We start from the raw sequence: 41,516 nt of genomic DNA, 5'->3' as shown, positions 1-41,516 counted from the left end.
CTGGGCATCACCTTGTTCAAACAGTCGCCAGAGTCCATGAAAACAGCGACCATCGTGCCTGTTGCTTTTCCACTGATTGCGGGGGCAGGCAGCATGACCTCCATCATTTCGTTGAGGGCCGAGTATGCCGCCATCAACATTGCGCTGGCCATTCTGGTGAACATGGCCTTGGTGTATTTCGTGTTGCGTTTGACGGGTCGCATTGAGCGGATGTTGGGTGAGGGGGGCATTGCCGTCCTTCAAAAGGTGTTTGGCATCATCCTATTGGCCATTGCCGTTAAGCTCTTTTCTGCCAACGCGGCCATGCTCTTTCAAGTCCATGGCTGATCCAGTGGTCGTCCATACCGATGGTGGGGCCTCGGGCAATCCGGGTCCAGGGGGCTATGGCGCCATTTTGGAATGGGGCGGACACCGGAAGGAGTTCACGGCTGGTTACCGGCTGACCACCAACAACCGGATGGAGCTGACCGCGGCCATCGAGGCGCTGCGCGTGCTGACCCGGCCGTGCAAGATCCGGCTGTCGACCGACAGCAAGTACGTGATGGACGGCCTGACCCGCTGGATCCACGGCTGGCGCAAGAACGGCTGGCGCACCGCCGACAAGAAGCCGGTGAAGAACGCCGAACTCTGGCAGGCGCTGTTCGCCGAGACGCAGAAGCACGACATCGAATGGATCTGGGTCAAGGGCCATGCCGGCAACGCCGACAACGAACGCGTCGACAAGCTGGCGAGCGACGCCGCCGTCGCGGCGGGCCGCGGCACGGTGTGACGGCGCGCTGACCGGTCCGCCCTGAGCCCGTCCCGGCGGCTCAGTCCCGACGGGTCACGCGCGAATGCACGCCCCCCTCACGTTTCCTCGACCGGCGCCTCCGGCCCGTTCTTCAGGATCGAGGCGATGGCATTGCGCGCGGAGGCGCGGCTCTCATAGCCTTCGGTCCACCAGATCAATTCGCTGTTGTGCTTGAACTTGGCGACGTAATCGCCGGCCTTGTTCTTCTCGATCACGAACTTGTGCGGCATGTCCTGCTCCTTCTCGTGGCGATCCCACGAGGTTAGCAGCATCCGCTTCGCACGCCAGCCTATTCCCGCGCGAACCGCGCCGGGCTGTAGCGCTCCGGATCGACGCCTTCGAATCCGTCCGGCAACGGCCGGCCGAGCAACAGGCTCGCCGCCACCGCGGCGCCCGCGGGCGCGGTCTGGATACCGAAGCCGCCCTGCCCCGCGCACCAGAAGAAGCCCGGCACCCGCGCATCGAACCCGTAGACCGGCAACCGGTCGGGCGCGAAGCTGCGCAGCCCCGCCCAGCTGCGCTCGACCGCCGCGACGCGCCAGTCGACCACCTGTTCGAACCGGTCGATCGCGATCGCGACATCCAGTTCCTCGGGCGCGGCGTCGCAGGGGTCGACCGGCGTCTCGTCATGCGGGCTCAGCCACAGCCGGCCGCCCGATTCGGGCTTGAAGTAGAAGCGCCCCGATATGTCGGCGACATGCGGCAACGCATCGGTGGAGGCGGGATCGGTGCGGATCTGCGCGATCGTCCGCCGATAGGGCTGGATGCCGATCGGCGCGGCGCCGACCCGCGCGGCGATCGGATCGGCCCAGGCGCCCGCCGCATCGACCAGCACCGCCGCGCGATACGTGCCCGACGGCGTCGCAATCGTCCACACGCCGTCCGCGCGCTCCGCCCCCTCCAGGCCCGCCCGCGTCGCGATCGTCCCGCCCGCCCGGCGCACCGTCGCCAGATACGCGGCATGCAGGGCGGCGACGTCGATATAGGCGCAGCTCGGCTCCTGCACGCCCAGCGTCCATTCGGGCCGCAGCCCGGGGATGAAGGCGGCCGGGTCGACCCGCGCCAGCGCCACCGCCGTCCCCTCGAACGCCGCGAGGAACGCGTCTATCTTGGCCGCATCCTCCGCCCGGCCGATGTGCAGCGAACCGAGCGGCTGCAGGAATCCGCCGTCGCGCAGCGCCGCCTCCGATGCGCTGGTCAGCGGCTGGATGCCCGGACCGCCATAGGTTTCCGACCAGAAGGCCGCCGAGCGCCCGGTCGCGTGATAGCCCGCCTGATCCTCCGCCTCGAGCAGCAGCACGCGCGCATGCGGCGCGACCGCGGCGGCGAGGCTGGCCCCGGCGATCCCCGCGCCGACGATGGCGATGTCGTAGGTCATGCATGTCCGTCCAGAAAAGCGTCGATCAGTCCATAGGCGCGCAGCCGCACCGCATCGTCCTCGCGCAGGATCTCATGCGCCGATTCGGGGCCGAAGCGCACCAGCTCGGCATGCGGCAGCCTGCCCGCCAGCCGCACAGCCGCACCGCTGTCGACCAGCCCGTCGGCGTCGGCGACCAGCATCAGGATCGGCGTCGTCAGCGTCGCGAGGCGCGGATCGGCCTGCAACCGCGCGCCCGAGACGAACGCCTCCAGCACCCAGGCCCAGCTCGGCGGACCGAGCAGCAGCGACGGATCGCGCGCATACCAGAATGCCTCGTCCGCATAACGCTCGCGCGAATGGGTGAGCAATCGTTCGCGATGGCCCGCGGACTTCGCGTCGTCGCGCACCCTCCACGCGCCGCGCGCCGGGTCGCCGAGCCGCGTCATCAGCCGCGCGACGCGCAGCCCGGCCCCCGCGCCAAGCGGCGAACGCACGCCAACCATCGGCGCGACCAGCACCGCGGCATCGGGATCGACCCCGCCGTCCAGCATCGCACGCAGCGCCAGATGGCCGCCCATCGAATGCGCCAGCAGCATCGCCGGCCCTGCTTCCTCGCCCTTTCCCTCGCTACGCCACGCCTGCCAGAAGGCGGTGAGGTCCGCGACCCAGGGATCGAAGCTGGCGGCATGGCCGACATGCGGATCGGCGCCGAGCCGCCCCGACCCGCCCTGCCCGCGCCAGTCGAACGCGGTCACCGACCAGCGCTGCCCGTGCAGGTGCGCGATCGTCTCCAGATACTTTTCGATGATGTCGGCGCGTCCGCCCTGGACGAGGATGCGCCCCCGCGACTCGGGGTGCGGCCAGTCGAACCGCCGATGCGACCAGCCATCGGGCGCGACCCAGCGGGACAGGCGCGATTCGGCCGCCATGTCGCGGCGCAGGCTGACGGGATCGGTCATCTTCCCGGATGGTTACGTTTTCGCAAGCCATCGCGTCTACCTGTTCCGTCCGATGGGGTGGGACAATCTTTCTATGGTGGCGCTGGTCGTCATCCTTGCCGCGCTGCTGCTGTCGGCGGGGATCGAGGACGTCCGCACGCGTGAGATCGCCAATGGGAAGAACGCCGCCATCGCGCTGCTCGCGCCTTTGTGGTGGTGGGCGAACGGCCTCGGCTGGGGCGAGGTCGGTATCCAGCTGCTCGTCGCAGGCATCGTCTTCGCCGTGTTCGTCGGCGCCTTCGCCTGCGGATGGATGGGCGGCGGCGACGTCAAGATGATCGCCGCGCTCGCGCTGTGGCTGCCGCTTGGCGGGCTGCTCCAGATGCTGGTGGTGATGTCGGTGCTCGGCGGCGCGATCACGGTCGCGCTGATGCTGGAGCGGCGCTGGGAACGGCGAATCGGCGCGATCGAGGTTCCCTATGGCGTCGCGATCGCCGCCGCGGCGCTGCTGGCGCTGCCGGCGACGCTCGCGCCGCAATGAAACGAACCGGATTTTAACCACTTAGAACCAATGATTAGCGCAGGTTCAACACCGGTGCGCTGAAAGGCCCGATGAGACATGGATAGTCGCAAGATCGTTTTGCTGGTGGGCGCGTTGTTCGTGGCCGGCATCACGGCATTCTTCGCCCGCACCCTCATCGCAGGGTCCTCGGCGCCGCAGGCCGCCGCGATGGGACAGCCCGTCGCGCCGCCGCCGGTCACCGGTCCCGAAGTGCTGGTCGCGACCCGCGCACTGCCGGTCGGCACCATCCTCGATGCGACCGCGCTGAAGTTCCAGCCGTGGCCGCAGGAGCTGGTCGACGGCGCCTATTACCTGAAGGCCGGCACCGACCTCAGCAAGCTGCTCGGCACGGTGGTCCGCAACGCGGTCACCGCCGGCCAGCCGGTCACCAAGGGCGCGCTCGTCTCGCCCGGCGACCGTGGCTTCCTGGCGGCAGCGCTCGGGCCGGGGATGCGGGCGGTCACCGTCAGCGTGTCCAGCCAGGCCGCGGTCGCGGGCTTCGTCTTTCCGGGCGATCGCATCGACCTCGTCCTGACGCAGACCGTCGCCGGCGGTGGCGAAGGCCAGCCGCTCAAGGTGTCGGAGACGATCATGCGCAACGTCCGCGTGCTCGCCACCGACCAGCGCACCGACAATACGGTAGGCGAGGACGGCAAGAGCCGGGTCAGCACCTTCTCGACGGTGACGCTGGAGGCGACGCCGAAGATGGCGGAGCAGCTCGCGGTCGCGCGCACGCTCGGCGAACTGTCGCTGTCGCTGCGCGCGCTCGCCGACAATTCGTCCGAGCTCGAGGAAGCGATCGCCAGCGGCGCCGTCTCGGTGGCGAATGGCGATCCCAAGGCCGAAAAGGCGATGATGCTCCGCGTCGCGACGCAGCCGCAGGTCGGCAGCGCCAGCTTCGCCACCGGCGGCGACGTCTCGCGCTTCCAGCGCAGCACGGTGCCGGCGAAGGCCAGCGACTCGATGTCCGGCGTGCCGATGGCCGGCACTGCCACGCCCGGCGCGGCACCCGCCGCGATCCAGGGCCCCGTCGTGCGCATCGCGCGCGGCAACAGCGTGACCGTGGTTCCGGTCGGGGGGAAGAATTAAGATGCGCACCACCTTTGCGTCCCTGAACGGCGCGGCGCTCGCGGCCGCGCTCGCCGCCGCGGCGATCGCCGGGATGGCGGATGCCCGGCCGGCCGGCCGCAGCACCGCGATCGGCAGCTCGTCGGTCGTCCAGATCAACACCGGTCGTGGCCGGCTCGTCACGCTCGCCCGGCCGATGAGCGACGTGTTCATCGCCGACGAGACGATCGCCGATGTCCAGGTCCGCTCGCCGACGCAGCTCTACATCTACGGCAAGAAGACCGGCGAGACGACGATCTCCGCCACCACGCGGAGCGGCGCGGTCGTCTATGCGACCACCGTCCGGGTCGGCCAGAACCTCGATTCGATCGACGCGATGCTACAGCTGGCGATGCCCGATGCGCAGCTGACCGCGACGCCGATGAACGGCCTCGTGCTGCTCACCGGCACCGTCGCCGGGCCGGGTGACGCGGCGGAGGCGGAACGGCTGGTCCAGGCCTATGTCGGCGACGCGACCAAGGTGCTCTCGCGCCTGCGCACCGCCACGCCGTTGCAGGTCAACCTGCAGGTTCGCGTTGCCGAGGTGAGCCGGAGCTTCATCAAGAACGTCGGCGTCAACCTTGCCTCGGTCGATGCGACCGGCGGCTTCCAGTTCGGCATCGCCCGCGGCTCCGGCGGCGGCACGACGTTCTCGCCGGGCGGTCCGCTCGGCGTCGGCTTCACCACCGCGCCGTCCGGCGGCAGCATCATCACGAAGGGCGCCGGGTCGACGCTCGGCCTTGCCGGCAAGCTGTTCGGCCTCGACCTGCTGTCGGCGATCGATCTGGGTGAAACCACCGGACAGGTCACGACGCTCGCCAACCCCAACCTGACCGCGCTGTCTGGCGAAACCGGCACCTTCCTCGCGGGCGGCGAAGTCCCGATCCCGATCGCGCAGGGGCTTGGCGCCGTGTCGGTCGAATTCAAGCAATATGGCGTCAGCCTCGCCTACACGCCGACGGTGCTGTCGGATGGTCGCATCTCATTGCGGGTCCGTCCGGAGGTGTCGCAGCTCGACTATTCCAACGCGGTGACGCTCAACGGCACGCGCGTTCCCGGCCTCACCAGCCGCCGGGTCGAAACGACGCTGGAACTGGGCTCGGGCCAGAGCATGATGATCGGCGGCCTGCTCCAGAACAGCCACAACAACTCGATCGACAAGACGCCCTTCCTCGGCGACCTTCCGATCATCGGATCGCTGTTCCGGTCGAATAGCTTCCAGCGCAACGAGACCGAGCTGGTCATCATCATCACGCCCTATCTGGTGAAGCCGGTGAACAGCCCGTCGCAGATCGCGCTGCCGCACGACGGCTATCGTGCACCCGGCGACGCCGCGCGCATCCTGATGGGCGAGCTCGGCAGCGGCGGTGGCGGCCCGCGGCCGGTGCCGACGATGGTGCCCGGCCGTTCCGGCCCCGCGCCGGCGCTGGGGGCGGTCGCGACCGTGCCCGCCGTGCCGCGCCGCGACGTGCCCGTCGTCACCGCGGATCCCCGTTCCTCTTCGAAGAAGAAGGGTGCGGCGCCCGCACCCGGCTTCTCCAACTGATGTCTGCGAAGGACATGGCTGCGATGACCAAGCGTTCGATCCTCCTTGCCACGCTCGCCGCACCGGCGCTGCTGCTCGGCGGCTGCATGGGTACCGAAAACCGCGGGGTGGAATCGGTCCATCAGCCGGTCGTGACCAGCCACGACTATGCGCTCGACCTCGCCACAACTGGCGGCCGTCTCGCCCCGGGCGAGAAACGCCGCCTCGCCGGCTGGATGAACGCCATGCACCTCGGCTTCGGCGATCGCGTCGCGATCGATGCGGGCGCCGACACCGGCTATGGCAACGGCCCGGCGCGCGACGAGATCGCGGGCGTCGTCGCCAGCTACGGCCTGCTCCTGTCCGAGGATACGCCGGTGACCAGCGCACCCGTCACCGCCGGCACGCTGCGCGTCGTCGTCAGCCGGATGCGCGCGAGCGTTCCTGGCTGCCCCGACTGGAGCCGCAATTCGAGCAGCGAGTTCGACGCCAGCACGTCGTCCAACTTCGGTTGCGCGATCAACACCAACCTCGCCGCGATGATCGCGCGGCCGGGCGATCTGGTCCGCGGCGCCGATCCCGACACCGTCGCGGACACGGCGCTGAACACCAAGGCGATCGACGCCTATCGCAAGAAACCCGCCACCGGCGCCGGCGCGCTCGAGCAAGTCAGCGCCAAGGGGGGCAACTGACCATGAACGCACCCTGGAAGCCCGTCGGCATCGGCCAGCGCGAACCCTTCGCCGCCTATGTCTGCGACGACACCACGGTCGAAACGCTGCGCCCGCTCGCCGCCGAACTCGGCTGGTCGGTCGACAAGGTCCACAAGGGCGGGCTGCGCAACGCCGTCCAGTCGCTCTCGGTGTCGGCCAGCCCGCAGATCCTGTTCGTCGACCTCGCCGAATCGGGCGACCCCTTGAACGACATCAATGCCCTCGCCGAAGTCTGCGAACCCGGCACCGTGGTGATCGCCGCCGGTCAGGTGAACGACGTCCGCCTGTACCGCGACCTGATCGCCAGCGGCATCCAGGATTATCTGCTCAAGCCGCTGCATCCCGACGCGATGCGCGAGGCGTTCGTGCACGCGCAGACCATGCTCAACGCGCCCAAGGTTGCGGAGATCAGCATCGACCGCCCGCATTGCGCGATCGCGGTGATCGGCACGCGCGGCGGCGTCGGCGCATCGACGATCGCGACCTCGCTCGCCTGGCTGACCAGCGAGAAGGAGAAGCGCTCGACCGCGCTGCTCGACCTCGACGTGCATTTCGGCACCGGCGCGCTGACGCTCGACCTCGAACCCGGCCGCGGCCTGACCGACGCGATCGAGAATCCCAGCCGCATCGACGGCCTGTTCATCGAGCGCGCGATGGTCAAGGCGACCGAGAACCTCGCCGTGCTCTCCGCCGAAGCGCCGATCAACGCGCCGCTGATGACCGACGGCACCGCCTTCTTCCAGTTGCAGGAGGAGATGCGCGCCGCCTTCGAGGCGACGGTGGTCGACCTGCCGCGTGGCATGCTGGTCCAGCATCCGCACCTCATCAGCGACATTCAGGCCGCCGTGGTGGTGACCGAACTGACGCTCGCCTCGGCGCGCGACACGATCCGCATCCTGTCCTGGCTGAAGACCAACGCCCCGCAGACGCACGTCACGCTCGTCGCCAATCGCGTCCACGCCACCGGCCAGCTCGAGATCAGCCGCAAGGATTTCGAGGGCTCGATCGAGCGCAAACTCGATTTTCTGGTGCCGTTCGACCAGAAACTGGCGGCGCAGGCCGCCAAGCTCGGCAAGCCGCTCGCCGAGGCGGGCAAGACCTCGAAGACCGTCGCGCCGATCGTCGACCTCACCCGCCACGTGCTCAGCGCCGGCGAGGAACTGGTCGCGGGCGGCAAGGACAAGCCCCCGGGCGCGAAGGGCAAATCGCTGATCGGCGGCTTCTCGTCGCTGCTGCCCCGGCGCGCGAAGAAGTGATGCACGCCCTTTCCCGCTGTCCCGGCCCGTCCGCGGTCCGGACAGCCTGACCGACCGGAGGCCGGACGCACCGCGATGGATCTGTTTTACCTCCTGATGATGGCGCTCGGCGCCATGGTGGCGCTGGGCATGGTGGTGTTCGCCTTCGCCGGCCCGTCGCCGCAGCGTGTGCAGAGCCGGCGCATCGCCGCGCTGCGCGAACGCCACGGCGACAGCGCCACGGTGGCCGAGGCGCAGATGCGCAAGATCACCGCCGGCCGCGCGCAGACGAAGACCGACGTCGCCTTCGGCCGCCTGCTGCCCAACCCGGCCCAGCTCGCCAAGCGGCTCGCGATGACCGGCCGCGACTGGACCGTCGGCCAATATGGCATGGTCAGCGCCGGGCTGATCCTCGTCGTCGCCACGCTGCTGTGGCTGAAGGGCGCGCCGCTCCTGCTCGCGCTGCTGTTCGGCCTCGCGGTCGGCGCCGGGCTGCCGCACTGGCTGGTCGGCTTCTTCATCAAGCGCCGGATCGCGAAGTTCACCGCGAAATTCCCCGATGCGATCGAGCTGCTCGTCCGCGGCCTGCGCTCGGGCCTGCCCGTCACCGAGACGATCGGCGTCATCGGCAACGAGGTGGAAGGGCCGGTCGGCGAGGAATTCCGCATGGTGTCCGACAAGATGAAGATCGGCAAGTCGATGGACGCGGCGCTACAGGATACCGCGGACCGGCTCGGCACGCCCGAATTCCAGTTCTTCGTCATCACCATCGCGATCCAGCGCGAAACCGGCGGCAACCTTGCCGAAACGCTCGCCAACCTCGCCACCGTGCTGCGGCAGCGCGGCCAGATGAAGCTCAAGATCAAGGCGATGTCGTCCGAATCCAAGGCGTCGGCCTATATCGTCGGCTCGCTGCCCTTCATCGTGTTCGTGATGATCTGGATGATTAACGCCACCTACATGCAGGGGTTCTTCGTCGAGCCGCGCCTCATCATCGCCGGCATCGGCGGGCTGCTGTGGATGGGCATCGGCGTCTTCATCATGGCCAAGATGGTCAGCTTCGAAATCTAACGGAAAGAACTGGGTAGCGACATGCAGGCTTCCGGACCGACGCTGATGGGCATCGACGTACTCTGGGTCGCGACGATCCTGTCGGGCGTCGCCGCCTTCGCCGTAATCGTCGCCATCTATGCCGCGACCACGGTCAGCGACCCGATGACCAAGCGGGTCAAAGCGCTCAACGACCGCCGCGAGCAGCTGAAAGCGGGCATCACCGCCTCCACCAAGCGCCGCGCCAAGCTCGTCCAGCGCAACGACACCACCGACCGGATGCGCAGCGTCCTGTCGTCGTTGCAGGTGCTGCAGGACAGCCAGGTCAAGGAGGCGCAGGTCAAGCTGATGCGCGCCGGCATCCGCTCGAAGGACTGGGCGGTCGCGGTGATCTTCGGCCGGCTGGCGCTGCCGATCGTCTTCGGCGGAATCATGCTGTTCGTCGTCTACGGCACCGACACCTTCGCCGCCTGGACCCCGCTGAAGCGCTACGGCCTCGTCGCGGTGACCTTCATCCTGTCGTACAAGGCGCCCGACATCTATCTCAAGAACAAGATCACCAAGCGCAGCGACGCGATCCGCAAGGGCCTGCCCGATGCGCTCGACCTGCTGGTGATCTGCGCGGAGGCGGGCCTCACCGTCGATGCCGCCTTCCACCGCGTCGCCAAGGAACTCGGCCGCGCCTATCCCGAGCTGGGCGACGAATTCACCCTGACCGCGATCGAGCTGGGCTTCCTCACCGAACGGCGCCAGGCGTTCGAGAACCTCGCCACCCGCGTCGATCTCGACGCGATCAAGGGCGTGGTGACGACGATGGTGCAAACCGAGAAATACGGCACCCCGCTCGCGTCGGCGCTGCGCGTGCTCTCGGCCGAATTCCGCAACGAACGGATGATGCGCGCCGAGGAAAAGGCTGCGCGCCTGCCCGCAATCATGACGATCCCGCTGATCCTGTTCATCCTGCCGACGCTGTTCATCGTCATCCTCGGCCCCGCCGCCTGTTCGATCAGCGACGCCTTCTGACCCGACGCCACGGTACACGCGGGCGGAACAGCAACGCTTTTCCGCCCGAGTGAACCAAGCCGCCCGCACCTCGTTATGCTCCCGTAACAGGGAAGGCCCAACGATGCTGTTCACCACCACCACGCAATTCGCCGCGCTCGCCTTGTGCCTCGTCGCGGGCTGGTTCCTCGGCCTCGCCAGCCACAGCGGCGGCCGCAAGTGGAAGACGCGCTACGCCACCGAGCGCGAGGCGCATGCCGGCTATCGCAAGCAGAACGGTTCGAGCCTCGCTGACGCCAACCGCCGCATCGCCGAGCTTGAGCGCGAGAATGCGCGTCTCGCCCGGGCCACGGAGGCGGTGCCCGTCGCCGCGCCCGCCCCGACGCTGACCGAGCGCGTCACCGGCCGCCCCGCCGCGGCTCGCGCCGCGCGCCCGGCCTATCCCGCCGGCAACCGTCCCGGCTGGTTCGACTTCGGCCCCCGCGCCCGCGTCTGACGGCGCTCGACAGCGGCTGACCGGACGGCGATAGTCCGCGGATGGAAAATCCGATCCGTACCGGCGGCCGCATCCTGGTCGACCAGCTCCTCGCGCAGGGGTGCGAGCGCATCTTCACCGTCCCCGGTGAAAGCTTCCTCGCCGTGCTCGATGCGCTGCACGACACGCCGGCGATCCAGACGGTGACGTGCCGGCAGGAAGGGGGCGCGGCGTTCATGGCCTGCGCCGACGGCACGCTGACCCACCGCCCCGGCGTCGCCTTCGTCACCCGCGGCCCGGGCGCGACCAATGCCGCGATCGGCGTCCATGTCGCGCGGCAGGATTCGCAGCCGCTGATCCTGTTCATCGGCGACGTCGATCGCGCCACCCGCGACCGCGAGGCGTTTCAGGAAATCGATTTCCAGGCGATGTTCGCGCCGCTCGCCAAATGGGCGGCGCGGATCGACGATGCCGCGCGCATCCCCGAATATGTCGCCCGCGCCTATGCGGTCGCGATGAACGGGCGCCCCGGACCGGTCGTGCTCGCGCTGCCCGAGGACATGCTGCTCGAGACCGTCGCCGCGGTCGACCGCCCTCGCGTCGAGCGCCTCCCGCAGGGGTGCGACGAGGCCGCGCTGGACCATTTCGCCGATCTGCTCGCCACCGCCGAACGCCCGGTCGCGATCGTCGGCGGCGCGGGCTGGGACAATCTCGCGGCGCAGGACTTCGCCGCCTGGGCCGACCGCACCGGCGTGCCCGTCGTCGCCGCCTTCCGCCGGCAGGATGCGATCCCCAACGCCTGCCCCAGCTATGCCGGCAACCTCGGCTATGGCCCCAATCCGAAGCTGGTCGAACGGATCAGGGCCGCCGATCTGCTGATCGTCGCCGGCCCGCGGCTCGGCGAGGCGACGACCGACGGCTATACGCTCGTCACCCCCGATCACCCCGGCCAGCGGCTGGTCCACGTCCACCCCGACGCGAACGAACTCGGCCAGACCTATCGCACCGACCTCGCGATCTGCGCCGGCATGGCCGATTTCGCCGAGGCGATCGCTGCGATCGACGGTCCGCCCCGCGCCGGCGGCGCGGAGGCGCATGCCGACTGGCTCGCCTGGTCCACCCCCGCCGCGCGCGACGGCGTGACGATGGACCTCGGCCCCTGCGTCGCGGCGATGCGCGCGGCACTGCCCGCGGATACGATCATCTGCAACGGCGCGGGCAATTACAGCGGCTGGTGGCATCGCTACTGGCCCTATGCCGCGCCGGGGACGCAGCTCGCCCCGACCGCCGGAGCGATGGGCTATGGCCTGCCCGCCGCGGTCGCCGCCGCGCTCCGCCACCCGGAGCGGCAGGTCGTCGCGCTCGCCGGCGACGGCTGCTTCCTGATGAACGGGCAGGAGCTCGCCACCGCGGTCCAGCACGACGCCGACCTGCTGGTGCTGGTGATCGACAACAACGGCTATGGCACGATCCGCATGCATCAGGAGCGCACCTTCCCCGGCCGCGTCTCGGCGACCGGTCTGTCGAACCCCGACTTCGCCGCGCTCGCACGCGCCTATGGCTGCTGGGCGGAGACGGTCGAGCGGACCGAGGACTTCGCCCCGGCGCTGCATGGCGCACAGCAGCGGCGCGGCGTGCGCCTGCTGCACCTCAGGACGGATATCGAGGTCATCACCGCCGGCACGACGCTCGCCGCGCTGGCGCGATAGGTGATCCCCCGCCACCGCAGGTGGCGAGGGGCGGTAGGAGAACGGCTCAGCGCAGCTTGGCGGAGCCGTTGATGAGCGCGGCCTTCTGCTCGTCGCTCATCGCGGCGGCATTGACGTCGGCGTCGTCGATCGCCTCGTTCTGGCGCTCGCCATTGGCGCGGACCGCTTCGGCGCGATCCTCGAGATTGTCGGCGGCGGCTTCCAGCGCGTCGGCGCGGTTGTCCGCGGCGGCCTCGACCTGGCTGCCGAGCTTGTCGTCACCCTTGCCGCCGCAGGCGGCCAGCGAAAAGGCCATGGCGCCGAGGGTCAGGGCGGTCATCGTCGTCTTCATCACTCTATTCCCCTGTTACGATGAAAGGCCGCCCCGGACGGGACGGCCTTTCGAAACGCTTACCGGACCGTCAGGTCAGATGTTGTCGCCGAGCGCGCCCTTGACGCTGCCCTTGACCTTTTCACCCTTGCCTTCGAGCTGCTGCGCTTCGCCCTCGGCGACCAGCTTGTCGTTGTCGGTGTGCTTGCCGACGGCTTCCTTGACGTTGCCGATGGCTTCGTTGACGGTGCCTTTGACCTTGTCGGTGAACTCGCCCATCAGGACCTCCTGCGAATAGTGCGCCCCGCCAGCCGGGCCGCTTGATCTAACGCAAGAATAACGGGTTCAACTCGGACCGGTTCCGTGACAAATATGTTAAGTCCTTCCGATCATTTTCTTGTTTCCGGTCGGAACCTTTCACCAACTTGCTTGCTCAGATCAGCCCCGCCAATGGGCTCGACGGATCGGCATAGCGCCGCTGCCCCATCCGCCCGGCGCGATAGGCGAGCCTGCCGGCCTCCACCGCCGACTTCATCGCCGCCGCCATCATCACCGGGTCCTTCGCCTCGGCGATCGCGGTGTTCATCAGCACGCCGTCGCAGCCCAGTTCCATCGCCACCGCCGCGTCCGATGCGGTGCCGACGCCCGCGTCGACCAGCACCGGCACGCCCGCGCCCTCGACGATCAGGCGGATGGTGATGCGGTTCTGGATGCCCAGCCCCGATCCGATCGGCGCGCCCAGCGGCATGATCGCCACCGCCCCCGCATTCTCCAGCCGCTTCGCCGCGATCGGATCGTCGACGCAATAGACCATCGGCTTGAAGCCCTCATTGGCCAGCACCTCGGTCGCGCGCAGCGTCTCGTGCATGTCGGGGTACAGCGTCTTGGCCTCGCCCAGCACCTCGAGCTTGACGAGGTCCCAGCCGCCAGCCTCGCGCGCCAGCCGCAGCGTGCGGATCGCGCTCTCCGCATCGAAACAGCCGGCGGTGTTGGGCAGGTAGGTCACCTTCTTCGGATCGATATAGTCCATCAACAGCGGCTGGTTGCGGTCCGAGATATTGACCCGCCGCACCGCCACGGTCACGATCTCCGCACCGGAAGCCTCCAGCGCCGCGGCATTCTGCGCGAAATCCTTGTACTTGCCCGTGCCGACGATCAGCCGCGAGCCGAACGTCTTTCCCGCCACGGTCCAGCCATCGTCGATGATCGGCGCGACATGGTCGCCACCACCGACAAAGGTCACGATCTCCAGATCGTCGCCATCCTCGACGCACACGTCCGCGAGCGTCGAGCGCGGCACGATCTCCAGATTGCGCTCGACCGCGACCTTCTCCGGCACCAGCCCGAGTTCGGTCGCCAGATCGGCAAGGCTCATCCCCGCATGGACGCGCTTGTGCGCGCCGTTCACGGTGATCGATACGGTTCCGTCGCTATGCGGCATGACGCTTAAACTCCTTGAGCGCCCCATCTAGGCACCTGATCCCGGGTGTCCACCTTGCGAGGCCTGATTCACGCGAAGGCGCGAAGCCGCAAAGAGGTAGAAGGTGGTTTCGCGCGGATACGCGGAGACGCGGAGACTGTCTCGCCCGCGTCAGCGGGCTGTCCGTCATCACGCACGATGATGAAAGCGCTACGCGCGAGCCTACCGCCCTCTTCTTCTCCGCGTCTCCGCGTGAAATCCGCGTGAAACAATCTTCTTTGCGCCTTCGCGCGTTCGCGTGAAAACACCCCGCTTTGCGCGCCCCGCAAAACAACGATAAGCCGCGACCATGACCGACACGATCTACGTCCTCAACGGCCCGAACCTCAACCTGCTCGGCACCCGCGAGCCCGACATCTACGGCAGCGACACGCTCGACGACATCGCCGGCCAGCTCGAAGACCGCGCCCGCGAACTCGACCTCGCCATCGACATGCGCCAGTCCAACCACGAAGGGCATCTGGTCGACTGGCTGCACGAGGCGCAGGCGCGCGGCGCGAAGGCGGTGATCCTCAACGCCGGCGCCTTCACCCACAGCTCGATCGCGGTGCACGACGCGATCAAGGGCATCCGCACGCCGGTGATCGAGGTGCATCTCTCCAACCCCCACACCCGCGAAGACTTCCGCCATATCAGCTACGTAGGGCGCGCGGCGAAGGGAACCATCGCCGGCTTCGGTGCGCTCTCCTACACCCTTGCGCTTGAAGCGGCGGCGCGCTTCTGACAGGAGGCTCCCCCATGACCGACCAGACCAACTCAGGCGCCATGCAGGTTGACGTAAACCTCGTGCGCCAGCTCGCCGAATTGCTCGACGCCACCCACCTCACCGAAATCGAGGTGGAGGAAGGCGACCGCAAGATCCGTGTCGCCCGCAAGGCCGCGCAGCAGGCGCCCGTCTATGCCGCGCCGCAGCCGATGGCCTCCGCACCGGTCGCAGCCGCCACACCGGTCGCCGCCGAAGCCGGCGCGATGGCGCCGACGGTCAGCGCCGCCAATGCAGTGAAATCGCCGATGGTCGGCACCGCCTATCTCTCCGCCGAACCCGGCGCCAAGCCCTTCATCGCGGTCGGCCAGACCGTCGCCGCCGGCGACACGCTGCTGATCGTCGAGGCGATGAAGGTCATGAACCCGATCACCGCGCCGTCCGCCGGCGTCGTGCGCCAGGTGCTGATCGAGAACGGCCAGCCGGTCGAATTCGACCAGCCGCTCGTGGTGGTCGAGTAACCGTCTTGCGCCCCATCAAGAAACTGCTGATCGCCAACCGCGGCGAGATCGCGCTGCGCATCCATCGCGCCTGCCACGAGATGGGCATCAAGACGGTCGCGGTGCATTCCACCGCCGACGCCGATGCGATGCACGTCCGCCTCGCCGACGAGGCGATCTGCATCGGGCCGCCCGCGGCCGCCGACAGCTATCTCAACATCCCCAACATCATCTCGGCGGCCGAAATCAGCGGCGCCGACGCGATCCACCCCGGCTACGGCTTCCTCAGCGAAAATGCGCGCTTCGCGGAGATCGTCGAGCTGCACAACCTGCTGTTCGTCGGCCCGAAGCCCGAACACATCCGCACGATGGGCGACAAGATCGAGGCGAAGCGCACCGCCGGTGCGCTCGGCCTGCCGCTCGTCCCCGGTTCCGACGGCGCGATCAGCGACCTCGCCGAGGCGAAGGCGATCGCGGCGAAGGCCGGCTATCCCGTCATCATCAAGGCGGCGTCGGGCGGCGGCGGGCGCGGCATGAAGGTCTGCACGTCCGAGGACGAGCTGGAAACGCTGATGCAGCAGGCCGGCAGCGAGGCGAAGGCCGCGTTCGGCGACGCGACCGTCTATCTCGAAAAATACCTCGGCAATCCGCGTCACATCGAGATCCAGGTGTTCGGCGACGGCAACGGCAACGCGATCCATCTGGGCGAACGCGATTGCTCGCTGCAACGCCGCCACCAGAAGGTGCTGGAGGAGGCCCCCTCCCCCGTTCTGGGCCAGGCGGATCGCGAGCGGATCGGCGGCATCTGCGCCCGCGCGATGGCCGACATGGGCTATCGCGGCGCCGGCACGATCGAATTCCTGTGGGAAGACGGCGAGTTCTACTTCATCGAGATGAACACCCGGCTGCAGGTCGAGCATCCGGTGACGGAGATGATTACCGGTCTCGACCTCGTCCGCGAACAGATCCGCATCGCCGAGGGGCATCCGCTGACGCTCCGGCAGGAGGACGTGCAGTTCCGCGGCCATGCGATCGAATGCCGGATCAACGCCGAGGACCCGCGCACCTTCGCGCCCTCGCCCGGTCTCGTGAAGCAGTTCCACGCCCCCGGCGGCATGCACGTGCGCGTCGATAGCGGTCTCTACGCCGGCTACCGGGTCCCGCCTTATTACGACAGCATGATCGCCAAGCTGATCGTCTACGGCACCACCCGCCAGGGCGCGCTCCGCCGCCTCCGCCGCGCGCTGGAGGAATTCGTGATCGAAGGGCCGACGACGACGATCCCGCTCCATCAGGCGCTGCTCGACGATCCCGAATTCCAAGACGGCCAATATACGATCAAATGGCTGGAGGAATGGCTGGCGAAGCAGGGCTGACGAACATCCCTCTCCCGGCGGGAGAGGGAGAGAGCCGTGCGAAGCACGGCGGAAGGGTGAGGACGAGTATGCTGACGGCAACAATACCGCCCCATCCTCACCCCGCCCCCCTGACCCGGCGGCCCCCTCTCCCGACGGGAGCGGGCATATGAAAGCCACGATCTACCACAACCCGCGCTGCTCCAAGTCGCGCGCCGCGCTCGCCCTGCTCGCCGAGGCCGGCGCCGACATCACCATCGTCGCCTATCTCGAACACCCACCCGCCGCGGCCGAACTCGCGCGCCTCTACGCCCGCGCCGGCATCGCCCCGCGCGACGGCCTGCGCCTTGCTGAGCCGTCCGCGAAGCCGCTCCGCGACGCCGACGACGCCGCCGTGCTCGCCGCCATGGCGGCCGACCCGATCCTCATCGAACGGCCGCTGGTCGAAACCGCAAAAGGCGTCGTCCTCGCCCGCCCGACCGACCGTCTCCACGATATTCTCTAGCGCCTGCCCAACCAGCGGGCAGCGCAGCTGGCGATGCCCGTTTGAAGGGCAGCAAATCCGTCCGAATCCGCATTGTCCCGGGCGGCGCGGACTGGCACATTTGGTGCAAGATGCCCGCATGGGGCGAGGGTTTCGTAAAGGGGCGTATTCCGGTGAAAAAGGTCGAAGCCATCATCAAGCCGTTCAAGCTCGATGAGGTGAAGGAAGCGCTCCACGAGATCGGCGTCAGCGGCATCACCGTGACCGAGGCCAAGGGCTTCGGCCGGCAGAAGGGCCATACCGAACTCTACCGCGGCGCCGAATATGTCGTCGATTTCCTGCCCAAGGTGAAGCTGGAGGTCGTCGTCGACGACGCCCTGGCCGACCGCGTCGTCGAGGCGATCGCCGCCGCCGCGCAGACCGGCCGGATCGGCGACGGCAAGATCTTCGTCATCCCGGTCGAAACCGCGCTCCGTATCCGCACCGGCGAACGCGACGAGGCGGCGATCTGACGTCCGCCTGACAGCATCGTCATTTGACGCGGCGCAACATTCCATGTGAATACGCCGCCGCGACGCAACATCCTTCCCGGCCACGGCCGGCACATCGTACCAGAGCAAGGGGCTTTTCCATGGCTGCGACTGCCAACGACATCCTGAACAAGATCAAGGAAGAGGAGATCGAATGGGTCGATCTGCGCTTCACCGACCCCAAGGGCAAGTGGCAGCACCTGACCATGGTCGCCTCGATCATGGGCGAGGATGAGTTCACCGACGGCCTGATGTTCGACGGCTCGTCGATCGAGGGCTGGAAGGCGATCAACGAATCGGACATGGTGCTCAAGCCCGACCTGGACGCGGTCTACACCGATCCGTTCTCGGCCACCCCGATGCTGATCGTGTTCTGCGACGTCGTCGAACCCTCGACCGGCGAACTCTACGCCCGCGACCCGCGCTCGACCGCGAAGCGCGCCGAGGCGTATCTCAAGACCACCGGCATCGGCGACACCGTCTACGTCGGTCCGGAAGCCGAATTCTTCATGTTCGACAACGTGCAGTTCGACACGAACTACGCCGAATCCTACTTCAAGATCGACGATATCGAATTGCCGACCAACACCGGTCGCGAATATGAGGGCGGCAACCTCGGCCACCGTCCGCGCGCCAAGGGCGGCTATTTCCCGGTCGCGCCGGTCGACAGCGCCGTCGACATCCGCGGCGAGATGGTTTCGACCATGCTCGAAATGGGCCTGCCCTGCGACAAGCACCACCATGAGGTCGCCGCGGCGCAGCACGAACTCGGCATGACCTTCGGCACGCTGACCACCACCGCCGACCGCATGCAGATCTACAAGTACGTCGTGCATCAGGTCGCGCATGCCTATGGCAAGTCGGCGACCTTCATGCCCAAGCCGATCAAGGAAGATAACGGCTCGGGCATGCACACCCACTTCTCGATCTGGAACGGCAAGACCCCGCTGTTCGCGGGCGAGGGCTATGCCGGCCTCAGCGAGATGTGCCTGTACTTCATCGGCGGCGTCATCAAGCATGCCAAGGCGATCAACGCCTTCACCAACCCGACCACCAACAGCTACAAGCGGCTGGTGCCGGGCTACGAAGCGCCGGTGCTGCTCGCCTATTCGGCGCGCAACCGTTCGGCCTCGTGCCGCATCCCCTACGGCACCGGCCCGAAGGCGAAGCGCGTCGAGATCCGCTTCCCGGACGCGATGGCCAATCCCTATCTCGCCTATGCGGCGCTGATGATGGCCGGCCTCGACGGCATCCAGAACAAGATCCATCCCGGCGAGGCGATGGACAAGAACCTGTACGACCTGCCGCCGGCAGAGCTCGCGCAGGTCCCGACCGTCTGCGGTTCGCTCCGCGAGGCGCTGGAAAGCCTCACCGCCGACCACGACTTCCTGCTCAAGGGCGACGTCTTCTCGAAGGACCAGATCGAGGCCTATGTCGAGGTGAAGTGGGCCGAGGTCGCCCGCTGGGAAATGACCCCCAGCCCGGTCGAATACGACATGTACTACAGCGCGTAAGGCGTATCAGGCCGTCCGCCCCTCGGGCGGACTGGAAACAGCCGGGGGCTGTTTCCACCTGATGCTCGCCGGCAGCCGGTGCGCGCAAGCGCATGCGTGCTGCCGGCCAGCCTCGCCCCGGCGAGGACCGACGACCCGGCTCTGCGGGGCAGGAACAACGAAAAAGGGGCGCCCGTTCGAACGGGCGCCCCTTTCTCTATTCATACTGCCCCGGCGCAGGCCGGGGTGCGCTCACCAGCCCTATTTCTGGCAGGCGACGATCGCCGTCACCACCGAGATCGTCTCTTCCGGATCGCGCACGCGCACCGTGTCCAGACCCAGTTCCTTCGCCGGATAGTCGTTGCCGCCGGGGAAGATCGCGTCGCCGATGAACATCATCTTGTCGAGCGCGATACCGCTCTCGTCGCGCAGCTTCTTGAGACCGTACGCCTTGTCGACGCCCTCCTGCGTGATGTCGATCGAGGTCGCGCCGCCCATGTTGATCGACAGGCCCGGCAGGCGCTGCTTCAGGTCGGCCTGGATCACCTTGCGCTTTCCGAACTTGGGGTCCCAATGCTCCTTCTCCTTCACCGGCGCCTCCTGGCCCAGTGCGGAGAAGGTGATCTGGCTGCCGCGATCCTCGATCCGCTCGCCCCAGGTCTGCTCCGGCTTGAACCCGGTCGCCTCGAGCGATTCGTCGAATGCCTTCAGGATCTTCGCCTTGGTCGCATCGTCGAACAGTTCGGCATAGACCGCGGTCCATTCGCCATTCCGGTGCACGTACAGCTTGGTGCCGGTGGTCGGCATCAGCCACAGTTTCGACAGATCGGCGCGCGCCGGCAGGCGGCTGGCGACCTGCTTCTGGAACTGCGGCCAGTCGCCGCCGGAGATCACCGCGACATGCGCAACACCGAGCAAATCGGCGAGCGCCTCGCCCATCGGTTCCTGCAAAGGCTGCTTGCTCTCGGCCAGCGTTCCGTCGAGGTCGAAGGCAATCAGGTCTTTCATGCAGATGCTCCGGTGCTTGCCGCAAGGCGCGGGAAGATAATCGTTTCGATCGCGTGCGCGACGCCGTCGACGTCATTGCCGGTGGTGACCTGGTGCGCAATCGCTTTCACCAGATCGGGCGCGTTGCCCATCGCGATGGCGAGGCCGGCGCGTTCCAGCATCGGCACGTCGTTATACTGGTCGCCCATCACCGCCACCGCCGCCAGCGGCTGGTCGAACGTCCTCGCCAGCGCCGCCAGCCCGTCGCCCTTGTTCGCGGCGAGCGCGGTGACGTCGAGATAATAGACCTGGCTCTGCGCGATCGTCGCGTCCGCGCCATGCGCCGCCTTGCAGCGCTCCGCCAGATCGGCGAGCATCGCATGGTCGTCACTGACGAACGTCACCTTGTCGGCGCGCTCGTACAGATCGCTGAAATCCTCGACGATCACCGGCGCCTGGTTGGACGACACCCGCTCGCTGTCGACGTGATGGCCGACCTCGGTGGAGGCATACCAGCGGTCGTCGGCGAACACCCAGATATCGACCGGCGCGTCCGCCGCAATGGCCATCACGCCGCGCACCACGTCGGGATCGATGACGTGATGCTCGGCGATGCTGCCGTCGCGGCGAAAGATGATGCCGCCGTTGAACGCCGCCATCGGCGCGTCGATCGCCAGCGTCTCGGCGATCGGCATGATCCCGGACATCGGCCGCGCGCTGATGACGGTGAAGCCCACCCCCGCCCGCTCCAGCCGCAGCACGGCATCGGCGGTGGCGGGGGTCAGCTGCTTCTGTTTGTCGACGAGCGTGCCGTCGATATCGGAGACGACCAGCCGGATCGGTTCGGCGCCTGCACGTGCCGGGGCGTCTGCGCTCACTGCGGCATCTCGACATGCCCGCCGAAGCCGAAGCGCATCGCCGACAGCACCTTGTCGCCATAGGTATGCTCGACGCGGCTGCGGTAGCGCGCGAACAGCGAGGCGGTGAGCACGTTGGCCGGCACCTTCTCCTCCATCGCCGCGTCGATCGTCCACTGGCCCTCGCCCGAATCGGCGACGCTGCCCGAGAAGCCGTCGAGCTTTTCGTCCTTCGCCAGCGCGATCGCGGTCAGGTCGAGCAGCCACGACGAGATCACCGAACCGCGCCGCCACACTTCGGCGATATCGGTCATGTTGAGGTCGAAGCGTTCGTCCTCGGGCAATTTGTCGCTGTTCTTCGACTTCAGGATGTCGAAGCCCTCGGCATAGGCCTGCATCAGGCCATATTCGATGCCGTTGTGGATCATCTTGACGAAATGGCCCGCGCCCGCCGGCCCGGCGTGGATATAGCCCTTTTCCGCGCGCGGATCGACCGCGTCGCCGATGCGCCCCGGGGTGCGGACGATATCGCCCATGCCCGGTGCCAGCGCGTCGAAGATCGGGTCGAGCAGGTTCACCGTCTCGACGTCGCCGCCGATCATCATGCAATAGCCGCGCTCCAGCCCCCAGACCCCGCCCGAGGTGCCGACGTCGACATAATGCACGCCCTTCTCGGCGAGCCGCTTCGACCGGCGGATATCGTCCTTGTAGAAGGTGTTGCCGCCGTCGATGACGATGTCGCCATCCCGGGCGCCTTCGCCGATCGCGGCGATCGTGTCCTCGGTCGGCGCGCCGGCGGGCAGCATCACCCACCAGATCGCCGGACTGCCGAGCTTGCCGCGCATGTCGTCGAGCGAACTGGCCGCCTCCGCCCCGTCCTTGGCCAGCGCCTGCACGGCGTCGGCGCTGCGGTCATAGGCGACGATCTCATGCCCCGCGTTCATCAGGCGGCGCGCGATATTGCCACCCATGCGGCCGAGGCCGATCAATCCGATCTTCATGCTGTCTGTCCTGCCGTTGGTTACGGTGATGGAGGGTAAACACTGCGGTGGCGGATGGGTTGCGGGCGGGCGCCGAGAGTAAGGTCCGGGCCATGCCCCCACCCGCATCGTCGCCCCGGACCCGTTCCCGAGCCCACCGCGCCGCAGGTGTCACGTCCGGGCCGCCAGCCGGCCTTCCCACCGCAAAATGGACCCCGGAACGAGCCCGGAGATGACGACGGGGGGCAAGGCGACCGCCCTGCCCCCGCCGCCGGGTCAGGCCGCCGCCGGCTGCTTGGCGGCGATCGAGCCGAGCAGGTCGTCGAACGCCTTGGCGAAGGACGCGACGCCCTCCGCGACCAGCGTATCGGTAACGCCGGTCAGGTTCAGCCCCAGCCGTTCCGCCTCGGCGAGCACGCGGCGCGCCTCCTCGACGTCGGCGTTGAGCGTGTCCGCGACGGTGCCGCGCTCGCGGAACGCATCCATCGTCGCCGGCGGCATCGTGTTGACGGTGTCGCGGCCGATCAGCGTGTCGACGTACAGCGTATCGCGATACGCCTTGTCCTTGACCCCGGTCGACGCCCACAGCAGCCGCTGCGGCTGCGCGCCCTTGGCGGCAAGCGCCTGCCAGCGCTCCGACTTCTCGAAATCGAGGAACCATTGATACGCCATCTTGGCATTGGCGATCGCGACCTTGCCGCGCAGGCCCTTGAGCGCCTCCGCCTCGGGATCGTTCTCGCCCAGCCGGCGATCGATCTCCTTGTCGATCATCGAATCGATGCGACTGACGAAGAAGCTCGCCACGCTGGCGATCCGGTCGATCGGCTGGCCCTGCCGGACGCGCTCCTCGAGGCCGGTCGCATAGGCCTCGGCGACGCGGATATAGGCGTCGAGCGCGAACAGCAGCGTCACGTTGACGTTGATGCCCTTGGCGATCGTCGCGCTGATCGCGGGCCCGCCGGCGAGCGTGCCGGGGATCTTTATCATCAGGTTCGGGCGGTCGACCGCATGCCACAGCTTCTCCGCCTCGGCGATCGTCGCATCGGTGTCGTCGGCGATGTAGGGCGACACCTCCAGGCTGACATAGCCGTCCTTCGTCTCCAGCCGATCGTAGACCGGACGCAGCGTTTCCGCCGCCGCCTTGATGTCCTGGATCGCCAGCGCCTCGTAGCGGTCGATCGTCGCCGCCTCGGGATTCTCGCGGTCGAAATCGGCGAGGCTGGCGTCATAGGCGTCGCCATGCCCCATCGCCTTTTCGAAGATCGACGGGTTGGAGGTGACGCCGGTCAGGCCGTCCTCCTTGACGAGCTTCTCGAGGCCACCGGCCTCGAGGAACTTGCGATCGACGAAATCGAGCCAGACCGCGGTGCCCGCGGCGCTCAGGTCGTTGAGCTTACCCATTGTTGCTCTCCAGCATTTCGCGCGCCACCTTGACGACATTGTCGAGGGTGAAGCCGTATTTGTCCTGCAGCTTGGATATGGGGGCGGAGGCACCGAACGTCGACATGGTGATCGTCCGGCCCTTCAACCCGACATAGCGGTGCCAGCCCATCTCGCCCGCCTGCTCGACCGCGAGGCGCGTGGGCACCGACGACGGCAGCACGCTTTCCTTATACTGCTCGGATTGCAGCTCGTAGCGATACCAGCTCGGCATCGACACGACACGGCTCTTCACCCCGTCGGCCTTGAGCTTTTCGTGCGCCTGCACGACCAGCGCCAGTTCGCTGCCCGTCGCGATCAGGATCACGTCGGGCGTGCCGTCGCAGTCGGCGAGCACATAGCCGCCCTTCAGCGTCCCTTCGGCGGGTGCGTAGACGTCGCGATCGAGCGTCGGCAACGCTTGGCGCGAGAAGATCAGCGCGGTCGGCCGGGTGGCATCCTCCAGCGCCGCGCGCCATGCGTATGCCACCTCGTTGGCGTCGCCCGGCCGGATCGTGTCAAGCCCCGGGATCGCGCGCAGCGTCGCCAGATGCTCGATCGGCTGGTGGGTCGGCCCATCCTCGCCGACGCCGATCGAATCGTGCGTGAACACCCAGACGCTGGCGAGTTCCATGATCGCCGACAGGCGGATCGGCGCGCGCATATAGTCCGCGAAGACGAGGAAGGTGGAGCCGTAGCTGCGCAGGTGCGACAGCGTCATGCCGTTGACCACGCCGCCCATGCCATGTTCGCGCACGCCGAAGTGGAAGTTCTGGCCGCCATAGTTCGACGCCTCGAACGAGGGCTTGCCCTTGATGTCGGTCTTGGTCGACGGCGCGAGGTCGGCGGAACCGCCGATCAGCCACGGCACCCGTGCGGCGAGCGCGTTGAGCACCTTGCCGCCCGAATCGCGGCTGGCGAGGCCCTTTTCATCCGCCGGGAAGACGGGGATGTCGGCATCCCAGCCCTCGGGCAATTTGTCCTTGAGCATCAGGTCGAGTTCGGCGCCGAGCTCGGGATAGGCCTCGCCATATTGGGCGAGCATCGCCTCCCATGCGTGGCGCAGCGGTTCGCTGCGGCCGGCGATGGCGTCGTGGAAATGCTCGGCGACGCCTTCGGGAACGTAGAAATCCTTGTCCTCGGGCCAGCCATAGGCCTTCTTGGTCGCACGGACATTGTCCTCGCCCAGCGGCTCGCCATGCGCCTTCTCGCTGCCCGCCTTGGGGCTGCCCCAGCCGATCACCGAATGGACGACGATGAAGGTCGGGCGGTCGTCCGTCGCCTTGAACGTCTCGATCGCGGCGGCGAACGCCCTGGTGTCGTTGGCGTCGTCGAGATGGATGACGTTCCAGCCATAGGCCTGGAAGCGCAGGCCGACATCCTCGTCGAACGCGAGGTCGGTGCCGCCCTCGATCGAAATGTGGTTGCTGTCGTAGATCCAGCACAGGTTGCTGAGCTTGAGATGCCCGGCGAGGCTCGCCGCCTCCGCCGCGACGCCTTCCATCATGTCGCCGTCGCCGCACAGCGTATAGACGTCATGGTCGAACAGCGTGAAGTCGGGCCGGTTGTAGCGTGCCGCGAGCCAGCGCTCGGCGATGGCCATGCCGACCGAATTGGAACAGCCCGCGCCCAGCGGCCCGGTCGTCGTCTCGACGCCGGTGGTGTGGCGATATTCGGGGTGGCCCGGCGTCCGCGAGGCGAGCTGGCGGAATCCCTTGAGGTCGTCGAGCGTCAGCGCGGCACGGCCGGTCTTGTTGCCCTCCGCGTCGATCTCCTCGATCCCCGCAAGGTGGATCAGCGAATAGAGCAGCATCGACGCATGGCCGACCGACAGCACGAACCGGTCGCGGTTCGGCCAGTCGGCGCGCGACGGATCGTAGCGCAGGAATTGCGACCACAGGGTATAGCCGACCGGCGCCAGCGCCATCGGCGTGCCGGGGTGGCCCGAATTGGCCTTCTGCACCGCGTCCATCGACAGCGTGCGGATGGTATCGATCGTGAGACGTTCCGGCGAACCATCTTCGTGGATCGCGGTCTTGGTATCGGTCATGGGAGTAATGCCCTCGCTCTTACCCTGCGTCGAACGCCTGCACGCCCGATCTGTTGCGGTGGCCCCGCCTTTAACGAGACGGGCCGGCCCGTTCCAGCCGCGAAACGACTCCGTATTCGGCGACATAGGCGGCATCGACCTCGTCGAGGAACAGGCCGTGGCCCAGCACCCCGGGCATGCCGTCCAGCCAGGCCGCTGTTTTCGCGGGGTCATCCAGCGCGAACCGGCAATCGGCGATCCAGTTGCCGTTGTCCGTCACATAGGGCGCCCCGTCGCGCATCCGCAGTTCCGCCCCCTCACCGAGCGCCGCCAGCAGCGACGCACGCGCGAACGGCAGGATCTCGACCGGCACCCGTGCCGCGCCGATCGCCGCCACCCGCTTCGACGAATCGGCGATCACCACCATCCGGTCGGATGCGGCAGCGACCACCTTCTCGCGCAGCATCGCGCCACCCGCCCCCTTCACCGCATACAGCCGCGGATCGATCTCGTCCGCCCCGTCGATCGTTAGGTCGACGCGCGGCACGTCGGCGAAGTCGAGCATCGCGATCCCCAGCCGCCGCGCCAGCGCGTCGCTCGCCTGCGACGTGGCGACCGCCCGCACCGCCAGCCCCTCTGCCACCCGTGCGCCGAGCGCGCGGATCGCATGGGTGGCGGTCGATCCGGTACCGAGCCCGACCAGCATGCCCGCGCGCACCTCCGCCACCGCCGCCGCGGCGGCGCGCGCCTTCTCGCCATCGGCCCTGTCGCTGGTGTCGGTCATGGCTGGTTCCTATCCGGACTGCTACATTTTGCGACATTAATAACGCGGCCCGCGGGTTGCATTTCCGCCGGGATCGCCGCCATTAGGCCAGCAAGAGCAACCAATCACCGCAACCGTGCCCAGTCGCGCGGCTGCGGCGCGCGAGCCGAGACACGAGCCGGGTGACCCATTTGACCACAGCCTCCCTCCGGGACCGCCGGCGCCTTGCCGGCGGCACCATTGCGATCGCCCTGCTGCTCGCCGCCTGCGGCAGCGGCGAATCGCAGGACAAGGGCGCGGGCAAGGGCGGCGCCGGCGGCGCCAACCGCGGCCCGACCACGGTCGGCTATGTCGTCGTCCAGCCGACCAGCGCCGCGATGGTCACCGAACTCGCCGCGCGCACCAGCGCCTATGAAAGCTCCGACGTCCGCCCGCAGGTCAACGGCATCATCCGCCGCCGCTTCTTCACCGAAGGCGCGCTGGTCCGGCGCGGCCAGCCGCTCTACGAGATCGACCCCCGCCTCTATCGCGCCGCGGTGAACGAGGCGCAGGCGAACCTGCAAAGCGCCCGCGCCAATCAGGAGGCGCTGCGCATCCAGGCCGACCGCTATCGCCCGCTCGCCGCGATCGAGGCGGTGTCGAAGCAAGAATATACCAACGCCGTCGCCTCGGCGCGGCAGGCGACCGCCTCCGTCGCGCAGACCGGCGCCGCGCTGGAGACGGCGCGGATCAACCTCAAGTTCACCACCGTCCCCGCGCCGATCACCGGCCGCATCGGCCGTTCGCTGTTCACCGTCGGCGCGCTGGTCTCCGCCAGCCAGACCGATCCGCTCGCGCAGATCCAGCGGCTCGACCCGATGTTCGTCGACATCCAGCAATCCGCCGCCGACATGCTCGCGCTGCGCCGCAGCCTCGCGCAGAACGGCGTCGTCCCCACCACCGCGCAGGTCCGCCTGAAGCTGGAAGACGGCGGCGATTACGGCCAGACCGGCAGCGTCGAATTCTCGGAAGCCTTGGTCAACACCGAAACCGGCACCGTGACGCTGCGCGCGCGCATCCCCAATCCGCAGGGCATCCTGCTGCCCGGCATGTTCGTGCGGGCGAGCTTCGCGCAGGCGATCAACCAGCGCGCCTTCCTCGTGCCGCAGGAGGCGCTGAGCCGCGATGCCAAGGGCAATGCGACGGTGATGCTGGTCGGCCAGAACAACAAGACGGTGCAGAAGCCCGTCACCGCGGCGCGCACGCAGGGCCGCTATTGGGTGGTCACCGCCGGCCTCAACCCCGGCGACAAGATCATCACGCAGGGCCTCAACAATTTGCGCCCCGGCGCGCAGGTGAAGGCGGTGCCGGCGAACAGCCCGCAACGGGTCGCGCCGCCGCAACAGGGATCCGACGGGCAGCAGCAGGGCGCCGCGCAGGGCAAGGGCGGCTGATCCGTCATGATAAGCCGCATCTTCATCGATCGCCCCATCTTCGCCTGGGTGCTCGCGATCATCGTCATGCTCGCCGGCGTCGGCGCGATCCTCAGCCTGCCGATCGCGCAATATCCCGACGTCGCCCCGCCGCAGGTGTCGATCCGCGCCACCTTCCCCGGCGCCTCGGCACAGACGCTCCAGAATTCGGTGACGCAGGTCATCGAACAGCAGCTGACCGGCATCGACGGCCTGCTCTATTTCAGCTCCTCCTCGTCGAGCCGTGGCGCGGTGACGATCACCGCGACCTTCGACAAGGGTACCGACCCCGACATCGCGCAGGTGCAGGTGCAAAATCAGGTGCAGCAGGCGGTCGCGCGCCTGCCGCAGCAGGTGCAGCAGCAGGGCCTCGTCGTCCGCAAGTCCAACCCGGACTTCCTGCTGATCGCCGGCGTCTATGACGAGACGGATACCAAGACCAACCAGGACGTCAGCGACTATCTCGTCTCCAACCTGCAGGATCCGCTCGGCCGCGTGCAGGGCGTCGGCGACACCAACGTCTTCGGCTCGCAATATGCGATGCGCATCTGGCTCAACCCGGAACGGCTCGCCAGCTATTCGCTGATCCCGTCGGACATCACCACCGCGATCCAGAACCAGAACACCGAGGTCGCGGCGGGCGAGGTCGGCGGCCTGCCGTCCGGCCCCGAACAGATGCTCAACGCGACCGTCACCGCCCAGTCGCGCCTCCAGACGCCCGAACAATTCCGGGCCATCATCATCAAGACGCTGCCGTCAGGCGCCACCGTGCGCCTGTCCGACGTCGGCCGGATCGAACTCGGCGCGGAAAGCTATGCCGCGGTCAGCCGCATCAACCGCCACCCCGGCGCCGGCATCGCCGTGCTGCTCGCCCCCGGCGCCGACGCGCTGGAGACGGCCGAACTGGTGAAGGCGGAGATCACGCGCGTCGCCAAGACCTTCCCGCCCGGCCTCAAGGTCGCCTATGCCAACGACACCACCGCCTTCATCGAACTGTCGATCGAGGAAGTGGTCAAGACGCTGATCGAGGCGGTGATCCTCGTCGTCGTCGTCATGTTCGTCTTCCTGCAAAGCTGGCGCGCGACCCTGATCCCGACGATCGCGGTGCCGGTCGTGCTGCTCGGCACCTTCGCGGTCTTCTATCTCGCCGGCTTCTCGATCAATACGCTGACGCTGTTCGGCCTCGTCCTCGCCATCGGCCTGCTCGTCGACGACGCGATCGTCGTCGTCGAGAACGTCGAGCGGCTGATGGAAGAGAATCCCGACATGACGCCGCGCGAGGCGACGATCGAGTCGATGAACGAGATCACCGTCGCGCTGATCGCGATCGCGCTGGTGCTGTCGGCGGTGTTCCTGCCGATGGCCTTCTTCGGCGGATCGACCGGCGTCATCTATCGCCAGTTCTCGCTCACCATCGTCGCCGCGATGGTGCTGTCGGTGCTCGTCGCGCTGATCCTCAGCCCCGCGCTCACCGCCTCGCTGCTCAAGCAGAAGTCGAAGGAGGCGGAGGAGGCCCAGGGGTTCAAGCGCCGCTTCCCCCGCGTCGCCGGCTGGGGGACGAAGGCCGCCGACTGGTTCAACCGCAACTTCGACCGCGGCGTCGAACGCTACACCGGCTGGGTGATGGCGGTGGTCAACCGCAAATGGCTGTTCCTGCTCATCTACCTCGGCACCGTCGCTCTGCTCGCGGCGCTGTTCATGCGCCTGCCGACCGGCTTCCTGCCGACCGAGGACCAGGGCTCGGCGATCATCCAGTTCCGCCTGCCGCCGGGCGCGACGCAGGCGCGCACGCTGCAGGTGCAGCGGCAGGTCGAGAAATATTTCACCGAGAACGAGGGGAAGAACACCTCCGTCCTGTTCACCGTCGCGGGCGGCGGTGGCGGCGGCGTCAGCGGCCAGAACACCGGTCAGGGCTTCCTCAACTTCGTCGACTGGTCGAAACGCGGCGGCAAGGAGAATACGGCGGACGCGATCACCGGCCGCGCCTCCGCCGCCTTCCGGGGCTTGCGCGACGCGCAGGTGTTCGCGCTGGTGCCGCCGGCGGTCCGCGGCCTCGGCCAGTCGGACGGCTTCACCATGGAGCTGCAGAACACCGGCGGGCTGACGCAGGACCAGTTCGCCGCCGCCCGCGACAAACTGCTCGCCGCCGCCAACGCCGATCCGATGCTGTCCTCGGTGCGCCTCACCGAACTGCCCGACATCGCGACTTTGCGCGTCGACATGGACCAGCAGAAGCTCGCCGCGCTGGGCCTGACGCAGACCAACGCCAATTCGACGCTGACCACCGCCTGGGGCGGGCAATACGTCAACGACTTCATCGACCGCGGCCGCGTCAAGCGCGTCTACGTGCAGGGTGACGCGCCCTATCGCTCCGCTCCCGACGACCTCAAGCAATGGTTCGTGCGCGGGTCGAGCGGGCAGATGGTCCCCTTCTCCTCCTTCGCCACCACCGGCTGGGCGACCGCACCGACGACCTTGTCGCGGTTCAACGGCATCGCCTCCTACGAATTCCAGGGGTCGGCCGCGTCGGGCAAGAGTTCGGGCGATGCAATGGCGCGGATCACCGAACTGGCGGCGCAGATTCCCGGCACCTCGGTGGCATGGGCGGGCCTGTCCTATCAGGAACGGCTGTCGGCGGGGCAGGCGCCATTGCTCTACGGTCTGTCGATCCTCGTCGTCTTCCTGTGCCTCGCCGCTTTGTACGAAAGCTGGTCGATCCCGTTCGCGGTGCTGCTCGTCATCCCGCTCGGACTGATCGGCGCGATCGCCTTCGTGACGCTGCGCGGCCTCACCAACGACGTCTACCTCCAGATCGGGCTGCTGACGACGATGGGGCTGGCGGCGAAGAACGCGATCCTGATGATCGAATTCGCCGAACAGGCGGAGCGCAAGGGCGCCCGCGTCATCGACGCCGCGCTGGAGGCCGCCAAGATCCGCCTCCGCCCGATCCTGATGACCTCCTTCGCCTTCATCTTCGGCGTGCTGCCACTGGCGATCTCGACCGGCGCGGGCGCGAACAGCCGCATCGCGATCGGCACCGCGGTGATCGGCGGCATGCTGTCGGCGACCTTCCTCGCGATCTTCTACATCCCGCTCTTCTTCGTGCTCGTCCGCCGCGGCGTGCGCGACGGGATCGCCAAGCTGCGCGGACGTCCGACCGGGCATCACGGCAAGACCGACGACCACCCGCCCGCACCGCCGATGCCGCCCGCCAATCCCGGCGCCGATCCCGCCTCGAAGCCGGAGCCCGCATGATGCCCCGGACGACCCGCATCCTCCTCGCCCTGACGCTCGCCGGCACCGCGCTCGCCGGCTGTTCGATGGAGCCCAAATACGTCCGCGCCGACCTGCCGGTGCCGCCGTCATGGCCGGTCGGCGACGCCTATCTCCGTCAGAGCGAGGCGGCGCTGCCGGCGTTCACCTATCGCGACATCTTCCGCGACCGGCGGCTGCAGACGCTGATCGACAGCGCGCTGGCCAACAACCGCGACCTGCGCGTCGCCGCCGCCAACATCGCCGCCGCGCGCGCGCAATATCGCATCCAGCGCGCCGACCTGTTTCCCGCGGTCGACGCCTCTGGCCGCTACACCTATTCGGGCGGCGGCGACGGCGCGCGCAGCGTCGCAGGTAGCGGCAGCACCGGCGGCACGGGAACGGGCACCGGCACGGGCGGCACAGGGACCGGCACCGGAACCGGCGGAACGGGCACGGGCACCGGCACGGTCACGACGACCAGCGCCGGCAACAGCGCCTTTTCCGCGCAGGTCGGCACCACCGCCTTCGAACTCGACCTGTTCGGCCGCATCCGCTCGCTGTCGCGCGCCGCGCTCGACCGCTATTTCGCGACCGAGGCCGCCGCCCGCGCCACCCGCCTGACGCTGGTCGGCGACATCGCCACCGCCTGGCTCAACTATGCCGCCGACCGCAGCCTGCTCGCCATCGCGCAGGATACCGCGACCAGCGCGCAAAAGAGCGTCCGCCTCACCCGCGCCCGGCTGGAGGGCGGGATCAGCCCGCGCACCGACCTGCGTCAGGCCGAACAGATCCTCGAAACCGCCAACGCCGACCTCGCCGAACAGACGACATTGGTCGCGCAGGACGTCAACGCGCTGCAGCTGCTCGTCGGCGCCGCGATCGACCCCGCATTGCTCCCCGCCTCGATCGACGAGGCGCAGGCGACGGTCGCCACCCTGCCTGCCGGCCTCGACAGCGGCGTGCTGCTCCGCCGCCCCGACGTGGTCCAGTCCGAATACGAATTGCGCGCCTATAATGCGGAGATCGGCGCCGCGCGCGCCGCCCTGTTCCCGCGCATCTCGCTGACCGGCCTTGTCGGCTTCGCCAGCACCGCGCTGTCCTCGCTCTTCTCGGGCGGCGCGTTCAACTATTCGGTCGCCCCCTCGGTCAGTTATCCGATCTTCCAGGCCGGCGCCGCGCGCAACAACGTCCGCTATACCGAGGCGCAGCGCGACGCCGCGCTCGCCACCTACGAAAAGACGATTCAGACTGCCTTCCAGGAAACCGCCGACGCGCTCGCCCGGCAGGGCACGCTCGCCGCGCAATTGCGCGCCCAGACCAATTTCCGCGCCGCTGCGGCGGATACGCTGCAATTGGTCAACGCACGCTATCAGGGCGGGATCGACACCTTCCTGTCCAGCCTCGATGCGCAGCGCTCGCTCTATACCGCGCAGCGTACATTGGTGGCGACCACATTGGTCGGTGCCACCAACCGCGTGACGCTCTACCGTGTGCTCGGCGGCGATTCGTCGCTGGAGACGACGCCGCAGGGTCCGCAGCCGGTCACCCCCGGCGGAACGCCCCGCCCGGGCTGAGGGTTCGAACGCAATCCCGGCAGGAGAGACGCCCGCATGAGCCACACGATCCGCCGTTTCCGTCCGACCGACGATGCCGCGATGCTCGCCTTCGCTGCGACGCTACCGGAACACGACCTGCTCTTCCTCGGCCGCGACCTGCGCCATCCGCGCGTGATCGAGGCGTGGCAGCAGGCGATCGGCGACGGCTGGATCGACAGCCTCGTCGCCGAGGACGACGGTCGCATCATCGCCACCGCCGCGCTGGTCCGCGATCCGCTCGGCTGGAGCGGCCATGTCGGCGAAGTCCGCCTGCTCGTCGTGCCCGATCGCCGCGGCGCCGGCCTCGGCGGCGACCTGCTCGAGGCGATGCTGGCGATCGCGCACGCGCATGGCCTCGCCAAGCTCAGCGCGTCGATGACTCCCGATCAGGCCGCGTCAATCGCGCTGTTCGAAGGGCTCGGCTTTACCCGCGAGGCGACCCTGACCGGCCACGTCCGCGGCAGCGACGGCGTCGCGCACGACCTGATCGTGCTCGCCCGCGCGATGCCGTCGCTGTGACCGCTTAGTCGGGCTTGGTGCCGCCGGCCGGCCGCAGCGGCGACACCGCATCGCGACCGAACTGCATGATGAGCTCGCCGATCTCGCGCGCCTGAGTCATCGACCGCTCGCCCTGCTGGCGCAGGAATTCGCCCTGGATGCGCATCACGTCGGTCAGGTCCTTCGCCTTCGCCGCCTCGCGCATCGCCTCGAACGCCTGGTGCGAATTCTGCTCGGCCTGTTCGATGATCTTCAACCCGATCGTCGCGCTGCCGTCGGCGACCTTCTGGCCGGAGGCGCGCATCGCCTCGCCGGCCCGGCGCGCGGGGTCCATCACATGTTCGGCAAAGCCGTCGCGCGCGCGATTGGCCGCATCGCGCATCGCCTCGCCCGCATTGCCGTTCTCGCCGTTCTGCCCGTCTGCCATCATCGCTCTCCTGCAACCCGTGCCGGCGCGGGTGTCACCCTCGCCACGGCATCTCCCCCCTCAACGTGCCGTGTCCCGCTTTGCTCCACCCAGCCGTGGCACCGCCGCTCCGATCCGAATCGAGTCGTTGCGTCGCGCCCCGCCGCGACTACAACCGGCCGCGATGACGATGCCCGACACCGACCCCGGCGCGCGCCGGATCCGCGCCGAGCTGCTGCTGCGCGCGGTCGCGCTCGGCGAGGAGCTGATGCGCCTCGCCGACGACCTCGACCTGTCGGTGGCCAGCCTGCACGTCTGCCAGGGCGTGGAGATGATGCGCGAGGAGGCCGATCGCCTGACCGATCGCTGACCCGCGCGGGGGTCAGGCCCCGCCGATGCAGCGCAACGCCAGCGCCATGCCCTCGTTGGTCAGCGATACCGGCGCCGGCGCCTCCCCCGCCTCCTCGGCGGACCAGATCAGGCCACGCGTCTCCAGCACCTTGAGCCAGCGGCCGAGCACCGCCGGCCGGATCGCGATCGCCCCGGCGATGGCGGCGGGCCGCATCGTCCGCCCCTGCTCCAGCGCGACGAACAGCGTCAGCAGGATGTCCCAGCCGGGTTCGCCGAACAGCTCGGCGAGCGGCCCCGCCGCCGCGTCGCGCGCGCGCCGCTGGGTCAGCAGCGCCTGCGCCCGCTCGACGTCGTCGGGCTCCTCGGGCCCGGTCAGCACGGTCGCCACGATCTCGCCGCGGCTGCGCGCCGCGACGCTGCGCACGCGTTCGATCGCGGCGACGAGGCGTTCATAGTCTTCGCGATCGCGCTCGGGCCAGCGCAGCAGCCGGATGTCGGCACTCATGAGGGTTCACAATGCGGTTTGCGCAGGGGCGACCAGTCGCGGTCGCTGCCGAAGCGCGCCAGTCGGTGCCGGTGGCGCCAGGCGCCGGTCGCGAGCAGGATCAGCATCGGATAGGCGATCTTGCCGCTCGCCCCCGCGTACATCCACGGCACCAGCGTCGGCTGGAACGCCTTCACGCCGTGGATCGCGATCGTGATGACGTGCAGCGAGCTGACGTACAATGGCCAGAAGCGGTTCGCCCGGAGCGCGATGCCGACCAGCGCCGCCAGCACGATCATGTCGACGCCCAGGATCATGACATGGACCGAATGATAGCTGACGTGCCGCTGGTACGGGATCAGGAACGTCGCCAGCGCGCCGGCGGCGAACACCAGCGCGGTCCAGCGTTCGGGCGCGCCGCCCGCCACGAAGGCATAGGCGCACGCCCCGAACAGCATGACGTTGAACAGGACGACGTGGGTCATGGCCTGGCCAGCCAAAGGAGCAGTCTGGAGGCCAAGCCATGACACCTAGGCAGCGACGCGCAGATGACTGACGTCGGCGCCTGTCGGGGCGAAATCGGGCTTCGGCTGTTCATCGCCGAAACTCGTCTCGAACCCGATCTGGCGGCCCAGCTTCTCGATGACGCGGTGGCCGGCGACGGTATGACCGCGCGCCGCACCGATCGCCATGATCGCCTGGCCGAGAACTTCGAAGGCCTGCTGCCCGGCGATCGCCGGCAGATGGGCGGCGGCACGCGCACGGGGCAGCGCGGCGAGCAACTCGCCACCGGTGGCGAAGGCTTCGTCGAGCTGCGTCTCGAGCTGCCACAGCAGCTGCGCCACGGCTTCCGCCGCGACCTGGGTATTTGCGTAGGACATGGCCACCTTTCCACCCTGAGGGGTGCTCGCGCTGGAGTCAGGAAAGGCGTTGGGCGACGGTTTCGATCAGGCCGGTCAGCACCTGGAGGCCGGTCATCAGCATCCCGAAGGCAATCGATATGCCCAGGACGATGGCCTGTATCCAGATCAGCCGGTCACCGACCGTCAGGTCGTTGTCCCTCTGTCCTTTCCGCCGGAAGGGCAGCGATGGTCCCGGGGAGCGCGGCCTGAAAGGCGCGTCCCCGGGATCCCCCGGTGCCCCGACGATCATCTCGTCCGGCGAGGCAGCGGATGGCAGGACGGCGGGCGGACCGGATAGCCGTGTAGAATCACCCCCTATTTTATGGGGGGTGTCGTCCGGCAGGATTTCCGTTTCTTCAGAACGACTTGCCGCATCCGCCTGCCCCTCGTGTCCGGCCAGCAGCAGCGCCGCCTCGCGGCGATTGCGTGCGCCGAGCACCTTGACGGCCTCGGTCAGATACTTGTCGACGGTGGTTTTCTCGATGCCGAGCGCGTCGGCGATCTCCTTCGACCCCTTGAGTTCGCGCACGCCGCGCAGGCATTCGCGATGGCGGCGGGTCAGTCGGTCGAATCGGCGGGGGTCGGTCACGCGACCGCTGTCCCGCCTGGGGCGCGGCGATGCAAGCGCGGCCGCATCCGCGATGCCGCGGCGGGTAGTGGCGTGCAGCGACCGGCGTACCGCCACCGGTGTCGTTTCGGCAGATAGTCTCCAATCACCCGTCGCTGGCCATCCGCCCGTTGCTGCCGGTATCGTGTAGCACGGATCGACCGCGCCGCTACGAAAACCGCCAGTTCGGGCCAATCGCCGCGACGGGAACCGGGCTCAGGCGTCGCTGGTCTTGCGCGCCTTGCTTTTGGACGCGGCCTTGGCCGGGGTCGCCTTCTTGCCCCGACGCGTCGGCGTCGGCGTCGCCCGGGCGCGCAGCAGCGGCACCGCGATCGCCGCCGCTGCCCCCGCCAGCAGCGTGCCGCCGATCGCGATCCACGCTCCGGTGCCGATCCCGGCCTCTTCCTTGTGTCCGCCCTCCATGTGCGGCGGCGGCGGCGCGTCATGCTCGTGGTGATGGACGGGGCCGGCGTGCTTCATCGCGGAACTGGGAATATGGGACATGTGACAGGATCCTTTCAGCGCCATCCAACCCCAGGCGGACCGCCATTGTTCCGTATCGTCAACGACTTGGGCGCTGACATCGCCTTGCTCCCGCCCCCTCATCCCTGCCGGTCGCCCTCCCAGCGCCGCAGCGCCCGCGCATAGGCGTCCGCCGCGCGCTGCCGCGCCGCCGCCAGCCGTTCCGATTCGTCCCGATGCTCCCGCTCCAGCGCGCGACGGCGTTTCGCCAGCGCCGCTTCCTCGGCCCGCAACGCCCGCTCTTCGCCGCGCTGCCGCGCCGCGGCCTCGGCCACCGCCTGCTCGGCATCCGCCAGCGCCGAACGATCCGGTCTGGGCACCGGTTTGGGTTTGGGCTTGGGCTTGGGCTTGGGCTTGGGTTTCGGTTCGGGCTTGGACTTCGCCTTGGGCTTCGACGCCGCCGGCGCCGCCGCGTCCTCCACCGGCGCCGCCCGCGGCGTCCGTGCCGGCGCCGACGGCAACGCCGCCATCTGTTCGGCGGCGCTCCCGCGCGAGCGCCTGACCACCGTCCCCGGCTCGGCGAGCGGCGCGGCGGTCAGCGCCGGGTCGGTCACCACCTCCGCGATGCCGCGCGCGAACAGGTCGCGCGCGCTGCCCCATGCCGCCAACGCCGCCTTCTGGCTGGTCGCCGCGACATAGGCGTCATGAAACCCGATCGGGGTGCGATAGACCTTCAGCTTCGCCATCCCCGCGATGCTATTCGCCCCGCCGCGGCGGCGCCAGCGCAGCACGGGTTGGTTGACGCCGCCCCCGCCTGTCCCGTGCCGGGACGGCGCGATCCGGCGGCTGGCCTGCGCGGCGATTTGGGCGCATCATCGCGGTTCGCCAGTTCCCGGAGCATTCCTTGGCCGCACGTCGTCGGGCCCTCGCGGCCAAGCTGATCCTCGCCACGACCGCGCTCGCCATCGCCGGCGTGGCGACCGTCGCCGCGCGTCGCCCCACCCCCGCACCCGCCGCACGCCCCTCGACCGTCCCGCCGCGGATCGCGCCCGCCGTTGCGCGCATTGCGCCTGCCGCGCCCGTCGCCCCCGCCGCGCCCGCACCGTCGCCCACCCCCGTGCCCGAACCGCTGGCGGTCAAGCGCGTGCTCGACATCGGCCCGATCAAGTTCGGCGACTATGCCTGGGATACGAAGGGCATCCCCGACGGCCCGGTGGTCATCACCGTCGATCTCGCCGCGCAGGTGCTCTCGGTGTTCCGCGGCGGTTATGAGATCGGCGCGGCGGCGATCCTCTACGGCACCGACGACAAGCCGACGCCGCTCGGCACCTTCCCGATCACGATGAAGGACGCGCGCCACGTCTCCAGCATCTATGGCGCGCCGATGCCCTATACGCTGCGGCTGACCGACGACGGCGTCTCGGTCCACGGCACGGAGGTCGCGTGGGGCTATGCGACGCACGGCTGCATCGGCGTGCCCACCGCCTTCGCCCGGCTGCTGTTCGCCGAGGCGAAGCTGGGCGACCGCGTCATCATCACCCGCGGCAAGACGCTGGCGACGGGGCAGGCGATCCTCTGACGCGCAGGCCGCCGATACGCATGTTCCGACGCGGATTTGTGTCGTCCCGTTTCCGGGCGACGGCATCGTACGCGACCGCAGCATATGCGCTTCCCCCGCCGGACACCCCTTGCTAAGGCGCCAGCGACATACGCTTTCGCTGAAGCGCTCTCGCGCGCCCGCGCGGCCCTCAGGCCGCCTCCCCGAGCGCCCTGGGCCAAATTGAAGGGACTATAATGACCGCCATCGGCCAGGACAGCCTGAACACCCGCACGACCCTGACGGTCGGCGACAAGAGCTACGATTACTACAGCCTCGAAAAGGCCGCGGCGAAATTCGGCGACATCAGCCGCCTGCCCTTCTCGATGAAGGTGCTGCTCGAGAACATGCTCCGCTTCGAGGACGGCAAGACCGTGACCGAAGAGGACGTGCAGGCGATCGTCGACTGGCAGAAGGAACGCCGTTCGGACCGCGAGATCCAGTACCGCCCCGCGCGCGTGCTGATGCAGGATTTCACCGGCGTCCCCTGCGTCGTCGATCTCGCCGCGATGCGCGATGCGATCACCAAGCTCGGCGGCGACGCGGCCAAGATCAACCCGCAGGTTCCGGTCCATCTCGTCATCGATCACTCGGTCATGGTCGACGAATTCGGCACGCCGCAGGCATTCGAGAACAACGTCGATCTGGAATATGAGCGCAACGGCGAGCGCTACGAATTCCTGAAATGGGGTTCGGCCGCGCTCGACAATTTCAAGGTCGTCCCCCCCGGCACCGGCATCTGCCATCAGGTGAACCTCGAATATATCGGTCAGGCCGTGTGGTCGACCGACAGCGTCGGCGACCATGGCGATGGCAAGGCGATCGCCTATCCCGACACGCTGGTCGGCACCGACAGCCACACGACGATGATTAACGGTCTGGGCGTGCTCGGCTGGGGCGTCGGCGGGATCGAGGCGGAGGCCGCGATGCTCGGCCAGCCGGTGTCGATGCTGATCCCCGAAGTCGTCGGCTTCAAGCTGACCGGCGCGCTGCGCGAGGGCATCACCGCCACCGACCTCGTGCTCACCGTCACGCAGATGCTGCGCGCCAAGGGCGTCGTCGGCCGCTTCGTCGAATTCTTCGGCCCGGGCCTGTCGTCGATGACGCTCGCCGACCGTGCGACGATCGCCAACATGGCGCCCGAATATGGCGCGACCTGCGGCTTCTTCCCGATCGACGACAAGACGATGGACTATATGCGCCTCACCGCGCGGTCCGAGGAGAATGTCGCGCTGGTCGAGGCCTATGCGAAGGCGAACGGCTTCTGGCGCTTCGACGACGCGCCCGAGCCGGTGTTCACCGACACGCTCGAACTCGACATGGGGTCGGTCACCGCCAGCCTCGCCGGCCCGAAGCGTCCGCAGGACCGCGTCAGCCTCGGCAAGGTCGACGAGGTGTTCAACGGCGACCTGTTCAAGGTCTATCACAAGGAGCGCCCGGCCCGCGTCGCGGTCGCCGATCGCGACCATGACATTGGCGACGGCGACGTCGTGATCGCCGCGATCACCAGCTGCACCAACACCTCGAACCCGTCGGTGCTGGTCGCCGCCGGCCTCGTCGCGCGCAAGGCGAACGCGCTCGGCCTGAAGCCCAAGCCGTGGGTCAAGACCTCGCTCGCCCCCGGTTCGCAGGTCGTCACCGACTATCTCGACAAGGCCGGGCTGACCGCGGACCTGAACGCGATCGGCTTCAACCTCGTCGGTTATGGCTGCACCACCTGCATCGGCAATTCCGGCCCGCTGGCGGCGCCGATCAGCGCCGCGATCAACGGCAGCGACATCGTCGCCGCCTCGGTCCTGTCGGGCAACCGCAACTTCGAGGGCCGCGTCTCGCCGGACGTCCGCGCCAACTTCCTCGCCTCGCCGCCGCTCGTCGTCGCCTATGCGCTGAAGGGCACCGTGACGCAGGACATGACCGAAACCCCGCTCGGCCAGGGCACCGACGGGCAGGACGTCTATCTGAAGGACGTGTGGCCGACCAACCAGGAGATCGCCGACGTGATGGCGGCGAACATCGACGACACGATGTTCCGCTCGCGCTACGGCAACGTCTATGCCGGCGACAGCAAGTGGCAGGCGATCGACATCACCCGCTCGGACACCTACGCCTGGCCGTCGGGTTCGACCTATGTCGCCAACCCGCCCTATTTCGAGGGCATGGGCATGACCCCGGCGCCGGTCACCGACATCATCGAGGCAAAGCCGCTCGCGATCCTCGGCGATTCGATCACCACCGACCACATCAGCCCCGCAGGCTCGATCAAGGCCGACAGCCCCGCCGGCAAGTGGTTGATGGAACGCCAGGTTTCCAGAAACAACTTCAATAGTTACGGCGCCCGCCGCGGCAACGACCACGTCATGGTCCGTGGCACGTTTGCCAATATCCGCATCAAGAACGAGATGGTGCCGGGCGTCGAGGGCGGCATGACCCGCTATGACGGCGAGACGATGCCGATCTACGACGCGGCGATGCGGCACAAGGCGGACGGCACGCCGCTCGTCATCGTCGCGGGCAAGGAATATGGCACCGGCTCGTCGCGCGACTGGGCGGCGAAGGGCACCAACCTGCTCGGCGTGCGTGCGGTCATCACTGAAAGCTTCGAGCGCATCCACCGCTCGAACCTCGTCGGCATGGGCGTCCTGCCGCTCCAGTTTGCCGAGGGCGTGACCCGCGAAACGCTGAAGCTCGATGGGTCGGAAACGTTCACGATCACCGGCGTCGCCGATCTGCGCCCGCGTCAGACCGTCACCGTCACGCTCGCGCGCGCCGATGGCGCGACCGAGACGTTCGAGACGCGCTGCCGCATCGATACCGTCAACGAGCTGGAATATTTCCTCAACGGCGGCATCCTCCAGTACGTGCTGCGCAAGCTCGCCGCATAAGCGACGGCGTCTCGGACGAACGACAGGGGGAGGCACCGCAAGGCGCCTCCCCTTTTCGTTGCCGTGCCTTCCCTCTCCCATCGGGAGAGGGAAAAGACGCCGAAGGCGGCGAAGGGTGAGGGCAGGCGCGACACCGACGCGGCGGAAGCGACCGGATCGCCGATCCCGCCCCCGATGTTGGTCGCCCACCAGACCAACCCCCTGCAAATCCTCCAGAAATTGACCCGGCCTGCCATACACAGCGCCAAGCCGCTATCGCGTCCGTCGACCAACCGGCTCTGTCTCATCGTCGCCAGAATAGAAACGATGGAATAAAATCGTTTCCGCAAAGGTGTTCATGTTGCCCAAGTTGCCGGCCGCGCAACCCCATCGACGCCACCCCTTCGACATACCCCGGCCACATCCCGGCGTGATATCGATGCCATGATCCGTTACGCTTTCCCCCTCGCGATCCTGACGCTCGCCGCAGCCCCGGCCGCGGCGGAGGGCAACACCGCCGGCTGCACCGCGACGACCACGCACCGCCTGATCGTCGACATCCGCGGCCTGCGCGCCAGCACCGGCGGCGTCCGCGTCCAGTTGTACGACGAGGCCGGGTTCCTCGAAAAAGGGCGCTGGCTCGCCCGCGTGGAGGCGCCGGCCGGCGGTCGCCGTTCGGTCGAGGTCTGCA

At 68.4% G+C, this 41,516-nt stretch carries 44 protein-coding genes (1 of these 44 running past the window's edge); 25 read left to right on the top strand and 19 right to left on the bottom strand.

Annotated elements, in window-relative coordinates:
* The coding region (locus B2515_RS07535) for a MarC family protein (protein WP_293875401.1) at positions 1-327 on the top strand (327 nt) is incomplete at its 5' end.
* On the top strand, positions 320-769 hold the full coding sequence (gene rnhA / locus B2515_RS07530; RefSeq protein ID WP_293875399.1) for a ribonuclease HI: 450 nt from the start codon (positions 320-322) through the stop codon (positions 767-769). The genes B2515_RS07535 and rnhA, both read left to right, overlap by 8 nt.
* Positions 770-846: 77 nt before the next feature.
* On the opposite strand, the gene B2515_RS07525 is transcribed toward rnhA, so the two are convergent.
* Genes B2515_RS07525 through B2515_RS07515 form a run of 3 tightly spaced genes read right to left on the bottom strand, consistent with a single transcriptional unit; the run spans position 847 to position 3,109 of the window.
* Positions 847-1,020 carry a YegP family protein gene (locus B2515_RS07525; protein ID WP_293875397.1) on the bottom strand — a complete coding sequence of 58 codons (174 nt, stop codon included), beginning with the start codon at positions 1,018-1,020 and terminating at the stop codon, positions 847-849.
* Positions 1,021-1,079: 59 nt separating this feature from the next.
* Positions 1,080-2,168, bottom strand: a complete 1,089-nt coding sequence (locus tag B2515_RS07520) for an NAD(P)/FAD-dependent oxidoreductase (protein WP_293875395.1) — start codon at positions 2,166-2,168, stop codon at positions 1,080-1,082.
* Positions 2,165-3,109, bottom strand: coding sequence for an alpha/beta fold hydrolase (locus tag B2515_RS07515; protein ID WP_293875393.1), 945 nt, complete (start codon positions 3,107-3,109; stop codon positions 2,165-2,167). The genes B2515_RS07520 and B2515_RS07515 overlap by 4 nt, the downstream gene beginning before the upstream one ends.
* A gap of 52 nt (positions 3,110-3,161) precedes the next feature.
* Here B2515_RS07515 and B2515_RS07510 point away from each other — a divergent pair, with 52 nt between their 5' ends.
* From B2515_RS07510 to B2515_RS07470, 9 genes are all read left to right on the top strand, one after another.
* On the top strand, positions 3,162-3,629 hold the full coding sequence (locus tag B2515_RS07510) for an A24 family peptidase (RefSeq protein WP_293875409.1): 468 nt from the start codon (positions 3,162-3,164) through the stop codon (positions 3,627-3,629).
* Positions 3,630-3,707: 78 nt separating this feature from the next.
* Entirely contained in the window at positions 3,708-4,739 is a 1,032-nt protein-coding gene (gene cpaB, locus B2515_RS07505; protein WP_293875391.1) for a Flp pilus assembly protein CpaB, read from the top strand.
* A 1-nt stretch (position 4,740) separates the two neighbouring features.
* Positions 4,741-6,303: a type II and III secretion system protein family protein gene (locus B2515_RS07500; protein ID WP_293875389.1), complete on the top strand. Its 1,563-nt coding sequence runs from the start codon at positions 4,741-4,743 to the stop codon at positions 6,301-6,303.
* A gap of 23 nt (positions 6,304-6,326) precedes the next feature.
* Positions 6,327-6,974, top strand: a complete 648-nt coding sequence (locus B2515_RS07495; protein WP_349676236.1) for a CpaD family pilus assembly protein — start codon at positions 6,327-6,329, stop codon at positions 6,972-6,974.
* A 2-nt stretch (positions 6,975-6,976) separates the two neighbouring features.
* Complete coding sequence (locus B2515_RS07490; protein ID WP_293875385.1) at positions 6,977-8,251, top strand: AAA family ATPase; 1,275 nt, start codon at positions 6,977-6,979, stop codon at positions 8,249-8,251.
* A 75-nt stretch (positions 8,252-8,326) separates the two neighbouring features.
* A complete protein-coding gene (locus B2515_RS07485) occupies positions 8,327-9,301 on the top strand; it encodes a type II secretion system F family protein (RefSeq protein ID WP_293875383.1) in 975 nt (324 codons plus the stop codon).
* 21 nt (positions 9,302-9,322) lie between these two features.
* Complete coding sequence (locus tag B2515_RS07480) at positions 9,323-10,303, top strand: type II secretion system F family protein (protein ID WP_293875381.1); 981 nt, start codon at positions 9,323-9,325, stop codon at positions 10,301-10,303.
* A 103-nt stretch (positions 10,304-10,406) separates the two neighbouring features.
* A complete protein-coding gene (locus B2515_RS07475) occupies positions 10,407-10,778 on the top strand; it encodes a hypothetical protein (protein ID WP_293875379.1) in 372 nt (123 codons plus the stop codon).
* 41 nt (positions 10,779-10,819) lie between these two features.
* Positions 10,820-12,466, top strand: a complete 1,647-nt coding sequence (locus B2515_RS07470; RefSeq protein WP_293875377.1) for a thiamine pyrophosphate-binding protein — start codon at positions 10,820-10,822, stop codon at positions 12,464-12,466.
* 46 nt (positions 12,467-12,512) lie between these two features.
* On the opposite strand, the gene B2515_RS07465 is transcribed toward B2515_RS07470, so the two are convergent.
* The 3 genes from B2515_RS07465 to thiS form a co-directional block, all read right to left on the bottom strand.
* Positions 12,513-12,785, bottom strand: a complete 273-nt coding sequence (locus B2515_RS07465) for a hypothetical protein (RefSeq protein WP_293875375.1) — start codon at positions 12,783-12,785, stop codon at positions 12,513-12,515.
* Positions 12,786-12,872: 87 nt separating this feature from the next.
* The gene (locus B2515_RS07460) at positions 12,873-13,055 is read right to left on the bottom strand and encodes a CsbD family protein (protein ID WP_293875373.1); all 183 of its coding nucleotides are present in this window, start codon (positions 13,053-13,055) and stop codon (positions 12,873-12,875) included.
* A gap of 154 nt (positions 13,056-13,209) precedes the next feature.
* Positions 13,210-14,217 (bottom strand): sulfur carrier protein ThiS, encoded by a 1,008-nt coding sequence (gene thiS, locus B2515_RS07455; RefSeq protein ID WP_293875371.1) that lies wholly within the window; start codon positions 14,215-14,217, stop codon positions 13,210-13,212.
* A 328-nt stretch (positions 14,218-14,545) separates the two neighbouring features.
* Here thiS and aroQ point away from each other — a divergent pair, with 328 nt between their 5' ends.
* From aroQ to glnA, 6 genes are all read left to right on the top strand, one after another.
* The gene (gene aroQ, locus B2515_RS07450) at positions 14,546-14,980 is read left to right on the top strand and encodes a type II 3-dehydroquinate dehydratase (protein WP_293875369.1); all 435 of its coding nucleotides are present in this window, start codon (positions 14,546-14,548) and stop codon (positions 14,978-14,980) included.
* A gap of 14 nt (positions 14,981-14,994) precedes the next feature.
* On the top strand, positions 14,995-15,480 hold the full coding sequence (gene accB / locus B2515_RS07445) for an acetyl-CoA carboxylase biotin carboxyl carrier protein (RefSeq protein WP_293875367.1): 486 nt from the start codon (positions 14,995-14,997) through the stop codon (positions 15,478-15,480).
* Between the two features lie 5 nt (positions 15,481-15,485).
* On the top strand, positions 15,486-16,835 hold the full coding sequence (accC, locus tag B2515_RS07440; RefSeq protein ID WP_293875365.1) for an acetyl-CoA carboxylase biotin carboxylase subunit: 1,350 nt from the start codon (positions 15,486-15,488) through the stop codon (positions 16,833-16,835).
* A 148-nt stretch (positions 16,836-16,983) separates the two neighbouring features.
* A complete protein-coding gene (locus B2515_RS07435; RefSeq protein ID WP_293875363.1) occupies positions 16,984-17,319 on the top strand; it encodes an ArsC/Spx/MgsR family protein in 336 nt (111 codons plus the stop codon).
* Positions 17,320-17,471: 152 nt separating this feature from the next.
* Entirely contained in the window at positions 17,472-17,810 is a 339-nt protein-coding gene (locus tag B2515_RS07430; RefSeq protein WP_293875361.1) for a P-II family nitrogen regulator, read from the top strand.
* Positions 17,811-17,929: 119 nt separating this feature from the next.
* Positions 17,930-19,342 carry a type I glutamate--ammonia ligase gene (gene glnA, locus B2515_RS07425; protein WP_293875359.1) on the top strand — a complete coding sequence of 471 codons (1,413 nt, stop codon included), beginning with the start codon at positions 17,930-17,932 and terminating at the stop codon, positions 19,340-19,342.
* 240 nt (positions 19,343-19,582) lie between these two features.
* On the opposite strand, the gene B2515_RS07420 is transcribed toward glnA, so the two are convergent.
* The 6 genes from B2515_RS07420 to rpiA all read right to left on the bottom strand — a co-directional run bounded on the left by B2515_RS07420 (position 19,583) and on the right by rpiA (position 26,377).
* A complete protein-coding gene (locus B2515_RS07420; RefSeq protein ID WP_293875357.1) occupies positions 19,583-20,329 on the bottom strand; it encodes an HAD-IIB family hydrolase in 747 nt (248 codons plus the stop codon).
* Entirely contained in the window at positions 20,326-21,186 is an 861-nt protein-coding gene (locus B2515_RS07415; RefSeq protein ID WP_293875355.1) for a Cof-type HAD-IIB family hydrolase, read from the bottom strand. Before B2515_RS07415 ends, B2515_RS07420 begins: the two co-directional genes overlap by 4 nt.
* The gene (gene gnd / locus B2515_RS07410) at positions 21,183-22,166 is read right to left on the bottom strand and encodes a phosphogluconate dehydrogenase (NAD(+)-dependent, decarboxylating) (RefSeq protein WP_293875353.1); all 984 of its coding nucleotides are present in this window, start codon (positions 22,164-22,166) and stop codon (positions 21,183-21,185) included. The genes B2515_RS07415 and gnd overlap by 4 nt, the downstream gene beginning before the upstream one ends.
* 255 nt (positions 22,167-22,421) lie before the next feature.
* Positions 22,422-23,546: a transaldolase gene (gene tal / locus B2515_RS07405; RefSeq protein WP_293875351.1), complete on the bottom strand. Its 1,125-nt coding sequence runs from the start codon at positions 23,544-23,546 to the stop codon at positions 22,422-22,424.
* Positions 23,539-25,614 carry a transketolase gene (gene tkt, locus B2515_RS07400; RefSeq protein WP_293875349.1) on the bottom strand — a complete coding sequence of 692 codons (2,076 nt, stop codon included), beginning with the start codon at positions 25,612-25,614 and terminating at the stop codon, positions 23,539-23,541. The genes tal and tkt overlap by 8 nt, the downstream gene beginning before the upstream one ends.
* 70 nt (positions 25,615-25,684) lie before the next feature.
* Entirely contained in the window at positions 25,685-26,377 is a 693-nt protein-coding gene (gene rpiA / locus B2515_RS07395) for a ribose-5-phosphate isomerase RpiA (RefSeq protein ID WP_293875347.1), read from the bottom strand.
* Between the two features lie 170 nt (positions 26,378-26,547).
* Here rpiA and B2515_RS07390 point away from each other — a divergent pair, with 170 nt between their 5' ends.
* The 4 genes from B2515_RS07390 to B2515_RS07375 are packed head-to-tail and all read left to right on the top strand — an operon-like array spanning position 26,548 to position 33,176.
* Positions 26,548-27,789: an efflux RND transporter periplasmic adaptor subunit gene (locus B2515_RS07390; RefSeq protein ID WP_293875345.1), complete on the top strand. Its 1,242-nt coding sequence runs from the start codon at positions 26,548-26,550 to the stop codon at positions 27,787-27,789.
* A 6-nt stretch (positions 27,790-27,795) separates the two neighbouring features.
* Positions 27,796-31,062, top strand: a complete 3,267-nt coding sequence (locus B2515_RS07385; protein WP_293875343.1) for an efflux RND transporter permease subunit — start codon at positions 27,796-27,798, stop codon at positions 31,060-31,062.
* On the top strand, positions 31,062-32,636 hold the full coding sequence (locus B2515_RS07380; RefSeq protein ID WP_414711374.1) for an efflux transporter outer membrane subunit: 1,575 nt from the start codon (positions 31,062-31,064) through the stop codon (positions 32,634-32,636). Before B2515_RS07385 ends, B2515_RS07380 begins: the two co-directional genes overlap by 1 nt.
* Before the next feature lie 36 nt (positions 32,637-32,672).
* Positions 32,673-33,176: a GNAT family N-acetyltransferase gene (locus B2515_RS07375; RefSeq protein ID WP_293875339.1), complete on the top strand. Its 504-nt coding sequence runs from the start codon at positions 32,673-32,675 to the stop codon at positions 33,174-33,176.
* Positions 33,177-33,180: 4 nt separating this feature from the next.
* On the opposite strand, the gene B2515_RS07370 is transcribed toward B2515_RS07375, so the two are convergent.
* Positions 33,181-33,582, bottom strand: coding sequence for a phasin family protein (locus B2515_RS07370; RefSeq protein WP_293875337.1), 402 nt, complete (start codon positions 33,580-33,582; stop codon positions 33,181-33,183).
* 163 nt (positions 33,583-33,745) lie between these two features.
* Here B2515_RS07370 and B2515_RS07365 point away from each other — a divergent pair, with 163 nt between their 5' ends.
* Entirely contained in the window at positions 33,746-33,931 is a 186-nt protein-coding gene (locus tag B2515_RS07365) for a hypothetical protein (protein WP_293875335.1), read from the top strand.
* A gap of 12 nt (positions 33,932-33,943) precedes the next feature.
* Here the strand turns inward: B2515_RS07365 and B2515_RS07360 are convergent, their stop codons facing one another.
* From B2515_RS07360 to B2515_RS07335, 6 genes are all read right to left on the bottom strand, one after another.
* The gene (locus tag B2515_RS07360) at positions 33,944-34,417 is read right to left on the bottom strand and encodes a hypothetical protein (protein WP_293875333.1); all 474 of its coding nucleotides are present in this window, start codon (positions 34,415-34,417) and stop codon (positions 33,944-33,946) included.
* A complete protein-coding gene (locus B2515_RS07355) occupies positions 34,414-34,881 on the bottom strand; it encodes a hypothetical protein (RefSeq protein WP_293875331.1) in 468 nt (155 codons plus the stop codon). Before B2515_RS07355 ends, B2515_RS07360 begins: the two co-directional genes overlap by 4 nt.
* Before the next feature lie 45 nt (positions 34,882-34,926).
* A complete protein-coding gene (locus tag B2515_RS07350) occupies positions 34,927-35,277 on the bottom strand; it encodes a hypothetical protein (RefSeq protein ID WP_293875329.1) in 351 nt (116 codons plus the stop codon).
* Positions 35,278-35,314: 37 nt separating this feature from the next.
* Positions 35,315-35,887 (bottom strand): helix-turn-helix domain-containing protein, encoded by a 573-nt coding sequence (locus B2515_RS07345; protein WP_293875327.1) that lies wholly within the window; start codon positions 35,885-35,887, stop codon positions 35,315-35,317.
* 234 nt (positions 35,888-36,121) lie between these two features.
* Positions 36,122-36,409: a hypothetical protein gene (locus B2515_RS07340; protein ID WP_293875325.1), complete on the bottom strand. Its 288-nt coding sequence runs from the start codon at positions 36,407-36,409 to the stop codon at positions 36,122-36,124.
* A 98-nt stretch (positions 36,410-36,507) separates the two neighbouring features.
* Positions 36,508-37,113, bottom strand: a complete 606-nt coding sequence (locus tag B2515_RS07335) for a hypothetical protein (RefSeq protein ID WP_293875323.1) — start codon at positions 37,111-37,113, stop codon at positions 36,508-36,510.
* 158 nt (positions 37,114-37,271) lie between these two features.
* Here B2515_RS07335 and B2515_RS07330 point away from each other — a divergent pair, with 158 nt between their 5' ends.
* From B2515_RS07330 to B2515_RS07320, 3 genes are all read left to right on the top strand, one after another.
* Positions 37,272-37,946, top strand: a complete 675-nt coding sequence (locus tag B2515_RS07330; RefSeq protein ID WP_293875321.1) for a L,D-transpeptidase family protein — start codon at positions 37,272-37,274, stop codon at positions 37,944-37,946.
* A 215-nt stretch (positions 37,947-38,161) separates the two neighbouring features.
* A complete protein-coding gene (gene acnA, locus B2515_RS07325) occupies positions 38,162-40,846 on the top strand; it encodes an aconitate hydratase AcnA (protein WP_293875319.1) in 2,685 nt (894 codons plus the stop codon).
* A gap of 423 nt (positions 40,847-41,269) precedes the next feature.
* A protein-coding gene (locus tag B2515_RS07320; protein WP_293875317.1) for a DUF2141 domain-containing protein crosses the window boundary here: on the top strand, positions 41,270-41,516 show its 5' portion. Its footprint extends 230 nt past the window's final position; only the first 247 of its 477 coding nucleotides appear in the window; the start codon lies at positions 41,270-41,272; its stop codon lies off the right edge, out of view.

The organism is Sphingomonas sp. UBA978 (genome assembly GCF_002292295.1).
GTDB lineage: Bacteria > Pseudomonadota > Alphaproteobacteria > Sphingomonadales > Sphingomonadaceae > Sphingomonas.
This window is presented reverse-complemented; position numbering and strand designations above follow the sequence as displayed.

What these genes read in the sequence shown, in the direction of transcription:
- rnhA (WP_293875399.1), top strand. Translation starts at nt 320, where the DNA reads ATGGCTGATCCAGTGGTCGTCCATACCGATGGTGGGGCCTCGGGCAAT.
- B2515_RS07525 (WP_293875397.1), bottom strand. Translation starts at nt 1,020, where the DNA reads ATGCCGCACAAGTTCGTGATCGAGAAGAACAAGGCCGGCGATTACGTC.
- B2515_RS07520 (WP_293875395.1), bottom strand. Translation starts at nt 2,168, where the DNA reads ATGACCTACGACATCGCCATCGTCGGCGCGGGGATCGCCGGGGCCAGC.
- B2515_RS07515 (WP_293875393.1), bottom strand. Translation starts at nt 3,109, where the DNA reads ATGACCGATCCCGTCAGCCTGCGCCGCGACATGGCGGCCGAATCGCGC.
- B2515_RS07510 (WP_293875409.1), top strand. Translation starts at nt 3,162, where the DNA reads ATGGGGTGGGACAATCTTTCTATGGTGGCGCTGGTCGTCATCCTTGCC.
- cpaB (WP_293875391.1), top strand. Translation starts at nt 3,708, where the DNA reads ATGGATAGTCGCAAGATCGTTTTGCTGGTGGGCGCGTTGTTCGTGGCC.
- B2515_RS07500 (WP_293875389.1), top strand. Translation starts at nt 4,741, where the DNA reads ATGCGCACCACCTTTGCGTCCCTGAACGGCGCGGCGCTCGCGGCCGCG.
- B2515_RS07495 (WP_349676236.1), top strand. Translation starts at nt 6,327, where the DNA reads ATGACCAAGCGTTCGATCCTCCTTGCCACGCTCGCCGCACCGGCGCTG.
- B2515_RS07490 (WP_293875385.1), top strand. Translation starts at nt 6,977, where the DNA reads ATGAACGCACCCTGGAAGCCCGTCGGCATCGGCCAGCGCGAACCCTTC.
- B2515_RS07485 (WP_293875383.1), top strand. Translation starts at nt 8,327, where the DNA reads ATGGATCTGTTTTACCTCCTGATGATGGCGCTCGGCGCCATGGTGGCG.
- B2515_RS07480 (WP_293875381.1), top strand. Translation starts at nt 9,323, where the DNA reads ATGCAGGCTTCCGGACCGACGCTGATGGGCATCGACGTACTCTGGGTC.
- B2515_RS07475 (WP_293875379.1), top strand. Translation starts at nt 10,407, where the DNA reads ATGCTGTTCACCACCACCACGCAATTCGCCGCGCTCGCCTTGTGCCTC.
- B2515_RS07470 (WP_293875377.1), top strand. Translation starts at nt 10,820, where the DNA reads ATGGAAAATCCGATCCGTACCGGCGGCCGCATCCTGGTCGACCAGCTC.
- B2515_RS07465 (WP_293875375.1), bottom strand. Translation starts at nt 12,785, where the DNA reads ATGACCGCCCTGACCCTCGGCGCCATGGCCTTTTCGCTGGCCGCCTGC.
- B2515_RS07460 (WP_293875373.1), bottom strand. Translation starts at nt 13,055, where the DNA reads ATGGGCGAGTTCACCGACAAGGTCAAAGGCACCGTCAACGAAGCCATC.
- thiS (WP_293875371.1), bottom strand. Translation starts at nt 14,217, where the DNA reads ATGCCGCATAGCGACGGAACCGTATCGATCACCGTGAACGGCGCGCAC.
- aroQ (WP_293875369.1), top strand. Translation starts at nt 14,546, where the DNA reads ATGACCGACACGATCTACGTCCTCAACGGCCCGAACCTCAACCTGCTC.
- accB (WP_293875367.1), top strand. Translation starts at nt 14,995, where the DNA reads ATGACCGACCAGACCAACTCAGGCGCCATGCAGGTTGACGTAAACCTC.
- B2515_RS07435 (WP_293875363.1), top strand. Translation starts at nt 16,984, where the DNA reads ATGAAAGCCACGATCTACCACAACCCGCGCTGCTCCAAGTCGCGCGCC.
- glnA (WP_293875359.1), top strand. Translation starts at nt 17,930, where the DNA reads ATGGCTGCGACTGCCAACGACATCCTGAACAAGATCAAGGAAGAGGAG.
- B2515_RS07420 (WP_293875357.1), bottom strand. Translation starts at nt 20,329, where the DNA reads ATGAAAGACCTGATTGCCTTCGACCTCGACGGAACGCTGGCCGAGAGC.
- gnd (WP_293875353.1), bottom strand. Translation starts at nt 22,166, where the DNA reads ATGAAGATCGGATTGATCGGCCTCGGCCGCATGGGTGGCAATATCGCG.
- tal (WP_293875351.1), bottom strand. Translation starts at nt 23,546, where the DNA reads ATGGGTAAGCTCAACGACCTGAGCGCCGCGGGCACCGCGGTCTGGCTC.
- tkt (WP_293875349.1), bottom strand. Translation starts at nt 25,614, where the DNA reads ATGACCGATACCAAGACCGCGATCCACGAAGATGGTTCGCCGGAACGT.
- rpiA (WP_293875347.1), bottom strand. Translation starts at nt 26,377, where the DNA reads ATGACCGACACCAGCGACAGGGCCGATGGCGAGAAGGCGCGCGCCGCC.
- B2515_RS07385 (WP_293875343.1), top strand. Translation starts at nt 27,796, where the DNA reads ATGATAAGCCGCATCTTCATCGATCGCCCCATCTTCGCCTGGGTGCTC.
- B2515_RS07380 (WP_414711374.1), top strand. Translation starts at nt 31,062, where the DNA reads ATGCCCCGGACGACCCGCATCCTCCTCGCCCTGACGCTCGCCGGCACC.
- B2515_RS07375 (WP_293875339.1), top strand. Translation starts at nt 32,673, where the DNA reads ATGAGCCACACGATCCGCCGTTTCCGTCCGACCGACGATGCCGCGATG.
- B2515_RS07370 (WP_293875337.1), bottom strand. Translation starts at nt 33,582, where the DNA reads ATGGCAGACGGGCAGAACGGCGAGAACGGCAATGCGGGCGAGGCGATG.
- B2515_RS07365 (WP_293875335.1), top strand. Translation starts at nt 33,746, where the DNA reads ATGACGATGCCCGACACCGACCCCGGCGCGCGCCGGATCCGCGCCGAG.
- B2515_RS07360 (WP_293875333.1), bottom strand. Translation starts at nt 34,417, where the DNA reads ATGAGTGCCGACATCCGGCTGCTGCGCTGGCCCGAGCGCGATCGCGAA.
- B2515_RS07355 (WP_293875331.1), bottom strand. Translation starts at nt 34,881, where the DNA reads ATGACCCACGTCGTCCTGTTCAACGTCATGCTGTTCGGGGCGTGCGCC.
- B2515_RS07350 (WP_293875329.1), bottom strand. Translation starts at nt 35,277, where the DNA reads ATGTCCTACGCAAATACCCAGGTCGCGGCGGAAGCCGTGGCGCAGCTG.
- B2515_RS07340 (WP_293875325.1), bottom strand. Translation starts at nt 36,409, where the DNA reads ATGTCCCATATTCCCAGTTCCGCGATGAAGCACGCCGGCCCCGTCCAT.
- B2515_RS07335 (WP_293875323.1), bottom strand. Translation starts at nt 37,113, where the DNA reads ATGGCGAAGCTGAAGGTCTATCGCACCCCGATCGGGTTTCATGACGCC.
- acnA (WP_293875319.1), top strand. Translation starts at nt 38,162, where the DNA reads ATGACCGCCATCGGCCAGGACAGCCTGAACACCCGCACGACCCTGACG.